Origin of the sequence: Sphingomonas faeni (genome assembly GCF_040407565.1) — a bacterium.
Taxonomy (GTDB): domain Bacteria; phylum Pseudomonadota; class Alphaproteobacteria; order Sphingomonadales; family Sphingomonadaceae; genus Sphingomonas; species Sphingomonas faeni_F.
Genome location: NZ_JAPZPR010000004.1, coordinates 1 through 54736, shown reverse-complemented (window position 1 = coordinate 54736; position 54736 = coordinate 1). Strand labels below are relative to the sequence as shown.

Below are 54736 nucleotides of genomic sequence, written 5' to 3'. Positions count from 1 at the left end.
CGCCCTATGCCGGCGACCTTGTCTTCACCGCGTTTTCGGGCTCGCACCAGGACGCGATCAAGAAGGGCTTCGCGGCGCAGGAGTCGAAGAACGACACGCTGTGGGAGGTGCCGTATCTCCCGATCGACCCCGCCGATCTTGGTCGCAGCTACGAGGCGGTGATCCGCGTCAACTCGCAGTCGGGCAAGGGCGGCGTTGCCTGGGTGATCGAGCAGGACAAGGGCCTGAAGCTGCCCAAGCGGTTGCAGGCGGACTTCAGCCGGCACGTGCAGGCCTATGCCGACGAGACCAGCCGCGAACTGAACGCGGCGGACATCTGGGGCCTGTTCGAACGGACCTACATGCCGCAGGCGGACGACCGGGTGGAGTTGCGCGATTACGAGGAGAGCGGTGCGTCGGGGCAGCGCGTCTTTATCGGTCGCGTGGCGATCGATGGCGAGGAGCGGTCGATCTCGGGGCGCGGCAACGGGCTGATCTCGGGTGTGATCGCGGCGATCGCGGAGTCGACCGGGCCGACTTTGGACGTCGTGGATTACAACGAGCACGCGATCGGCCACGGCGCGGATGCGCAGGCGGCGGCGTATGTCGAATGCCGGACTGCCGAGGGTCGGACCGTGTTCGGCGTCGGTATGGATACCGACATCGCAACGGCGTCGGTGCGTGCCGTTCTGAGCGCCGCCAACCGCGCCTGATTGTCGAAAGGACGGCCACCGGCTGAACCGGTGGCCGTTTCTCCTTACGCCAGCTTTGCGAGCAACGCCTGTGCCGCCTTTGCCGACGAGGCGGGGTTCTGGCCGGTGATCAGCAGGCCGTCCTCGACCACGTACACACCCCAGTCGGCGGTCTTCGAATAGGTGCCGCCCTTCTGTTGCAGCATGTCCTCGACCAGGAACGGCACGACATCGCTGAGCCCGACCGCGGCTTCTTCGCTGTTGGTGAAGCCGGTGACGGTCTTGCCCTTCACGAGCGGCGCGCCATCGGCGGCCTTCACGTCGCGCAGCACGCCGGGTGCGTGACAGACCAGAGCGACGGGCTTGCCTGCGCCGATCGCGGTCTCGATCAACGCGATCGATGCCGGATCGTTGGCGAGATCCCAGAGCGGCCCGTGCCCACCGGGATAGAACACCGCGTCATAGTCGGCGATCCGCATCTCGGCGAGCTTGCGCGTATCGGCGAGTGCTGCGGTCGCATCGGCATCCGCCTCGAAACGCCGCGTTGCGTCGGTCTGCGCGTCGGGCTTGGCGCTGCTCGGATCGAGTGGCGGCTGGCCACCCGCTGGCGACGCAAGCGTGATGTCCACGCCCGCGTCCTTGAACACGTAATAAGGCGCCGCGAGTTCCTCGAGCCAGAAGCCGGTCTTGCGGCCGGTATCGCCGAGATCGGCATGCGAGGTGAGGACGACGAGAATTTTCAAGATTGATCTCCGGATCGGGTTCGTGGGGAGAGAACGAACTGGCTCTAGGATCGGCGCCTTACGCATACGAAACGAATTGCGCCCGAACGTGGGACTATCGCCTTGGGCAGGGCCGATCGGCGACATACGACGCCATTCCCCTCCTTGTTCTCCCGCGACGGCGGGAGCCCAGTCTGGATCCCCGCCTTCGCGGGGAAACAAGTCTTCCCCAAACGCTGGATCGACCTCTCGCTAGATTTGGCGCTCCCGCACGATGCGGCAGCCGATGGCCGCGTCCGGGTAGACGTCGGTCTTCATCGTCTCGATCTCGACCCGACGCACCCGCTCGTCCGCCAGACACAGTACGGCGATCGCCTCGCAGAGCGTCTCCTGGAGCGCGAACGGTCGCTCCGCCACCATCGCCAGTATGCCTGCGCGGACGAAGTCGTAATCGAGCACTTCCTCGATCGCATCCTCGCCGAGCGGGCCTGGATACACGACCGTCATCTCGACCGAGACGACCACGCGTTGTGGCGCGACCTCGTGCGGGTGGATGCCGAGGCGCATCATTACCTCGAGCCCGTCGAGGATCGTCGTGAATTCAGCCATGTCGCCCCTCAAACATCACATCGCCGTCGCGCGTCAGAAACCGTTGTCCGCAGTCGACGAACACATTCTGCCCCGTCACGCCTTTTGCGATCAGCAGCCACGCAACGGCATCCGCCACCGCCTCGGCGCCGACCGGTCGCTTGAGCAAATTGTCGCTCGCCACCGCTTCGAACTCTTCTTCGCTCTGGTCTCCGCTCGGCAAGGTCAGCCCCGGCGATACCGCGTTGACCGAGATACGCGGGCCGAGCGCCTGTGCCAGCATCGTCGTCGCCCCCTCCAACGCGATCTTGCCGCAGCTGTACGAGAAGAAATCCGGGTTGAGGTTGGCCACCTTCTGGTCGAGCACATTGACCACCGCGCCGTCCGCGACGTCGTCCTGCGACGCTAGCGCGGACACGAGCAGCACCGGCGCCCCGCAATTGATCGCGCCAAGCTCGGCGAACAGCACCGGATCGACGGTCGGCGGTCGGTCAAACTCGAACTTCGACGCGCAGTTCACCAGTCCGTCGATCGGCCCGCCAATCGCCGAGCGTGCCGCCGCGAACAGGTCGCCGATCGTGCCCAGATCGCTCAGGTCCCCAGGCACCGCAGCAGCACGCCCTCCCCCGTTAACGATCTCCCCCACTAGCGCAGCCGCCTCACCAGGCGAGTGCCCCTGATGTACGACCACGGCATGCCCGTCCGCCGCCAGCCGCCGAACGATTGCCGCCCCCAGCCGCTTCGCCCCGCCCGTCACCAGCACGGTTCGCATCAAACGCCGCGCCCCATCAACGCCAGCACTTCCTTGCGGCTGCGCTCGTCGTCGCGGAACACGCCCATCATCCGGCTGGTAACCATCGTCACGCCGGGCGTGCGGACACCGCGCGCGGTCATGCAGGCATGGCTCGCCTCGATCACCACCGCGACGCCCTGCGGCTTGAGGTTGTCCCAGATGCAGTCGGCCACTTCCGCGGTCAGCCGCTCCTGCACCTGCAACCGCCGCGCGAAGCCGTGCAGCACGCGCGCGAGCTTCGAGATGCCGACGACATGGTCGCGCGGCAGGTACGCGATGTGCGCCTTGCCGATGATCGGCGCCATGTGATGCTCGCAATGCGACTGGAACGGGATGTCCTTCAGCAGGACGATCTCGTCATAGCCGCCGACTTCCTCGAACACGCGTTCGAGATGCTTGGCCGGATCGTCGCCATAGCCTGCGCAATATTCCTTCCACGCACGTGCAACACGACGCGGCGTATCCAGTAGCCCCTCGCGGGTCGGATCGTCGCCCGCCCAACGGATGAGCGTACGGATCGCCGACGCTACGTCATCGGGCACAATCACCTTGCCGTCGGGACCGACCCCGTCATCCGCACGCGACAGTCCATTGGGGCTGCCCAATTCATCCCGCATCGCAACACCCTTTGTCAGCATACCCAAACATCAGAACATGCGTCCTCTTTTGCAACTGTTTCATTTCGGCCACTTGGCATAAATCCCGGTTTTCCGGGCGCGAAAAAGCGTTGACGGTTGATTTAAATCGTCGTTACTTCGCCATACCTGAAAATCTAAATCGTGAACCGGCATAGACCAGCACGATCGGGGAGAGAACTGCCATGGCAAAGTTCGAACTGCTCGCGGCCACCGCGATGATACTCCTGCCCATTATGCCGGCAACGGCACAAACCGCCCCTACCACGACCGCGCAGAATACGGCACCGACGAATGGGCCGGGCCAGGAGGCGACGACCGGTCCTGCGAGTACCCCGAGCAGCGATTCCCAAGATATCGTGATCACCGCGCAACGCCAATCGCAACGTTTGCAGGACGTGCCGATCGCGGTCAGCGCCTTTACCGCGGAGAATCTGGAGAAGCAGCAGATCGTCAACCCGATCGCGCTTCAGCAGACCCTGCCGAACGTGACCTTCACCAAGACCAACTTCACGTCGTCGAGCTTCACGATCCGCGGCATCGGCGATCTGTGCGTCGGCGCGAGCTGCGACAGTGCGACCGCGATCCATGTCAACGACATGCCGCTGGTGTCGACGCGACTGTTCGAGTCCGAATTCTACGATCTCGAGCGCGTCGAAGTGCTGCGTGGCCCACAGGGCACGCTGTTCGGCCGCAACGCTACCGCCGGCGTCGTCAACTTCATCACCGCCAAGCCCGATCTTTCGGGCATCCACGCGGCGGGCGAGTTCGAATACGGGAATTACGACTCCAAGCGCGTGAAGGGCATGTTCAACCTGCCGCTGACCGACACGATCGGCATCCGCGTCGCGGGCCAGTATCTAAAGCGCGACGGCTACACAAAGAACCTGTTCGACGGCGGCCGGATCGACGATCGCGATCTCTATTCCGTCCGTGGTACGCTGTCCTGGGAGCCCGACAGCGACACCCGCGTCGACCTGATCGGCTATTATTTCCACGAACGCGACAACCGCTCGCGCATCCAGAAACAGCTCTGTCACCGCGATCCCACCGGCGTGCTGGGCTGCCTTCCCGACAAGCTCGATTACGGAACGACGAACGGCAATTCCACACTCGCGGCGGTCTATTCGTCGAGCGAATTCTATCGGTTCGCGCTCGGCGCAGCGTTCACCCCCTATGCGCTGCAAAGCCTGTACGGTCGCGACACCTATACCGGAGTCGTCAACCCGACCGACGTCCGTACCGTCAACATCGATTACAAGCCGACCTATTTCAGCGACGAAGAGCAATATACCGCCAAGATCTTCCACGATTTCGGGCCGGTGTCGTTCAACTTCACCGGGGGCTATGCCCGCAACGCCGTGGATTCGACCAACGACTATAATCTGGCCGTGGAGAACCCGCTCGGTGCAAATGTCGGCGCGCTGACGCTGATCGGCGCATCCCGCGCGCCTGGTGCGGCGTTCCCGGGGGGCGTCAACCCGTTTACCAACGCGGTCGCCGCGCTGTTCCCGAACGGCAATACGAGCAGGATCTGCCAGTCCGCCCCCGGCCCCGATCTAGGCGTGTTCAGCGGCAGCAGCCTGTGCGGGCCGAGCAGCCAGGACGTCGATCGCTCCAACGCCCGGTCGCGGCAATTCTCGGCAGAGGCGCACATCGACAGCCGCTTCGACGGAATGTTCAATTTCCTGATCGGCGGCATCTATCTCGATCAGAAGATTCGCGACAACAGCTATTACGTCACCGCCTTCCCACTCGATTACGGTGCCGCGGTCATCGGTGCGGCAAACGTCCTCGGCGGGCGCGTGGCCGGCGCGGCGTTGCCGAATTCGTTCGGGTCGACGCCCTTCTACCGCAGTTTCACGGATTCAGTGCGGCTCAAGTCCTACGGGATCTTTGGTGAAACCTATTTCGACTTCACCGACAAGCTAAAGCTGACCCTCGGGCTTCGCTACAATCACGACGAGAAGGAGGTTCGTGCCCGCACCTCGTTCATCTTCGACAACAAGAGCCGGACGCTGGTCGGCGCGAACGGCCAGCCGGTCCGCGATGCCGAGGGCAATGCGATCGTGGTGTCCGCGGTTGCTACTGCGCTCAGCCCGTACGGCACCAACGCGCTTGAGAATGCGATCAATTACGCGTCGCTCGATTACGACCCCTTCACCGCCGGCAACCAGCCGTTCGGTGTCGCCAACGTCTCGTTCGGGCGCCTGACCGGTCGCGCGGTGCTGGAATACAAGATCAAGCCGGACAACCTGGTCTACGCGTCGTATTCGCGCGGTTACAAATCGGGCGGCATCAACCCGCCGCTGTCGCCGGTGTTCGCGGTCGACCAGGCGTTCAAGCCGGAATCGGTCGACTCGTTCGAGATCGGCTCGAAGAACAGTTTCCTGAACCGGACGCTGCAGCTCAACCTCACGGGCTTCTATTACAAGTACAAGCAGCTCCAGCTGAGCAGGATCGTCGCGCGTACCGCGGTGAACGACAACATCAACGCGGATATCTACGGCGTCGAAGCGGAGGCGATCATGCGGCCTTCGCCGAAGTTCACCGTCAACATGAACTTCAGCTATCTGAAGTCGAAGGTGACGGGCGACAAGTTCATCGGCAATCCTCAGGATCCGTCGGGCGGGCGCGCGGATGCGGTGATCATCAAGGACATCACCAACGCCTCGAACTGCGCGGTGCGGCCGACCACGCCGGGCAATGCGGCAGGCGTCAACGCGTTCGTGGGCGCGGTGAACTCGGCGCTCGGACTGCGCGCGCCGACCGCGCTGCTGACCAACGGCACCACCGGCGCGTATTCGGTATGCGACGCGCTAGCCGCCGCGACCGCGGGTGCCCTGGCGAACTACAACCCCGCGCTGGCGGCGTTGCAGGCGCCACTCAATGCCGGGTTCGGCACGAATGCGAACGGCGCGCTGCCGTTCGTGGTCGATCGCAGCGGCGTGCTGGTCAACATCCGCGGCAACGAACTGCCCCAGGCGCCTCGCTACAAATTCTCGGCGGGTGCGCAATATGTGGCGGAACTCGGCGACTTCACGCTCGTCCCGCGGGTCGACCTCGCCTACACCGGCGGCTTCTCGGCGAACATCTTCAACGAGAATATCAACCGCGTGCAGGGCTATGAAGTGATCAACGCCCAGATCCAGTTGAACGGCCCCGGCGAGCGTTTCTACGTGCGCGGCTTCGTCCAGAACCTGACCAAGAACGACGCGATCACCGGCCAGTACGTGACCGACCAGTCGTCGGGTCTGTTCACCAACATCTTCACGGTAGAGCCACGGCGGTACGGCGTCGCCGCCGGGTTCAAGTTCTGATCGGCTCCTCGGTTCTCCCCCGCCAGGGGGGGGCGCCGAAGGCGACGGAGGGGGAGGAGACGAAACAGGTGTTTCGCTTTCCTCCCCCTCCGTCTTGCAAGTGCCAGCCACCTCCCCCTGGCGGGGCAGGATCGTTCGCCCCCGTCATCCTGACGAAAGTCAGGACCCAGGGTTACGGGCGCTGCGTCTTTGGCTCTGGGTCCTGACGTTCGTCAGGATGACGGTAAGGCCAAGCGGCGCGCGAGTTCAAAGCCCTGCTTGAAGCTTCAGTCGCGTCGCATGCCATGCGACATGGTCGGGCAGGAACGTCGAGATGAAATTATAGCTGTGGTCGTAGCCCGGCTGCATCCTCAGCGTCAGGTCGATACCTGCCGTCTGGCACGCCTTGGCCAGTAACTCGGGCTTGAGCTGCTCCTCAAGGAAGCCATCCGCATCGCCCTGATCGACCAGTATCCCCTCTACGCGCGCGCCGTCCTCGATCAACGCGCACGCGTCGTATGCCCGCCACGCCATGCGGTCCTGCCCGAGATATCCGCCAAGCGCCTTCTCCCCCCAAGGGCACTGCAATGGCGACACGATCGGTGCCAAGGCCGACACGCTCCGGAACCGATCAGGGTTGCGCAACGCGATCGTCAGCGCACCGTGCCCGCCCATCGAATGCCCCGTGATCCCCTGCCGCGCCATATCCGCCATCGGAAATTCCGCGCCGATCAGCGCCGGCAGATCGTCCTCGAGATAGGACCGCATGCGAAAATTCTTCGCCCAAGGTTCCTCGGTCGCATCGACATAGAACCCCGCGCCCTTGCCGAAGTCGTACGCGTCGTCGTCGGGCACGTCGTCGCCGCGGGGCGAGGTATCGGGCGCGACCAGGATCACGCCCAGTTCGGCACACGCCTGCCGATACTCACCCTTGTCCATGACGTTGGCGTGCGTGCAGGTCAGCCCCGACAGGAACCACAGCACCGGCAACTGCGCTCCCTCGTCATGCGGCGGGACATACACCGCGAAGGTCATGTCGGTGCCGGTCGCTGTCGAGGCGTGGCGATAGACGCCCTGCGTGCCGCCATACGCCTTGCTGGTGGAGACGGTCTCCATCACGCGACCCGGTGCAATGCGCAGATCTTGTTGCCCGACGGATCGCGCAGATACGCGAGGTAGAGCTTCCGTCCCCCGGTTGCCTCCCGCACGCCCGGTGGATCCTCGCAGGCCGTCCCGCCGTTCGCCAGCCCCGCGGCGTGCCACGCATCCGCCGCGTCGGTCGAGACCGCAGCGAACCCCATCGTGCTGCCGTTGCCGTGGCTCGCCGGCTTACCGTCGATAGGCTTGGTCAGCAGGAAACGCCCTCCGTCATGCGCGTAGACCACCCGCCCCCAGTCATCGACGACGCCCTCGGGCACGCCGAGCGCACCCAATGCCGCGTCGTAGAACGCCTTCGACGCGGCGATGTCGTCGGCGCCGAGCATGATGTGACTGAACATGGCCCCGCCCCTCAGTAGATCACGACGGAGCGGATGCTCTCGCCGGCGTGCATCAGGTCGAAGCCCTTGTTGATCTCGTCGAGCGTCAGGCGGTGCGTGATCATCGGGTCGATCTCGATCATCCCATTCATGTACCAGTCGACGATCTTCGGCGTATCGGTCCGCCCGCGCGCGCCACCGAACGCGGTGCCGCGCCAGTTGCGCCCGGTGACGAGCTGGAACGGCCGCGTCGAAATCTCCTTCCCCGCCTCGGCCACGCCGATCACGATCGATGTGCCCCAGCCGCGATGGCATGCCTCCAGCGCCTGCCGCATGACGGTCGTGTTGCCGGTCGCGTCGAAGGTATAGTCCGCACCGCCATCGGTCAGCGCGACGATGTGCTGGACGATATCGCCCACATCCTTCGGGTTGGCGAAGTGCGTCATGCCGAAGCGACGCCCCCATTGCTCGCGATCCGGGTTGATGTCGACGCCGACGATCATCCCCGCGCCGGCAAGTCGCGCGCCCTGGATGACGTTCAGCCCGATCCCGCCGAGCCCGAACACGACGACGGTATCACCCGGCTGGACCTTCGCCGTGTGCACCACCGCGCCTACGCCCGTCGTCACGCCGCAGCCGACGTAGCACGATGTATCGAACGGCGCGTCCTCCCGGATCTTCGCTACCGCGATCTCCGGCAAAACCGTGAAATTCGAGAAGGTCGAGCAGCCCATGTAGTGGAAGATCGGCTGGCCCTTGTAGCTGAACCGCGTCGTGCCGTCGGGCATCAGCCCTTTCCCTTGCGTGGCGCGGATCGCGGTGCACAGGTTGGTCTTCTGGCTGAGGCACGACTTACACTGGCGGCATTCGGGGGTGTAGAGCGGGATGACGTGATCGCCGACTGCGACGCTGGTCACGCCCACTCCGACTTCGCGGACGATGCCGGCGCCTTCATGGCCCAGCACGCTCGGAAACAACCCTTCCGAATCAAGTCCGTCGAGCGTGTACGCGTCGGTATGACAGATGCCCGTCGCCAGAATTTCGACGAGGACTTCGCCGAATTTCGGCCCTTCGAGGTCGAGTTCGACGATCTCGAGCGGTTTTTTTGCCTCGAAGGCTACGGCGGCGCGGGTCTTCATGGGTGGGTCTCCTTGATTGCCGCCCTGATGCCCCCAGCGCCCCGCCTCCGCAACCCGCGGACGATGCAACCAATCCGCTCGTGCGGCGCTTGATCCTTTCAAATCAAGGAGATGGCGCGATGAAGGATCCGAAGAAGGGCGACGAGGTCACCTGGAAATCGCACGGCGGCGAAGCGCACGGCACGGTCGAGAAGAAGCAGACCACCGATACGAAGATTAAGGGCCACGCCGTCAAGGCGTCCAAGGAGGAGCCGCAGTTCATCGTAAGGAGTGACAAGGGCGGCAAGGCGGCGCACAAGGCGGACGCGCTCACCAAGGCGTGACCACGCGCGCAGTGCCCAACGCACGCGCGCAACAGGAAGGAATGCTTATGGCTACAGCTCCCAAGACCGGCGGCATCCACGCCCCCGTCCAGCCCTCTCCCGAGCTCGGCGAGATCGTCGGCAACGACAAGCTGCCGCGCAGCGAAGTGATCAGCAAGGTGTGGGTCTACATCAAGGCCCACAACCTCCAGAACCCCGAGAACAAGCGCGAGATTCTGGCTGACGAGAAGCTGAAGAAGGTCTTCGGGCGTGACAAGTGCACGATGTTCGAGATGAACAAGTACATCTCGCAGCACGTCAAGGCCTGACGGCCAGCACTGCACGGCAAGTGGCGACGGGGCATCGTGAGCGATACCCGTCGCCCCTTGATCGCGTCTACACAACGTCCACTACCCGAGCGCCGGGTCTGCTTGCCCTGCCTCGTGACGGTCATGCAATCAGCTTTGGCCGATCGCCAACCGGGCGCTTGATCGCCCCATCCGACCGTCGTACTGCGCACTCGGATGCCCCCGTAGCTCAGCCGGATAGAGCGACGGTTTCCTAAACCGTAGGCCGCGTGTTCAAATCTCGCCGGGGGCACCAGCTTTTTCGCTGTCGTCAAAGATGTTTATCCGGCCCGCGCATGCGTGCATGAGAGCGCCATGCTCGATGCCTCGTCCGTGACACCAGTCGATAGCCCCACCGATACCGCAGGCGCCCTGCCCCCCGACTTCGTCGTCATCGACGTGGAGACGGCATGCTCGCGGGTCAGCAGCATCTGCCAGATCGGCATCGTCGGGTTCCGCGACGGGCGCGAGATCTTCGACTACGAGACGCTGGTCGATCCGTGCGACGAGTTCCACCTGTTCAACACGCGGATCCACGGAATCGCCGAACATCACGTCGTCGGCCAGCCGACCTTCCCGGATATCCACCCCCTCGTACAGGGCCACCTGACGGGCCGGACGACGGTCGCGCATTCCTACTTCGACAAGGGCGCGCTGGCCGCCGCATGTCGTATCCATGATCGCCCGGCGATCGAAACGACGTGGCTCGACAGCGTCCGCGTCGCGCAGCGCGCCTGGCCGGAACTGGCGAGCCATCGGCTGGGGATGCTCGCACAGCATCTCGGCATCACGCACAAGCATCACGATGCGTTGAGCGACGCGCGCGCGGCGGGCTGGGTGATCGTCAAGGCGATCGACCATACCGGCATCGCGCTCGACGAATGGCTCGCCCCACCGCGCAAGCCGGGCCCGGCACCACGCCCCGCGCCCGACGGACCGCTGAGCGGCGAGCGGATCGCGATCCTCGGCCAACCGCGCGACGGTCCGCTGGCCTGCAGGATCGCGGCATTGGGTGGCCGGATCGTGTCGGCGGTCGGCAACACCACCACGCTGCTCGTCATCGCCGGACGCGCGCCCTTCGCCTATTCGGTCCGCAACAGCGGCGCATTCCGGCGGGCGGAACAATATCGGCGCCTCGGCGGCACGATCCGCACCGTCTCCGAACAGGAGCTTGGCCTCGCGGATATGGTTCCGGGACCAGCCGCCGCCTGAGAGATAACGCGCGGAAGGGTCAGCACTCAGGAGGCGGAGCTTGGCAAGCGCGCGCCAAGCTGCGACCGTCGCGCCAAACGATCGTGGAGAGTGATATGCGGGCGGCGATATTGGCGTTGGCGAGCGGATGGGTGCTGGCGGCGGGGGTAACGCTCGCGATGCCGGCCGCGGCGCAACGGGTGCGGGTGGCCGAGGGCGTGCTCGACGGCACGCATCTCACAACATCGGAAGCGCCCGTCGATGCGTTTCTAGGGATTGCCTACGCCGCGCCGCCGGTAGGCCCGCGGCGCTGGCAGCCGCCGCAGCCCGCTTTGGCATGGACCGACGCGCGCAAGGCCGACCGGTTCGGGATGCGCTGCATGCAACAGCCGCTGTTCGCCGACATGCGGTTTCGCTCGCCTAGCATCGGCGAGGATTGCCTGACGCTCAACGTGTGGACGCCAACCGGAACGAAGCCCGGCGCGCGTCTGCCCGTCCTGTTCTACATCCACGGCGGCGGCGCGATCGCGGGCGACGGGTCCGAGCTGCGGTATGATGGTGCAGCGATGGCGCGGCGCGGGATCGTGGTCGTAACGATCAATTACCGGCTCGGCGTGTTCGGTTTTCTTGCAACCGCCGGCATGGCCGCCGAGTCGCCGACGCATTCGGCGGGCAATTACGGGCTGCTCGACCAGGCCGCGGCGCTCGAATGGGTCCGCCGCAACGTCGCGGCCTTCGGTGGCGACCCTGCGCGGGTCACGATCGGCGGCGAGAGTGCCGGATCGATGTCGGTCAGCGTGCTGATGACGTCACCGCTGACCCGCACGCGGTTCGCCGGTGCGATCGGCGAAAGCGGGGGGGTGATGCCCCCCACGTTCCACCCGAAGTCGTTGGCGAAGGCCATCGCGGACGGCGACGCGTTCGCGCATGCAGCGGGTGCCGACTCCCTGGCTGCATTGCGCGCCATGCCGGCGGAAACGCTGCTCGAAGCGCAGGACCGGGAGCGATTCCGCGCGGACTTCATCGTCGATGGACGGTTCCTGACCGAACCGCCGATCGACACCTACGCGGCCGGGCGGGCAGCCCGCGTGCCCTTGCTGGTCGGCGCGAATTCTCAGGAGGGCAGCTGGACCGGTATCCTCGGCACCGCCGCGCCCACCGTCACCAATTACCGCGCTGCGGTGACCCGGCTCTACGGCCCCTCGGCAGACGCGTTGCTGGGCCTGTACCCCGCGACCACCGATGCCGAGGTGCCCCGCGCCGCCACTGCGCTCGCCAGCGACGGCTTCCTGGGCGCGTCGACCTGGCAATGGTTCGACCTGCACCGCCGGACCCGGCAGCCGACCTATTATTATCATTTCGCGCATCCCCGCCCGCCGGCGCTGCCGCCGCTGACCAATCCGGATGTCCCGCCGCTCGGCGCGGTGCACAGCGCCGAGATCGAATACGCGCTGGGCAATCTGGACACCAACCCGGCCTATGCCTGGACCGCGGACGACCGGCGTATCTCGACGGTCTTCCAGGGGTATTTCACGGCGTTCATCAAGACCGGCAATCCCAACGCGGCGGGGCTGCCGAAATGGTCGCCGGCGCCCTCCGCAGCGGGCACGATCCCACGGCAATGGGTGGACGTTCGGACGCGCTCCGAACCGTTCGTCGAGCAGGCGCGTTACGCCGCCGCGGTGCCGCTGCTCGAACGGCGCGTGCCGTGACCGGCTAGAGCGCGCCGAGAAAAACCGCGCCGGGCACGGCCAACGCCTGCCCGGTCGCGGTCAGTCGGCCATCGGGCTGGACCCGGAAGATCGCGAGCGTACCCGATCGCTCGTTGGCGACGACCATGCGCCGCTGCTGTTCGAGCAGCAGGAAGAACCGGGGCGAGTCGCCGCCGCTCCCGACATGCTGGAGCAAGGTCGGCGTACCTGCCGCATCGAGCGCGAACACCGCGATGCTGTCGTGCCCCCGGTTGGAGATGTAGAGCCGCCGCCCGGACTTATCGATCGCGATGTGCGCAGCCTGTGACGCGCCGACATGGCCGTCCGGCAGGGTCGAGATGCTGTGTCGGGTCGCGAAGCGGCCATCCGCCAGCGCATCGAGCGTGACGAGCGTGTTCGTCAGTTCGCAGACGACATAGGCGATTGGCCGGCGGGGGTGATGCGCCAGATGACGTGGCCCCGCCCCCGCCGGCGCGCGCCATGCGGCAACCGGGGTCGCCAACGATCGCCGCCGAGTGTCGAAACGATAGGCGAAGATCGTGTCCGCGCCGAGATCGACCGCGTGCAGCCAGCGCCGGTCAGGGCTGAAACCGACCCAGTGCGCGTGCGGCGCTTCCTGGCGGTCGTGGTTGGGACCGGTACCCTCATGCTTGAACAGGACGGGCTCGGCGGGGATGCCGGTCCGTGGATCGATCCGCAGGAACGCGACGCTGCCGCTCGAATAATTCGCGACCGCGAGGCAGCCGCTCGCCCGATCCAGCGCGACGTAGCACGGGTCGGCGCCGCCACTGGGGACCGTCGCCCGGCGCACCCAGCCGGGGGCGTAGGACGACACCTGCCCCGCCGCCTGTTCGCGCGCCATGTACCATGCGCCACCCGGTCCGCCGCCGACCCCGAAGGATGCGTCGTCGATCCCCGCCACGGGCGCGCCGACCTGCCACGCGTCACGCGCTGGATCATAGGCGATCGGATACAGCCCCTTGCCGCCCTCGCGCACATACGTGCCGGCGATCAGGGCGAGCCCCGGCGTTTTTGCCGCCGCCGGAAACGCCATGGTCGCAGTCATCGCCGCCAGCGCGGATCGTCGTGTGATCGTCCAGTCCGTCATGCCCACTCCTCGCGCCGCCTGCCGCGCTCCCTTTGCGTCCTGCGGCACCGCATGTCTCGCGAAAACCCGATCGCACCGCGTGCAGATAATTGTCGCGCCGGGCTGTAGCGATCGCGACCAAGGTCGTAATAGGCACGCCGTCGCCATCGCTCGATACATGACAACGAGCCGTTCGCGCTCAACCCGTGGAGAACCCGTGCAGTCCGCCGACCAAACCGCCCCCGTGACTCGCGACGACGCCCGCACCGGCAACGCCGCAGTGATTGCGCCCTATGCCGTCATCGTCATGGGCGTCAGCGGTACCGGCAAGTCTACGCTGGGTGCCGCACTCGCGGGACGGCTGGGATGCGATTTCCTCGAAGGGGACGCATTCCATACGCCGCACAGCGTCGAGAAGATGCGCGCCGGCCACCCGCTCGACGACAACGATCGCTGGCCATGGCTCGACCGCATCGCCGAGGAACTGCAGAAGAGCGCAGAGACCAAGGGCGCCGCGGTCGCGGCCTGTTCCGCGCTCAAGCGGGCGTATCGCGAGCGACTGTCGCGCGCATCCGGTATGCCGCTGCTGTTCGTGTTCCTGGCTACCGGTGACCGTACCGAACTGGCGCGTCGGCTTGGCGGGCGGTCCGGTCATTACATGCCAACCAGTCTGCTCGCGAGCCAGCTCGACACGCTCGAGCCGCCTGCAGCGGATGAATGTGCATTGACGCTCGATGCCGAACTGCCTTCGGGGCAGCAATGCGCCGTCGCACTCGACTGGCTCCGTCGGCAAACCGGCTAGCGCGGCAAGCCCGACAAAGGTCGTAATGGCCTCACAGGGTCGCAGCCTGATACGCGGAGGCCTTGATAACGGGCACTGGCACTGCGCGCGGGGATCAGCCACGATGGCGCGCGTTTACCCGAAAGGATCGGTGATGGAACTCGGCAGACGTGATCTCCTGATGGCCGCCGCCACGCTGGCTGCCACCTCCAGCAGCGGCGCCTGCGCTGCGCCTGCACGGAAGCTCGGCTACGCGATCGTCGGGCTCGGCTATTACGGGCTCCAGACGATCCTGCCGCAGTTCGTCAATTGCGCGCATTCCCGCGTGACCGCGCTGGTCAGCGGCGACCGTCCCAAGGCGCTCGCCGCCGCGGCCAAATACGACGTGCCCGAACGGTCGATCTATACCTATGCCGATTTCGACCGGATCCGCGACAATCCGGACATCGACATCGTGTATGTCTGCCTGCCCAATGCGATGCACGCCGAATACACCATCCGCGCGGCGAAGGCGGGCAAGCACGTGATGTGCGAGAAGCCGATGGCGGTGTCGGTCGCGGAATGCGAGGCGATGATCCGCGCCTGCAAGACTACGGGCAAAAAGCTGATGATCGGTTATCGCTGCCACTTCGAGCCCTCCAACCGCGAGGCGATGCGGCTGGCGCGCAGCGGCGCGGCAGGCAAGATTCGCTACGTCCGATCCGAACACGGCTTCGTCCAGGGCGACCCGACCAAGTGGCGGTTGAAGCGTGCGCTGTCGGGCGGCGGTTCGCTGATGGACATGGGCATCTACAGCCTGCAGGCAGCGCGCTACATGACCGGCGAGGAGCCGATCGCGGTCACCGCGCGCGAATCGACCGATCGTCGCGATCCCCGTTTTCGCGAGGTGGAGGACATGATCGAGTGGACGCTCGAATTCCCCTCCGGTGCGATCGCGGGCTGCCAGTCGATGTACAGCGCCAACCAGAACCATATCCTGCTGATGGGCGACCAGGGCCGCATCGAGCTGGAACCCGCGACGCGCTATGAGGGGAACCGGATGTGGACCGGTGGCGATGGCCGCGAGCGCGAGATCACGGCCCCGCCCGGCCCGGGGAAAACGCAGTTCGCGGGCCAGCTCGATCACCTGGCGGAGTGCATCCTCGACGGCCGCGAACCGATCGTCTCCGGCGAGGAGGGCTTGCGCGACATGCGGATCGTCGAGGCGATCTATCGCTCGGCGCGCGAAGGCCGGACGGTGACGCTGTGATGCGGGGCCTGTTCGCGCTGATGGTCGCATTGGCGGCTACGAGTGCGCTACCCGCGCAGACGCCCGATCCGACCGGCTTCGCGTCCTCCGTCGAGGTTCGCGCGCGCGCCGCGGCGTTGGAAAGTGCGATGAAGCCCGGCCAGGGGTTCGCCTATGCACCTTTGGTGCAGGCGGACGGTTCGGTTGCGGCGCTCGAGGTGTGGAAGACGCCTGGCCGCCCCGCCGTACACCCGACCGACGCCGAATATGCGACCGTGATCGCCGGTGCGGGGACTCTGGTGTCGGGGGGGAGGCTGATCGCGCCGCGAACCCGCTCGCCCGGGCTCGTCGACGGTGATCGCATCGAGGGTGGCACGACCCGCGCGCTTGCCCCGGGCGACGTGTTCCTGATCCCTGCCGGAACACCGCATGTGTTCGGCGTCGACGGCCGACTGGTGCTGCTCGGGATCAAGGTCGCGAGGCCGGCGCGCTAGATCGCCTCAGGCCCGCGTCATCGCGACTGTTTTGCCAAATCGCCAGCGAACGAGGCCCGGGCCTTCGCGACGATCCTTGGCAGCAGCGTCGGATCGACGAATGCGGCCGGGTCTCGACGCTCCCCACGCGCGATGACGTCCGCGAGTTCGGGATGCGACGGCAGGACGATGTCGGCGTGCAGCGTGCCGAGCATGGCGATGCTGCGGCGGTAATCGGCGACGATACCGGGATAGGCGCGGTTGCCGATCAGGCGGTTGCCCGCGACGCTGACACTGCACGGGAAGACGACGTCGAGGGGGCGCGGCTTGGCGGGGATGTGCATCGTCCAGGTCGTGCAGCCGGGCGTGTGCCCCGGCGTGGCGCGTGCGGTCAGCGTGACATTGCCGAGCGTGACCTTGTCGCCGTCGCGGACGCCACGATCGACGTGGACCGGCGGGAAGCGGATGACTCCGTAGCTGGTCTCGCCAGGCGGCGTGCCGGTTTCGAGCGCGGAGACGTCGCGGGCGCCAGCTACCACGCGAGCGCCGGTTGCGCGTTTAAGTGCGGCGACACCCACGGCGTGATCGAAGTGCGCGTGCGTGACGAGGATGAGCTTTACGTCGCGCGGGCGTACTCCAGCGGCGGCGATGTTGCGTTCGATCATGCCCGCATTTTCGGCGAGCGTCCCGTCGATCAGGATCGCGCCGGCGCTGGTCTTGATGAGGTAGGCCGCGATACCTTCGCTGCCGACATAGGTGATCGGGCCGGCGATCGGGAACGGGGCTTGCGGCCGGGTCCAGGCGGGCGGATCCGCCGCACCCAGTAGCAGTGGCGTGGTAGCGGCGATCGCAAGCGCGCTAATCAACGACCTAGCGCGACGACCTAACGATCCTCCCCCGCCAGGGGGAGGTGGCAGGCGTAGCCTGACGGAGGGGGCGGTATGCGATGCCATCTGTTTCGTGTCCTCCCCCTCCATCTGGCAAGAGCCAGCCACCTCCCCCTGGCGGGGGAGGATCGCGTAGTGCGTGGCTAGCTTATTCCCACTCGATCGTGCCGGGGGGCTTCGAGGTGTAGTCGTAGGTCACGCGGTTGATGCCCTTGACCTCGTTGATGATCCGGGTCGCGACGCGGGGCAGGAAGTCGCCGGAGAACTGGAACGCCTGTGCGGTCATGCCGTCGGTCGAGGTTACCGCGCGCAACGCCAGCACGTTGTCGTAGGTGCGGCCGTCGCCCATCACGCCGACGCTGCGGACCGGGAGCAGCACCGCGAACGCCTGCCAGATCGTGTCGTAGAGGCCCGCCGCGCGGATCTCCTCGAGATAGATCGCGTCGGCCTTGCGCAGGATGTCGCAGCGTTCCTTGGTCACTTCGCCGGGGATGCGGATCGCGAGGCCGGGTCCGGGGAACGGGTGACGGCCGACGAAGATCTCGGGCAGCCCGAGTTCGCGCCCCAACACGCGGACCTCGTCCTTGAACAGCTCGCGCAACGGCTCGACGAGCTTCATGTTCATGCGCTCGGGCAGGCCGCCGACATTGTGGTGGCTCTTGATCGTCACCGACGGACCGCCGGTGAAGCTGACGCTCTCGATCACGTCCGGGTACAGCGTACCCTGTGCGAGGAACTCTGCCCCACCGAGCTTCTTCGCCTCGGTATCGAACACGTCGATGAACGTCTTGCCGATGAACTTGCGCTTCAGCTCGGGGTCGGTGATCCCGGCGAGGCCGCTCAGGAACAGCTCCTCGACGTTCACGTGGATCAGCGGGATGTTGTAGGCGCCGCGGAACAGGCTGACGACCTGCTCGCTCTCGCCCGCGCGCATCAGGCCGTGGTCGACGTACACGCAAGTGAGCTGTTCGCCGATCGCCTCGTGGATCAACACCGCGGCGACCGCGGAGTCGACGCCGCCCGACAGGCCGCAGATGACGCGGCCCTTGCCGACCTGCGCGCGGATCTCGGCGATCTTGGTCTCGCGGAACTCGGCCATCGTCCAGTCGCCGCTCAGCCCGCAGACGTGGCGCGCGAAGTTGGCGATCAGCTTGCCGCCATCGGGGGTGTGGACGACCTCGGGGTGGAACTGCACGCCGTAGAAGCGCCGCGCCTCGTCGGCGACGATCGCATAGGGCGCCCCGGTCGAGGTGGCGACGGGGGTGAAGCCGGGCGGGATCGCGTCGACCTTGTCGCCGTGGCTCATCCAGACCTGATGACGCTCGCCTTCCGCCCAGAGGCCGTCGAACAGCGCGCAGTTGGACTTGACCTCGATGAAGGCGCTGCCGAACTCGCCGCCATCGCCCGAGACGATCACGTTGCCGCCGAGCTGCGCCGACATGACCTGCTGGCCGTAGCAGATGCCGAGGATCGGGATGCCCGCCTCGAAAAAGCGCTGCGGCACGCGTGGGGAATTCTCGGTGGTGACCGAGGCGGGGCCGCCGGAGAGAATGATGCCCTTGGGCTGCATCCGGTCGAACGCGGCCTCGGCGGACTGGAAGGGGGCGATCTCGCTATAGACGCCGGCCTCGCGCACGCGGCGGGCGATCAGCTGGGTTACCTGGCTGCCGAAATCGACGATGAGAATGCTGTCTGGGTGCTCCATGTCGGGCGCATAGCCGGATGGAGGCCTTAACGAAAGAGGCCGCGCCTCCCGGATGGGACACGCGGCCTCTTTAGTGTCATCCGTTTTCCTGCGAACGCAGGAACCCAGGGTGACGGACGATAGCGCTTTTGATCCTGGGCTCCTGCGTTCGCAGGAGAACAGTCTTACGCTGCGTCGTCGTACTCGGCGTCCGACATCACAGGACCCGAATCCTGGCCCTTCGCCGAGACGTCGCGGTCGACGAACTCGATGACGGCCATCGGCGAGGCGTCCGACATGCGGATGCCGGCCTTGATGACGCGAGTGTAGCCGCCGTTGCGATCCGCGTAACGGGTCGCGAGCGTGTCGAACAGCTTGATCAGCTGCGCGTCGTCGAGCAGCTTGCCGTGCGCGAGACGACGGTTGGACAGGCCACCCTTCTTCGCGAGCGTGATCAGCTTCTCGACGTAAGGACGCAGTTCCTTCGCCTTGGCGACGGTGGTGGTGATCTGCTCGTGCTTTATGAGCGCGGCGCTCATGTTGCGGAACAGAGCAAGACGGTGGGCCGAGGTCCGCTGAAGCTTACGGCCGCCTACGCGATGGCGCATGTTTAATACCTTTTCGTTCGTTCAGGGGCCGTGTGAGGTACCCGGGAGCTGGTGGGGACGATGAGCCCACCCAAATTACCGTCATCCCAGCGAACGCTGAGATCTCCATGAGGAGCGGACCGGACCCGAACCGCGATACCCCAGCTTCCGCTAGGGTGACGGCATGGGGTCCGGAAGCGCTTACCCCATTATCTCCTGCTCGAGCTTCTTGGCCATCTCTTCGATGTTCTCAGGTGGCCAGCCGGGGATTTCCATGCCCAGGCGAAGACCCATCGACGACAGCACTTCCTTGATCTCGTTCAAGGACTTGCGGCCGAAGTTAGGCGTACGCAGCATCTCGGCTTCGGTCTTGCCGACCAGATCGCCGATGTAGATGATGTTGTCGTTCTTGAGGCAGTTCGCCGAACGCACCGACAGCTCCAACTCGTCGACCTTCTTGAGAAGGTAACGGTTGATCTGCTGCGTGTCGCCTGCCGGCTCCGCACCACCGGCAGCGGGTGCTGCCTGGCCGATCGGGGCCGACGAACGCGTCACCGACGAATCGTCGAAGTGGACGAACAGCGCGAGCTGGTCCTGGAGGATGCGACCGGCATAGCCGACTGCGTCTTCCGGAGTGATCGTGCCGTCGGTTTCGATCGTCAGCGTCAGCTTGTCGTAATCCAGGTCCTGACCGACGCGGGTCGGGTCGACCTTGTACGACACCTGACGTACCGGCGAGTACAGCGCATCGACCGGGATCAGACCGATCGGCGCATCGGCCGGGCGGTTTGCGGTCGCGGGCACGTAACCCTTACCGATGTCGGCGGTCAGCTCCATGTTGAGCGTCGCACCCTCATCGAGGTGGCAGATCACGAGATCCTTGTTCATGATCTCGATGTCGCCCGAGACGGCGATGTCGCCGGCCTTGACTTCACCCGGACCCGTTGCCGAGAGCTGGAGGCGCTTGGGCCCCTCGCCCTGCATGCGGATCGCGATCTGCTTCACGTTGAGGACGATGTCGGTCACGTCCTCGCGGACGCCGGCCAGAGACGAGAACTCATGCAGCACGTTCTCGATCTTGATCGAGGTGACGGCCGCGCCCTGCAGCGACGAAAGCAACACGCGACGCAGCGCGTTGCCGAGCGTCAGGCCGAAGCCACGCTCGAGCGGCTCGGCGATGAAGGTCGCCTTGCGCTTGGTGTCGCCACCGGCCTTTTTCTCCAGGCCGCTGGGCTTCTTGAGTTCCTGCCAGTTCTTTGCGTTGACAGACACATGCTTCCCCTAATTTGGGGGCCGGCGAAAAGGACTTCCGCCGACCGTTAAAATGCACCCGTGCCGCGCGATCAACCGCGCACGGGCAACGTCGGAGAAATCAGACGCGACGACGCTTCGAAGGGCGAACGCCGTTGTGCGGGATCGAGGTCACGTCACGGATCGACGTGATCTGGAAACCGACTGCCTGAAGTGCGCGCAGTGCCGATTCGCGACCCGAGCCGGGGCCCTTGACCTCGACTTCGATCGTCCGGACGCCGTGCTCGGCGGCCTTCTTGCCGGCGTCTTCCGCTGCGACCTGGGCCGCGTACGGAGTCGACTTGCGCGAGCCCTTGAAGCCCATTGCGCCGGCCGACGACCACGAGATCGCGTTGCCCTGGGCATCGGTGATCGTGATCATGGTGTTGTTGAAGCTGGCATTAACGTGAGCGACGCCAGAGGTGATGTTCTTGCGCTCGCGCCGCTTAATGCGCTGAGGTTCGCGTGCCATGGTGTATTTCCTGACCTGTATCTGCGTGACGCCGGGCGGCCCGTTGGGACCAGCGCCGGCGGAGTAATCCATTGAAAAAGTGGATTACTTCTTCTTGCCGGCGATCGGCTTGGCCTTGCCCTTGCGGGTGCGCGCATTGGTATGCGTGCGCTGGCCGCGGACCGGGAGGCCCTTGCGATGACGCAGGCCGCGATAGCAGGCGAGATCCATCAGGCGCTTGATGTTCATCGAGGTCTGGCGGCGCAGATCGCCCTCGACGGTGTGATCGGCGTCGATCGTCTCGCGGATATGCAGGACTTCCTGGTCGGTCAGGTCCTGGACGCGGGCGGTGTCGGCGATGCCGAGCTTCGCGACGATTTCCTTGGCCTTGGTCGAACCGATGCCGTGAATATAGGTCAGCGCGATCACCACGCGCTTGTTGGTCGGGATATTAACACCCGCGATACGTGCCATGAACTTGGTTCTCCTGCTCCACGAGGTCCGGCATGGCTGCACAGACCCCATCTCTTAGCGATGAACCGAAACGCACGATAGCGACGAACGCAAACAAGCGCCGCCGGAACCGTCGTGTCGGGGAGAGTTCGAATAAGCGCGTGCTAACGCAGTGTCAAGCGAGCGGTTCCACGGCAGACGGTGCAGCCTGTCGCAGCTTGAGCCAGCGACGGAACGAGACGACCGTCCAGATCAGCTCGACCACCCCGAACGGCCACGCACCCTGGAGGAAACCGTAGATCGAACCGAGCACGCACCCGAACGCGAAGCCGAGCGTCCACCAATGCGAGCCGGCCTCCTTGGCGTAGCATAGCAGGGTGAAGGAGACTGCGGCTAGGCCGAATAGGGATAATGCGTCCATGCTCGACGAGTTAATTGGCGTCATGGCAAACGGCAAACGGCAAAAGACGACCGAACTACCCGAGCCGGAATGCTGCAACGACAGAGTGATGCCGTAGCGTTCGAGAGGATGCAGGAAACACCGGCGGCAATCAGCTAGAGCAAGGCTCGAAAACATCAGTGCCACACAGCGATTTTAAGATTGCGATGTACCACAGAACAGGCAATATTTCTTGGAAACGAGAGAGGTGATTGATGATCACGATTTCTGCTAGCGTCGGGCGGCTTGGCGTCAATCGTCCAGACGATGTCAGCAAAGTTCAAGATTTGCTTCATCGTGCAGGCATGAACCCGGGTCCTGTCGATCACATCGCAGGACCGAGAACGATAGCGGCGATCAACGGTTATCAGCAGCACATACTTCGGGCCCCTGACGGCAGGGTCGACGCGAATGGCCTGACCCTACACCGCCTGAATGCCGCAATCACGCGGGCCGCCCCGCCACGCAGCCCATCTCGGATTCAACCATCTCAAGTCCAACAGGCGCCAGCCCCCTCCCGCGTGGCAGCGTTGGCACCCTCGTCAAAAGCAATGCGGACGGACTGGACAGGAGACAGCGAAGCCTGGCCGCAAGACAAGAAACTGGCGAGCCTTGATCCGGTTTTTCGGCGCCAGATCGAACCCATCCTAAGCCAGTTGCGTACGGAGGGATTCAAGCCAAAAATCATATTCGCCTGGCGATCGGTTGCCAAGCAGCTCGTGCTCCACCGCCAGGGCCGCACCAAGGTCCTGTTCAGTTTTCATAATGCACAGACACCGCAGGGCATTCCCAATGCTCTGGCCGTAGACGTGGTGGACGAACGCTGGGGCTGGAACGAGCCGAACTGCCATGTTTTCTTCAAGGCACTGGGCAGGATCGGCAAGATGCATGGCTTGGTATGGGGCGGCGACTGGACCAGTTTTCGAGATTGGGCTCATCTGCAAGGCCGGCAGAATTCGGCGTTGCGGCAAGTAAAGCGGGAGAGCGGCTTGTGAACGTGTTCAGGACCGACCGTTCCGTCGCAGCACAGCTCGTGCTGACTTGCTGCATGCTGAATGTCGTCCAGCCCTCGCAGGCTCAGGCGCCGGCCCACGCGCGGGCTATGTCAGCCACGAAGACGTTTCTCGTCCTGCAAAGCGCAACCGATCCGCTGGCGCTGGTCGGAGCGGACGTCGCGCGCCGATCGCCCGGAGCCTGGGTGATGGCAAGCAGCGATTGCCCGGAGATGCGGCCGGGCCTTTATGTGCTTGTGCGGACGATCGCTGCCGATCCGTCGCCTGTCCGATCCGGCGGCGCCTATACGAAGCGCTGCACCCCCAGAGCAGACAGCCTGACCGCACGGAACCTGCCGGCTGTCGACGGAAGCTTCGCCGCGATGCGCGCCGCGCCAATCAACTATAGCGGCATCGACATTGTCAGCAGCGTCAAGTCCGGGCTGCTGATAAGGCCGTGGTACGTTGCGTCGCGCGATGACCCGCGCGAAGGGCTCCGCGTCGCGGTCGACGACGTGATGGGTCCGCGGCGGCCCATCGAGCGAGATTGCACGGCACCCGAAGTCGCGCGCACCCGGACGAACATCGCGATCGCGTGCGCGATCGAGCAGGTCCGCGAACAATATGTCTATCGCACGACCGTCTATCGAATCTCGGATCTTGCTCCAATAAGGACGATCCCACGCTGCCGCCAACCTCGGCTGGCGCCAAACATGGTGCGCTGTGCCAGCCAATCGGTAAGTGCGAATGGCGAGGTGAATTTGGCTGGCGATCGGAGCATAACGCTTCGATGATGGCAGACCGGGGAAACGCTTAAACGCGATATTGCCGTTCGACGCCAGCAACCGTTCCCTTCATTTCCGCCCGAACAGCTTCTCGATGTCGCCGTGCGCGAGTTTTACCCAGGTGGGGCGGCCGTGGTTGCATTGGCCGGAATGCGGGGTGACTTCCATTTCTCGGAGGAGTGCGTTCATTTCGGCGACCGACAAGATGCGGCCGGCGCGGACGGAGCCGTGGCAGGCCATCGTGCCGGCTACTGCGTCTAGGCGCTCCTTTAGGGAGAGGGCTTCGTCGAAGGCGGCTAGTTCGTCGGCTAGGTCGGTGACGAGGCCTTTGGGGTCGCTTTGGCCGAGGAGCGCGGGGGTAGCTCGGACTAGCATGGCGTGGGGGCCGAAGCGTTCGAGGTCGAGGCCGAATTCGGCGAGTTCTTCGGCGCGGGATTCGAGGCGGTCGCAGGCGGATTCGTCGAGTTCTACGACTTCGGGGATCAGGAGGGCCTGGCTTGCGATAGTGCCACCGATCAACGCGGCGCGCATGCGTTCGAGGACGAGGCGTTCGTGGGCGGCGTGCTGGTCGACGAGGACTAGGCCGTCTTCGGCTTCGGCTACTATGTAGGTTTTTGCGACTTGGCCGCGCGCTACGCCCATCGGGAAGGCGGCGGTTTGGGGCGGGGGCGCCCACGCGGGTTCTGCGCGCGCCTGCGGGGGTGACGCGAAGAAGGTTGGGCGGGAATCGTTGACCGCTCCGTAGCTGCGACTTTCCAATGGGAGTCTTTGGAGCGTGCCCTCACCTTCCCATCCGCTTTGCGGACGGGCCCCTTCCTCTCCCCGTTCGGGAGAGGAGATGGATTCGGGTTGCCACATGGCTACAGCGAATTCGGAGGCGCGTTGGCTGCGGTGGCCGGCCGCGTCGAGCGCTCGGCGGAGGCCGGAGACGATCAGGCCTCTTACCATCGCGGGGTCGCGGAAGCGGACTTCGGTCTTGGCGGGATGGACGTTGACGTCGACCTGGTCGGTGGGAACGTCGAGGAACAGCGCCACCACGGCATGGCGGTCGCGCGGGAGCATCTCGGCATAGGCGCCGCGGATCGCGCCCATCAGCAGGCGGTCCTTTACCGGGCGGCCGTTGACGAAAAGATACTGGTGGTCGGCGATGCCGCGATTGTAGGTCGGCAAGCTGGCGACGCCGCCGAGCACGAGGCCTTCCCGCTCTAGGTCGATCGCGACCGAATTGTCGGCGAGTGCGCGATCGGTGAGCGTCGCCACCCTGCCCGGCCGGTCCTCGACCTGCATCGCCGACAGCGCGCGGCGACCGTCATGCTCCAGCGTGAAACCGATGTCGGGCCGTGCCATCGCGAGCCGGCGGACGACGTCCAGGCAGGCGGCGTATTCGGCGCGGGGGGAGCGCAGGAACTTGCGGCGGGCGGGGACGCGGGCGAACAGGTCCTCGACCACGACGCGCGTGCCGGGCGGGAGCGCGGCGGGGCCTTCGCGCTCGACTTTCCCATTGTCGACGGTGCGCGCCCAGCCTTCGGCGCCGCGGATCCGGCTTTCGATCGTCAGCCGCGCGACGCTCGCGATCGATGGCAACGCCTCGCCGCGAAAGCCGAGCGTCACGACCGATTCGATAAACTCGTCGGGCAGCTTGGAGGTGGCGTGGCGTTCGAGCGCCAAGGCCATGTCGGCGGGGGTCATCCCGCAGCCGTCGTCGGCGACTTCGATCCGCGAAGTGCCTCCTTCTGCAAGGAGAATCGCAATGCGCCCCGCGCCTGCATCGATCGCGTTTTCGACTAACTCCTTCAACGCGCTGGCGGGTCTTTCCACCACTTCACCGGCGGCGATGCGATTGACCAGATGCTCGGGGAGACGCCGTATTGACATGGGTTTGCGTCTAGACCAAGCGACGGCATCCCGCGACCCGCAAACGCCATTTAAACAGGCACCCGGTGCTCGACATCACCGGCGGGTCACGCGAGATGATGTGTGCGATGTGCCGCCCGTCCGGCGGCCAGGATTACGGGACCCTGATTGAATGGCCTTCTACTCGCGTTTCTTCAAGTTCATGTCGCACGACATGGCGATCGACCTCGGCACCGCGAACACCGTCGTCTACGTCCGTGGCCGCGGCATCGTCCTGAACGAGCCGTCGGTGGTCGCGGTCGAGACGATCAACGGCATCAAGCGCGTCAAGGCGGTCGGCGACGACGCCAAGATGATGATGGGCAAGACGCCGGGCAACATCGAGGCGATCCGCCCCTTACGCGACGGCGTGATCGCGGACATCGACGTCGCCGAGCAGATGATCAAGTATTTCATCCAGAAGGTCCACGGCCCGCGCAAGTTCGCGCGCTGGCCCGAGATCGTGATCTGCGTACCGTCGGGTTCGACCAAGGTCGAGCGCCGCGCGATCCGCGATGCCGCGTCGAACGCGGGCGCATCGCAGGTCTGGCTGATCGAAGAGCCAATGGCGGCGGCGATCGGCGCGGACATGCCGGTGACCGAGCCGATCGGTTCGATGGTCGTCGACATCGGCGGCGGCACGACCGAAGTCGCGGTGCTGTCGCTGCGTGGTCTCGCCTACACGACCTCGGTGCGCGTCGGCGGCGACAAGATGGACGAGGCGATCGTCAGCTACGTCCGCCGCAACCATAACCTGCTGATCGGCGAAGCGACCGCGGAGCGGATCAAGAAGGAGGTCGGCATCGCCAAGCCGCCGGTCGACGGCATCGGCATGATCATCCAGATCAAGGGCCGCGATCTCGTCAACGGCGTGCCCAAGGAGATCCAGATCAACCAAGGCCAGATCGCCGAAGCGCTCAGCGAACCAGTCGCGACGATCGTCGAGGGCGTCCGCGTCGCGCTCGAGAACACTGCGCCGGAACTGGCCGCGGACATCGTCGACCAGGGCATCGTGCTCACCGGCGGCGGCGCATTGCTCCAGGGTCTGGACGAAGTGCTGCGCGACGAGACCGGGCTGCCGGTGACGGTCGCCGAGGACCCGCTGACCTGCGTCGCGCTCGGCACCGGTCGTGCGCTCGAAGATCCGTTGTTCCGCGGCGTGCTGATGAGCGGCTAAGCGGTTGGTTTTGCTTTAAGACACGCGGACACGAAATCGCGTCGTCCGAGTCGCGGGGGATCTGGCCCTCGCGGTTCGCCGGCGCCCGAGACAGGGGGACAGGCGCATGGCGCCAGCCCGCGACCGGCGCACGGGGTTTTCCCGGCGTCGGCAATATGGTGTGTTCATGGGCTATGTGCTCGCCGTCGCCGGTGCGGTGGTGGGCTTGGTGCTGCTCGTCGCGTCGATGTTCAATCCGCCCGCGTTTTCCGCGCTGCGGATGGGCGTCGCGGGCGTGACGACGCCGGTGTCGACCGGGCTCGCGACGGTCGGGTCTTCGATTTCGGGCATCCCCGATGCGATCGGCAACTACTTCTTCGTGAAGCAGGAGAACGTCGCGCTGCGCGCCGATCGCGAGCGGACGCGCGCGCTGCTGATGCGCGCGCGGACGATCGCCTATGACAATCGCCGGTTGCGATCGTTGCTGGCAATCCGCGATCGCTCGCCCGATCCCGTCGTCACCGCACGGCTGGTGAGTTCGAGCGCGTCGAGCGGGCGGCGCTTTGCCCTGCTCAACGCCGGCCGCTGGAACGGCGTCTTGCCCGGTATGCCGGTCCGCGGTCCCGACGGGCTGATCGGCCGCGTCGTCGAGACCGGGCCGAACGCGGCGCGCGTGCTGTTGCTCAGCGACGGCGACAGCATCGTCCCCGTCCGCCGCACGCGCGACGGCATGCCCGCGATCGCGGCGGGGCGCGGCGACGGGATGATCGACATCCGCTCGGTCAACGCCACCAACGTCCGCTTCAACGCGGGCGACCTGTTCGTGACGACCGGCACCGGTGGCATCTACGCGCCCGGCGTGCCCGTCGCGCGCGTGATGAAGGCGGGGTCGGATTCGGTGATGGCGCGGACGTTCGCCGATCCGGATACGCTGGACTTCGCGCTGGTCGAGCGGATGTTCATGCCCGTGCCCCCGCCTCGCCCGGTGACGCAGCAATGATGCCGCCCCGCCTAGTGGACAGCGTCGACTATAAGCCGTTCGAGACCAAGATCCCCGCCGGCCGGTCACGCGCGATCCCTTGGCTGACGGTGATGGCCGGATCGCTGATCACGATCATCCCGGTTGTCGCGACGATCCCGCTGCTGCCGCCGTTCGGGTTCGTCATGCTGCTCGCGTGGCGGCTGCTCGCGCGGTTCGCGTTCAAACCCTGGGCCGCCGCCCCGCTCGGCTTCTTCGACGACCTCGTCAGCGGCCAGCCGCTCGGCAGCGCGGTGCTGATGTGGTCGCTCGCGTTCGTCGCGATCGACATGATCGAACAGCGGCTCGCCTTCCGCGACTATTGGCAGGACTGGCTGATCGCCGGCGGGCTGATCGCGGCGTGCATCCTGGTCGGACGCTTCATCGCGGTACCGGTCGGCGCGCATGTCGACACGATCCTGATCGCGCAGATCGCGGTCACGATCCTCATGTTCCCGCTGGCCGCCCGCATCGTCGCGGCGATCCAGAACAAGCGCGGTGCCGAGTGAGGAATACCCCGCGGATCGTCACCGAGATGTCGCAGGCGTACAGCTTCTCGCGGCGTGCGTGGATGCTGGGCGCGGCGCAAGGCGGCGTCGGGCTGCTGCTCGCCGGCCGCATGGCGTGGCTGTCGATCGCGCAGAACGAACGCTACACGCAAATGTCGGAGAGCAACCGCGTCAACATGACGCTGTTGCCGCCGCGCCGCGGCTGGATCGTCGACCGCCACGGCGTGCCGATCGCCAACAACCGCACCGATTTCCGCGTCGACATCATCCCCGACCGCCTGCGTGACAAGGAGCGCGTGCTGCCATTGCTCGGCCGCATCCTCCAATTGCCGCCCGAGGAAGTCGAGCGGATCGCGATCGACCTGGAACACGCCGCCGGATTCCAGCCGGTCCAGGTCGCGGAGAATCTCGATTGGGAGCGGTTCGCCGCGGTCAGCGTGCGGCTGCCCGAACTGCCCGGCGTCGCGCCCACGCGTGGGTTCGCGCGCAGCTATCCGGCCGGGGCCGCGGTCGCGCACCTGACCGGCTATGTCGGCGTGCCCAACGCCGAGCAATACAAGAAGACGCACGACCCGCTGCTCGTCACCCCTGGCTTCAAGCTTGGCAAGGACGGGCTCGAGAAGATGCTCGAGGCCGAGCTCCGCGGCGTCGCTGGCGCCAAGCGCGTCGAGGTCACCGCGCGCGGCAAGCTGGTCGCCGAACTCGCGACCAAGCCCGACGTCCCCGGCAAGACTGCGCGGCTGACGATCGATGTCGGGCTTCAGGAATATGCCGCAAGGCGGCTCGGCACCAACTCCGGGTCGGTCGTCGTGCTCGACACCCGCACCGGCGAGATGCTCGCGATGGTGTCGATGCCGGCATACGATCCGAACAGTTTCTCGGACGGGATCAGCCATCTCGAATGGCAGATGCTGAGCGACGACGATCACGTGCCGCTGATGAACAAGGTCACGCAGGGGCTGTATCCGCCGGGTTCGACCGTAAAGCCGATGAACGGCCTTGCGCTGATGAACGCCGGCGTCGATCCATCGACGCGCGTGAATTGCTCGGGCGCGATGCGGCTCGGGACCAGCGTGTTCCATTGCCACAAGAAGAGCGGCCACGGTCCGCTCGATCTCAAGAACGCGATCATGCAGAGCTGCGACATCTATTTCTACGAGATGGCGCGGCGGGTCGGCTACAACGCGATCGCGCCGATCGCGCGGACGCTCGGCATGGGGCAGAAGTTCGACCTGCCCTTCTCGACGCAGCGCTACGGCACGGTGCCCGATCCGGCATGGAAGCTGAAGAAGTACAAGCACGACTGGACCGTTGCGGATTCGCTGAATGCGTCGATCGGCCAGGGCTATGTACTCGCCAATCCCCTGCAACTCGCGGTGATGGCGGCGCGGCTCGCGTCGGGGCGTGCGTTGCAGCCGAGTATCCTCGCCAGCCACGTTCACCGCGACTCCCCTGCCCTCGCGATCGATTCCGAGCATCTCGCGCGCGTGCGCGACGCGATGTTCGGCGTGATCAACCAGGGCGGCACCGGCGGCGCGGCGAAACTGCTGATCCCCGGCGTCGCGATCGCGGGCAAGACCGGCACCGCGCAGGTCCGCCGCATCACGATGGCGGAACGGCGCTCGGGCGTGCTCAAGAACGGCCAGCTGCCGTTCAAGATGCGCGACCACGCGCTCTTCATCGGTTTCGCGCCCGCCGATAATCCTCGTTACGCGCTCGCGGTGGTGCTCGAGCATAACGGCCACACGGTGCGCAATCTCGACACGCCGATGATCGGCCGCGACATCATGACCTACATGCTCGACCGCGAGCGTGCGCTGAAGTCGCTGGCCGAAGTCGAACCGACCTGGGGCGGCGACATCCGCACGCGCATGGCGGCGACCGCGGAGACCTACCGCAAGGCGCAATCCGCGCCCCCGGCTGCGATCGCGACCAAGACCGACGCGATCATCCCCAGCGACGCCCCCGCGGTCGAGAACGCCACCGACATGGCCAACGCGACGCAGGAGGCGCTGACGGCGCCGGGCGCGACCGTGGCAGAGGACGATTCGCGGGACCGCCAGCAATGATCACATCCACGCCATGCCCATGAACCGTATCGTCCCCGAGCCGCTCGCCAAGCTGCCGTGGCGCGTCCTGCTGCTGGTGGTCGCGATCGGCTGTTTCGGCCAGGTCGTGCTGTATTCCGCGGCCGGCGGCTCGCTCACGCCATGCCGATGAACCGTATCGTCCCCGAGCCGCTCGCCAAGCTGCCGTGGCGCGTCCTGCTGTTGGTGGTCGCGATCGGCTGTTTCGGCCAGGTCGTGCTGTATTCCGCGGCCGGCGGCTCGCTCAAGCCCTGGGCGCTGTCGCAGGGCATCCGCTTCTTCGTCCTGCTCGCCGGTGCAATTGCCTTGTCCTACGTCCCCGAGCGGACGTGGAAGGCGGGCTCGTTGCCGGCCTATGCGCTGATCGTCGTGTCGCTGGTCGCGGTCGAGATCCTCGGCAAGGTCTCCGGCGGGTCGCAGCGCTGGCTCGACCTCGGCTTCATCCGCCTGCAACCGTCCGAGTTCATGAAGCCGGCGATCGTACTCGCCTGCGCCAAATTCTACGACATGCTGCCGCCTGGCGAGACGCGACGGTTCAGCGCGGTATGGCCTGCGGCGCTACTGATCGGCGTCCCCGCGGCGATCGTCATGAAGCAGCCCGATCTCGGCACCGCGCTGATGATCTGCGCGGGTGGCGCGACGGTGATGTTCCTCGCCGGCATCCCGCTGCGGCTGTTCGCGGGCGGTGCGATCACCGCCGCGGTCGCGATCCCGCTGGCGATCAACTTCGCGCTGCACGATTACCAGCGCAACCGCATCCTGATCTTCCTTGACCCCGAGAGCGATCCGCTCGGCACCGGCTATCACATCAGCCAGTCGAAGATCGCGATCGGTTCGGGCGGGATCTGGGGCAAGGGCTTCCTGCAGGGCACGCAGAGCCATCTCGACTATCTCCCCGAGGGGCACACCGACTTCGTCTTCGCGACGATGGCGGAGGAATGGGGCCTGGTCGGCGGCTGCCTGCTGATCCTTGCCTTCCTGCTGGTGATCCGCTGGGGGATCGAGGTCGGCCAGCGCGCGCAGACCCGCTTCGGCCGGCTGACCGCCGCCGGGCTGTCGACGACGATCTTCTTCTACGTCGCGATCAACCTGATGATGGTGATGGGCCTTGCCCCCGTCGTCGGCATCCCGTTGCCGCTGGTGAGCTTTGGCAGCTCGGCGCAGATGACCGTGCTGCTGTGCCTCGGCATCCTGATGTCGATCGACCGCCAGAACCGCAAGACGGTCGGCTGGTGAGCCGAAACCCGGTTTAATTCGCGAAAAAGCGGCCTGATCGAGCAAAACGGCCTCGGATCGACGAAAAGGGGGTTGCGGCCCCCGCCGAGTCTGCTAACAGCGCGCCTCCAGCAGCGGGGTGCCACACCAGGGCGCCACTCAAAACCGCCCCGGAATGGACGCATAGCTCAGTTGGTAGAGCAGCTGACTCTTAATCAGCGGGTCCTTGGTTCGAGCCCAAGTGCGTCCACCATCCTTCACCTTGAAAACAAACGATTTTCTCGGTGGCGGAGCTGTGTTCTCCCGACATGTTCCGACACGGTCTTCCGACAATTGGAGCTATCTCCGCTCGACTCTTATGGGTTGTCGTGCCCTTCTGCTGTGCAGATCGGGAGGGCGCGTGGCGAAGAAATTCACAATCCAATATCGGCAATTGAAAACCCAAGGGCTTAACGACGGAGTGGACCTTCAAGCGGTCTTAATCGACGTGCTTAGGCGGCGGCACTGGGACGACAACGCAAAGCTCCGAATCATCGATATTGACCAAGATCAAAGCTTCGTCATTCTCAACAAGATATCCGATCCAGCCACCTGGGATGGACCTGTATTTGCTGGGCAACTCATCCATCTGCAGGAAGGGTCTGATGTTCAGGCGGTTATGCAATCCCTCGAAGAGGATACGGCAGAGTTCGTCCTTCAGAACTTGAACGTCGGCGATGCAGCCCGGGTACTCAAGGGTACCCTCTATTTTGCCATTGCCGGAAACCATGTCGGTCTGATCGAGGGTCAGCAAGTCCGCGGTCGGACTTTAGAACGCTATCTTACCGCGCTTCTGCAGCGGGCCGAAGAGTTCGAGCCTGGCCAAGCTGTCATTCTCAACGGAAAGTTTACGGCCGGGGATGGCAAGGAACTCAGTGAGTCCTCTGAAATCACGGTTTCCGCGGTACCGAATGCCGGATCGGAGGGAATCCGCCCCGGGGCCGCGCAACGGGCAACAGATATTGTTGAGAACGAAGTAGCCCGAGCCCGAGAGGAAGGCGCGACGGTCTTCGATGTTCTCGCCACCTTGGGTTGGGATGCTGCGGCGATTGAAAGCCTACGTGCTGAGGTTCCTGACGATGGCTGGATCGAAGGCTTCTTCCGCGTCCTGATCAAACAGCGCAGTCGTAAAAAGCCGATCTCACGAGCCACGATCAATGAGGCTCTTCGAAACATCGACCCCGCCGACCTTGGTCTCCGCGGTGACGGCAGCGAGAAAGGCGGTGTGGTGAAGCTTTCCACCCAGCGGAGCATTAATACGCACGGCTCGCTTCTCGATCCTGCAGATGCTATGGAACAGATTGTGAACGCGCTTCGTGAATGGGCGGCAGCCGGGAAGATCGATTGCAACTTCGACCGATAGATCGTTTGGCCCTTTCGGCGGCGGCCGTGGCTGGAGCTTTGCTTACCCCAGGCACCGTGTCTGGGGACAGCGGTCGAATGCTCGTGACGTTCCTAGGCTTGGTTTCGGCTAGTATTTTGCCGACCATCTCTCTTCTCGTGAACAGTATGACGGCAAGCGGGCGATCGGTTAAAGCGATCGACGAACTCGAGTCCGAGTTGCAGGCTTCTATGGACGCGCTTTTCCTGCTGTTTGGTTGCGTGGGGACTGTGGTAATCGGCCTTGTTGCCCTCGCAACGCAGCCGCCGGCCATCTTCACGAAGGTCCCCTACCTTACCTCTGAGATGTTGCCCCGTTTTGGTCAGGTCGTTGTCGTAGCTGCGTCGACGTTTACCGTTCTACGAATTGGCATGATCCCAGGTATTCTCCGGCGGTCGCTCACCGTTCGTCATCGCATCGCGGTTGAAGAGGCAAGGCGTAAAACTTTGGAAAAAGCACCGGACGCGCCGACGACCAGAGCCTTCTTTCCAACCCATCCCGAATTCGGCAAACCTGTAAAGCTAGAAGACGTTTCTCCCGGCACTCACTGAGCCGAACCGCCCAGTGTGTTAATGTGCTCACGCCTTACAGAGGCGATCCGACGCGCCTTTTCCGCGCTAGCTTTGTTATAAATCTGCGTGACCGCCAGCGTCTTATGGCCGGACACCGCGCGCACATCGTCCTCGCCAGCATCGCCGATCTCGGTGATACCGCCATGCCGGAAGCCGGTGAACGTCATATTCGTGGGTAGCTTGGCTTCGTCGCAAATCTTACGGTTGATCGTCGACATGCGGCGCTCGGTGTATTTCTTACCGGTGCGCTCTTCGAGGACAATCACGGTCGCGTCGGCGGCAACCACCGCGCGCGACCGGGCTAGCTCTTCTTCGAGCTCCGGGTACAGCGAGACCAGCTCACCCGGCTCGTCTCCAATCCCGGCGACGGCAATCGACAGCGGCAATACTACGGGATTGCCGGTCTTCGACTGCACCAGCGAGATTGCGACGCCCGGCCTATAGCCAGCCCACTCGATCCCGCGCCGCTCGACACCGTCCGGATCCTCGAAGCCGAACGCATCCCACACGCGCTGGCAGCACTCGAAGCACAGCGCGGCGGCGGTCGCCATCGACTGGAAGCCCAGCTTACGGGCTGTCTCGCGGTAGAGGTTGTATTCTGCCCGGCTCGTCTCACGATTGCCCTTGGTAGCGGTACTGGATAGCCCCATGCCCTTGAACGGGTTCTCCTTCACGCCAGTCACCCGGTGGTGACGTGCTGCCCAAGTCCAAACGAGCCGGCAGACCTGCATGGCATAAGACGCCTGCCGATCGCCCTTCTCCTTGAGCTTCTGGTACAGCTTGTCAGCTACGGTCGCGTCGACCTTGGACGCCATGCGCTTGCCGAGCGGCGGCTGACCGGCCTTCGGCTCGAACGCGACCAGCATGTCCATGAGCGCCTTGTAGTCCTTGCGCGTCTTCGCTTTGTTCTTGGTAAAGCGCTCCTGCTCGCGGTACCACTGGAACAGCCAGGCGACACTGCCCTCGGCGATACGCCCCTGCCCCATCTCGCCGGTCCGCCACTCGCGCAGCGCCTCGTTCAACGCGGCGCCCTTCGCATGAACTTGCGCTAGGTCGGTACCGAGCGCTGTCGAGATCACCGGGCACGCTTGGCCATGGCGCATGGCGGCTGTCAGCTTGCCAGTCTTTGGATCCTTCGTGGGTCGCGCCCAAGCCGGCAGCTCGAAATAGTAGCCGGTTTTGTCACCGGCGAGCTTCATCGGCCGGACGTAGGCGGGCAGTCGTGCGATCGCCATCAGTCGAACTCGATCACGCCATCGTCGGCGGCCGCGGCGAACAGGCTCTGGACTGCGGCGTCGAGCGACGAGCGGGCGGCGATCGCCGCGCCCCGAGGTCCACGCATGCAGAAGCGGACAGTGCCGCGTCGTTCCCACTCGCGCAGTTGCGCGTCCGCAACGCCGGTATAGGCGAGCGCCATCTCCCGGGTCATCGCGACAGGCCAGTCCGGCAGCCGCTCGAGTGCGAGGCCCATCAGTGGATACTCCCGAGGGTTGACTTGGGATAGTACGATGCGCCGGAGCCCGGCCACGGTCGTCGCGCGTTCGAACTGTTCCACGAGAGGAGCAGATAATGACCGACGGCAATCAAACTGACCCGAGCGCAGCTGACTTCAAGGACACCGCCGAAAAGAGCGCAGAGGCCGGGATCGCAGACGAAAGCGCGGCGTACGAGCAGGCGATCGAAGGCGACGACGATAAGGTCGCCGAGGGGGAGTGGAAGTCGACCAACGACGGCAGTGGCACGAGCGAGACCGACTGACCCATGGCCCGATGTCGCGGCGTTCGGAACACAACCGGCGCCGCGACAATCGAACACCGCAACGTCTTTCAAGAACGCTCCGTCCAGATCGAGCTGACCTTGCCTTATATTAACTTTGTCAATCGCGATGGGTGGTACCGTCTCAGTGTTGAGGGGAACGAGACCGATGGACTTGCCGTGGAAAGAACAGGCGACGTTGGTTCGCTTGCCGACTGCCGAGCAGGCTGACGACCAGTCTTCTACAATCCTGTTCGAGGGCTCGCTTTTAGCGTTGGCCGTCCGAGTGCGAAATATGAAGCCCGTCGAACGACGAGGCCTGCGGTTATCTCTTCCCGATCGCCACGTCCGCCCGCACAGCTTCCAGGGCGAGACATTGGCCGATCTAATCGATCGTATCCCAAAGGCGGCATAGCCGAAGCGGCGACCGGTTGCATTTAGCACAACTGCGCTGCGGGAGAGCGCATTTGCGGGACTGCCAGTCCACGGCCACATGTCAGTTTGATGCTGCATAGCAGCAACGACGTCTATGAGGTTCGCATGTTTTCCCTGATCGCACTCTACTTCCAATATCGCCAAACTCAGGCGGCCACCGTTCAGGCAGAAGCTGCAGCGATCCGTCAGGTCCGCGCTGCCAATGATGCGGGCGCAAATCCGGCGGTTGCTACGGCAGCCTGACGGGTCAAGCGGGGGGCCCCCTCCCCTAGCGGTGTTCCGAAGCGTCACGCGGCAATCTTGCGGAACGGCGTGACGTTAGCGGCAGTTAGCTCCCGCTCGCCGCCGCCCGGCCCGCCTCCTGCGCCAGTGCGCTCGACCCACTCGCCACAACCACGGCTCTCATGGGTAACCGGGAACATCGAGACCGGGAACGGGGAATTGCCCTGGACCACGCTCGGCGCCCGGCGCTGGCAAGTACCCTCGTCCGCTGCGCACGAAGGGTCGCGCTGGGCATTCGCCAGCTTCGGCCCCGTACGGTGCCAGTGGCGGCACGACGCGCACGAGTTGGCCGATCGGTTCATCAGCATGTCGGAACCCTCCCGTCCCACTGGCCGCACTCGGTCTCCTGGTGCGTCACCGGGAAAGCGCTGGCGACGTAGATGTCCCGCTCGATGTCGTCGTACTCCGGCAGCGGCACGCTGAGACCGGGGAGCATCCGCGCGAGCAGCGTCTCGCTGATCCGCGGCGGGTTGTAGCGGCAGTCGCCGAACTTCTTCGAAATGTCGCTCTCGGCGTAGCGATCCCAGAACCGGCAGGATGCGCAGGTCATAGTACGTGCCCCGAATGCTCGCCGCAGTCGTGCGCACGATGGACGTTCGGAAAGAGCGATGTAACATGGCCAGAGTTCGACCGGGTCATCCGCGGTGGCCAACGGCGACAGATGCCCACGGCGCTCAACGGATCCTTCACCGGCTCGACCGTCGCGTCGGACGCGGCCTTCGCATTAAAGTGGCTGCAGGTAGCGCAGGTCATGCGCCCTGCTCCGCCAAGCTGACACCTGCGATGCGGGCAAGGTCCTCGATCGCGCCCCAGGCCATGCGCTCATACATGCCAGACATACGCAGGCCCTCGATGAACTTTGGATCCGCCGTGTTCGAGATCGCGAGGTCCGACCAGTCGCTGCCGTCTTGGTTCATAAACGCAACGCGGAGCTTAGCGATGGCGCCCTCGAGCGTCGTAGCGCGGGTATCCAGCAAGACCGTCTCGGCGGCATCGACACGCGAGAAGTACGCGTCCTCCTGCTCCGCCGTCCACGGCCCTTTATCGGCGGCCTCGAACTCGTGACGCCGAGTCGTGAAAGCAGCAAGCAGCGCCTGATCCGTTTGCAGGTGTGCGCCGTGCCGACCGAAGCGACGGGCGTCGAACATCATCTGCTCGATTACCTCCCTGCTGCGAGTTAGGTCGCTGTCACGGTTCTCGGAGAACAGCTTGAGCTTGATCGCAAGCTCCGCCGCGCTTGGAGCCGGTATCAGATAGAGCCGGACCTTCGCGTCATGCAGCTGATCCCAGAGACCATCGCAATGCCCCTCGATGTCGGTGTAGTCGACCTCGTTGCATTCCGCCTGCGCTGCCGCATCATTTGTGAAGTCGTAGCTTGATGGCCACTTGTCCCGGACTGCCCTAAACCGCGCGTCGGCTGGCAGCACGACATCCTTGTAGTATCCTTCGGCTTGCGCCTTGATCTCCCGGTAGCTGTCGTATGCACGACGCCACTGGATCAGCGGCCCGCGCATGAAGCGATCGTAGCCATCCATCACAAGTTCCGAAGGGCCCGCGTCGTCTTCCCCCCGCGCGAAGCTGAAGGCGCTTGTGATTGCGTGACCGATCTCAATCGACAGGGCGAGCCGGGACTTGGACACGTCCCAGGCTCGCGCGCTGAGCTCGTTCACCATGTCGGGGATTGGTGAGAAGTTGCGTAGATCCCTGCTTAGTCCGGCGAGTAGATCCCCACCGTTAACGTCGAACTCGCCGTATTTGCGATCGAAAGGGCCGAAGGAGGGCGCGTCGATTGTCTCGATACATGCCAGCAGCATCGTGAACAGCAGGTCGTGCACGTTCTCGGCATCGACATCGCTAACGAGGGACAGTGCCTCCGCCGTCGCCGCGCAGCGTTCCTCTCCGTCATCATCACTCGTATAGAACGCGCAGGCGTGTGACGCCGTCTCGCCCCAACGCAGGAACGCCGTATACATTGCTGGCGACAGCAGATTGCGCGCCGTGTCGATCAGTGAGCAGGCGATGCTCTGGATCAGCTCGACGTCGGAAGACGCTGCGACTCCCTGGTCCCAAACCAGATCCTCCAGTGTGCTGTCGCGGGTGTCCGCCGGCAGCTTCGCCATCGCGTTGTGGACCGCGGTGGTTGCCTCGCCTGCGATGAAGGCGACCCGGATGTTCGGGCGTGGAGCCGGTGCCGGAGTGTATGCGAAACCGGTGTGTTTGAACTGCGTTGCCATGTGCGTTCTCCTGCGAGGACGCAGGAGTGCGGCAGAGGCTTCCTATTGGAGCGTGCGGTACGGGCCTGCGATCACCGTCTGACGACCGCAAGGGTGCTCAGGTGATGAGGCTATTTACGCATAATGCGTTACGCAGTCAATTGGCCATTGCGTACTCACCGAGGATATCCGCCGTCGTAACGACAGGGTGCATCATTTGAACGTGAGCCTTATCGATTACGCTTCGCTTTTCAGGACTCAACGTCAACAGTTCGACGTGAGACGCTGTTTGCATTGTTAGGCGCCCAAGAGCGTAAACGGCGTCTCGATCCTCTACCTGAAGACACACTATCACGTCAGATCCGATTGCAGGAGGTCGGTCGGTTTCGTAGAATAAAATCTCGCCTGGCTGAAAGCGGGGCATCATGGACGATGTACTGCAATAGGTGGCATGAATGTGCCGATAAGCGTAGCCCACCGGTTTATTAAACCGTCTAACCTCCTCCTCTTCGCTAATTGCCATTAGCTCAATCTCTATCTCTTCATACGCATCTTCGCCAAGAGCATAACTTGGATGGCACGATATGTATGATAACTCTACGCGCCTAATAGATACATGCGGTCGAGGTTGGCGCTTAAGGTAAAAACCGGTCTCGGTTAGTTCTTCAATGTCGAAACGGGTTATCGGCGGTTCACCGAATCCTACCAGCGCCTCATACAGTCGATCGGCGAGCGACTTCGGAAGATGAGGTGGATCGTAATCGGCGCTGAAATAACGCTGCAATGACGATGCTGAGCTATATCCCCCCGCGCGAGCAATATTATTTAGCGTCAAACCACTCCGGTCCTTCAAACGGAGTAGCTTCGACCCCATCGTTTCGTTCGACATAAAAACCTCACGTTGCGCGTACGTCATAGCTTGACCCTCGTACGCTAGATACGTATTTGAATGCGTATGACGCAAAAGGTGATATCGGCACTCGGTGGGATCACGCAGGTGTCGCGGCTACTTGGTCACCGGCATCCTTCGACGGTCCAAGGCTGGTGGGAGCGCAATGTGATACCCGCACGGCAGCAACGAGCTGTTCTCGATCTTGCGAGACAGCGTGGCATGGTAATCGAACCGATTGATCTAATCGTATGACTCGGCTTCTGCCTTCGGAGGGCAGCGCTCTGTCGCGAACTACCGCTCATGAGCCAGTGGGTGGTGTCCGCCAGGTCGCGCAAATAGATTATTTGCTTAAGGGACTTACGCGCGACCCGCAGGTAGCTTCTCGGCAAGCTCGTCGATGAGGTCCTCAAAATATCCTGCATTTGCGACGGCGGCGATCTCTGCCGCATCGGCACGCATGTGTGGGTCTTCATCCTCTGACCAGCGCTCAGCGTTCGAGAGCACCTCCGCCTGTACTTCCAGGACAAACCCAAGTCCCAAGCGCCTGCCGAGTACCTGCAAGATGGCGCGGGATATCTGGAACCCGTCATCGGCATGCGGCTCGTACGCCGCTTCCGCATCCCGCCGCCCCCTCTCTTCAATCTCGGCGATGAGCCGAGCCACCTCATCCTTATCCATGACGTCGCCGCCTCTCGCTGCTCTTCAGACCGAGACGATACGCAGAAGGTGCCGAAGCACAAGTCCGGTCGCGGAAGGGCGGCGTCGATGAACCATTCAATCATTGACTGGCACTGTCCCGCGAACGACCTCAATGATGTCGTTCAGCACCCGCTGCGGCGTGCCGTGGATCGTCATCCAGTTCAGATGATCCAGCTCGTCGAGGAACCCGTGCACGACGTCGTTGCCGAGGTCGGCGTTGCGCATGGCGTCCGTCAGCGCCGCGATCAGATTGGCAATCGCGATGACCGTGAGGTCGATCCGTTGCCGCGCTTTTCTGTCTTTCACCATGCAGAGGCATTTGCCGCATGAACGCACCGTACATCCACGGACGCCGTCGTACGTTCTCCGCGTCTGCCGCGGTCGATACACAGAACGCCGTCATCACGTCGATCAAGACCGACGACGGCGCAACGTGGAGCGACATGGGCCGCGTGCTGGGCAAGTCGGAGGACCGGGCGGCGGCGTACGCCAACACCGCCTCTCCGATCGACCTACCGACGTTCCTCGCCGGTTGCCACGAATGGGGCGGCCGGTTCGCGGATCCGCTGCTGGCGCTGGTCGGCGGCCGCTGGGCCGATGCGGGCGCAATCTGCACCGGTGACGAGGCGGCGGCGCTGACGATCGCCAACCTGCTGCCAGCGATCATCGCGATCGAGGCGGACAACCTGACCGAGCCGCATGAGCTGCTGCCGCATGAGGTGCTGATACGCCGGGTTCATGCGCTGACGGCGATCTGGCTCGAGATGATTGCAACCGAGAAAGGGCGCGCACGATGAGCCGTTCAACCGGTCGCGCCGGGCGTGACGCCGCTTTCCGCCAGGCGGTTGATGGGGCCAAGCAGCGGTACAACATCAGCGACGTCGTCGCCCGCACCCGCAAGGTCGTCCGCGCCGGCAAGAACGAGAAGCGCGCCCTGTGTGCCTTCCACGACGAACGCACGCCCTCGATGCAGCTGAACGATGCCAAGGGCACGTATCACTGCTTCGGCTGCAACGCGTCCGGCGACATCGTCAAATACGTGATGACGACCGAGAACATCGGCTTCCTCGACGCGATGAAGTGGCTCGGTGCCGCGAGCTTGCCGGGCGTGGATCCTGCGCAGCGCGCGAAGGCGGCGGCGGAGGACGAGGGTGATCGGCAACGCGCCATCGATCGCGCGCAGTCGGTTTGGGATAAGGCGGTCCCTGCCCCCAGGACGCCCGCCGAAGTCTACCTGCGCGGTCGCGGCATTATCATGCCGATCCCGCACACGATCCGGTTCGCAAGGACGCCGGCTTGGTACGACGACGACAGCGGCCAGTGCGGTCCCGACCTGCCAGCGCTAGTCGGTGCGGTGGTCGACGGCGATGATCGGCTGATCGGCCTGCAGCGGATCTTCCTCGCCGACGGTGGGAAGCAGAAGGCGCGCATGGAGAAGCCCAAGCGCAGCCTGGGTCGGATCAAGGGTGGCGCGCTGCGGATCAACTCGGACGCCGACAGCGTGGGCGACGAGCTAATCGTGACAGAGGGCCCAGAGGATGGGCTTTCGCTTGCGCAGGAGCTTGGCGCTGAGGTCTGGGTCACGCTCGGCACCGCGATGATGCCATACATCGAATACCCTCGTCGTATCGTCTCGATCGTGATCGCAGGCCAGAACGATGCCGCCGGTCGCGCCGCGGTCGAGAAGGTCGAGGAAGAACTGATCGAGCAGGGCTACTCGACCCGGATCATGTGGCCGGCGGACGGCTTCAAGGACTGGAACGACCAGCTGCGGGGCATCCGGGCATGAGCGGCGCGTTCGAAGAGCAGTTCGCGACGGCCGAGACCGCCAGCCCGCTGCACAACGTCGAAGCGGAGATCGGATTTCTCGGTGACCTGCTGGCGAACAACCGGCTGATCGACGAGGTGGCCGATCGCTGCCGGCCCGCCGACTTCTCGGTTCCCCTGTACGGTCGGATCTACGGCAAGATGATCGAGCAATCGACGTCGGGCACGGTCGACGTGGTGACGCTGGCGCCGCACTTCGCCGAGGACGGGGATTGGCCGCGCGCCTACTCGGTGCTGGCCGCTGCCAACCTCAACGCCGGTCCCAAGGCGCGGACCAAAGCGTACTTCGACCAGATCACGATGTTGTCGAGCCGGCGGCGAATGGTCGCAGGTTTGAAGGACGTCGTGGCATCGGCACGCAACCTGTCGGTGACGCGCGAGGAGCTAGTGGCCGACGCCGACGAGGCAGTCGCGGAACTGGCGGAACAAGTCGTCACCGCTCAGGCTTCCGTCGGCGAGTATGCGCAGGCCGTCATCGACAGCTTCGGCAAGCCGATCATCGGCGTCCGGTGCGGGACAATCAACTCGCTAGACGGTGCGATCGGCGTGCTACGCCCGTCCAACCTAGTCGTCGTTGGTGGTCGCCCTGGCATGGGCAAGACATCGCTGGTGACGTCGTACTCGATCGGCGCGGCCGGCATGGGTCACGGCGTCCTGATCTTTTCGCTCGAGATGAGCGCCGACGAACTTACCCGGCGCATGCTCGCCGACATGACCTTCTCGCCCCGCGGCGGCGTACCGTACGAGCATGTCCGCGACGGTACCGTGCGACCGCATGAGATGGGCGCAATGATGGCCGCCAAGGCGCGGTTCGACGAGCTGCCGATCGAGATCAACGAGACGTCCGGCCTGACGCTGGCCAAGCTGATCCGCCAGGCGCGCAGCCACAAGCGCCGCCTCGCCGCGAAGGGCGAGAAGCTCGAACTGGTCGTCGTCGATTACCTCCAGCTGATGGCGCACAGCCGCAAGGGCATGTCGCCCTATGAGCACGCGAGCGAGGTCAGCGTCGGGCTCAAGCAATTCGCCAAGTCCGAGGGCCTCGTGGTGATGGCGGTGGCGCAGCTCAGCCGCGACGTCGAGAAGCGTCCGGACAAGCGGCCGATGCCATCCGACCTCCGCGACAGCGGCCAGATCGAGCAGGACGCCGACGTGATCCTCTTCGTCTACCGCGAGGAAGAATACCTGAAGAAGCAGGAACCGGAGGATCAGTTCGGCGCCAAGTACGAGGCGTGGCGAACCGACATGGAAGCCGTGCGCAACAAGGTCGAGTTCCTCGTTCCCAAGCGCCGCAGCGGCCCCTCGGGCAAGGCCCTGGGCTGGTTCTTCGGCGCAAACTCAGCCGTCCGCGGCAGCGATTTCTACAGTTCCAGGGAAGGTGCATAGCGATGCCGAACGTTGATCTGCCTGCACCCCTCACACCCATTGATTGTGATCTGAGGGACTTCGCTTTCATGCCGCTCGACACCGTGCGCCTGCTCGATAGCGACATGTTCGCGTTGTCGACCGGCGACGAGTTCAAGGCAGCGATGACGCTTTGGTGCAAGGCGTGGCAACAAGTCCCGGCGGGCAGTCTCCCAGCCGACGACCGGGTGCTTGCCCACCTTTCGGGAGCGGGCGCCAAATGGGCAAAGTTGAAGACGATCGCGTTGCGAGGCTTCATCGAGTGCAGCGACGGTCGTTTGTATCATCCGATCGTTTGCGAGAAAGCGACCGAGGCCTGGGCCAAGAAATTGTCGTACCGGGCACGCTCCAAGAAGGGGAACAGCAAGCGTTGGGGATCCCAAAAGGATGAGCAAGAGCAATCCCAAAGCGATCCTTCAGGGACAACTCTAGGAGTCCTTGAGCCTCCCAAGGGACAGGGAGAGGGACAGAAGAAAGATTCCGTTACTATCGTAACGGGCGCCGTGCCGTCACCGATCGATCCGAAAAAGGCTCTGTTCGACGCTGGTGTTGCGCTGCTGGGAGAGGCTGGCCTGTCGGCGAAGTCCGCCCGGGCCCTGATCGCGAAGTGGTTCAACGCTCACGGCGAGGAGGCGACGAACGCGGCATTGCTCAGCGCGGCCGGCCGAGCCGAACCCGTGTCGTGGATCGAAGCGCGGTTGCGGACGAAGGTCGCGGCGCAAGACGAAGCCCGGGAGGCCAGTCGGTCAACCGCCGAACGTTACCGGCGGATGGCCATACCCGGTCCGCCGGCCGAACAGCGGAAGCTGGAGGAGCACGCGTGATTGCCGCATGCCCCCTGCCCGGGTCATTCCTCGGGGCCGCTCCGCGACGTGTCGAGGTCAATGTCCTCGCCGGCATTGCCACCGCCAGCGCCCGATCCGCTCCCGTGGACCTCACCGGTTTTGTTGTCGATGTAGGCACGCTTGCCGGCTTCCGGCGGGATGTCGCGACCGTCGGCAGGTTCGTCGGCGCCGGCGTCGTGCGCACCGTCACGATTCTGCAGGTGGCGTTCGGCCGCGTGGTTTGCGCTGTCGTACTCGTCGCCGGAGTAGCCTTCGCCCTTGCCGAAGCCGTCCGCGGTTCGATCGGCGTCGCCGGATTTAAGGCTTACGTTGTCGACGGGCTCGGGTGTGCTGCGGTCGGTCATTGCGATCTCCTCTGGTCCGGCACGTCCAACGCGCAACAAGCCCGACTGGGCACCAGTATGTCCGCTAATCGGCAAGCAGCGGACGCTGACGCTCGCGACGAAGCGGCGAGTCCCCCTGTCGGGTCATTTCTCAGAACAGCGGTCCGGCCCGTCGTCGCCGCCAAGTGTGCCGAAATCTGCGATCACGATATCACCTCGCGCCCATTGCCCGAGCATGGTGAGGTAACGAGCACGTTCCGCGAGGGAACCGTTGATTGGATGATCACTCGCTGGCTCAGAGCGGCGGTCACTCGGCATTCGGCGCTCCTCCTGAAAGAAATGAACAATCAGTCAAAGAACCTAATCTCGATCTATTTATATCGTCTTTACAAAGGTTTGGTTTCGGTCGGGCACCTGTCGCCATTGGGCCCGTCAAGAAGCCGAACAAAATCATTGGCATTCACAACTCGGCACGGGGGCTGAACGATGGCACGGGGACCAAAAGCCAGCACGAAAATCAAGCGAGTTCAGAAGTCACCGGCGGAGCGCCTGGCCGACGCAGTGACAGCGAAGGGCGAAGCGATCGGCGTGCCTGCGATTCAGATTGCGCGAGGCCTGCACGCCGTCGTCAACGTGCCCTTGCGCGACGCCGATCGGGTCGTGACCGAGCACACGCTGATCAACCGGGGCGGTACGCCTGTCGCGCGCTGGAAGGCCGCTAAGTTGCTGTCCGATAGCCAGGCCGCGGCGATCGATCACTGCGAGGCGCTTTGGGCGAGGCTCGGTGGCAAAGGGCTGGTCATGGATCTGTCGCGCATCCCCGGCGCAGGGCAGGGCAACGGGTGGTCAGAGCAGGAAGCTCTCGACGATCTGAAGCGGATAAAGGGCTATTTTCCAAACAAATACTGGGCAGTTTACGAGAACGTTTGCCGTTTCGACGAGCCGGCTGGATTTGCGGGTTCGGCCCTTACCGAATGTCGGAATGATCAAGTGGCCGCAGCACGAACGACAGTTCAATTTGTCGCTGACGTCATCGCGATGAAAGAGCGGCTATTCTAATTCGAGAAGCCCCCGGCATGGCAGCGCCGGGGGCTCCGCGCTCACTTCTTGACTGGGATTCCCGTCACAACGCTGGGCGACGCGGCAGGCGCGACGATCATGGGCGCAGATGCCGGCACGACAGCTACCGAAACGTCCTCGTCGATGAACGCATTGACCGGCGCACCAAGCGGGATGTCAGCGCTTGTACCGGTCATGAAGAACCCGGCGATCGGCAGCAGGGCCACGGCGCCAACGACACCGGCGGTCCCCGTCGTCCCCTTGTCATCGAGCGATCCGGTCAGCCGGATCTGGCGGCCGTTCGCGCGAACGTACAGCACGCGGGCGTTGATGCGGCCCGACTTGCCCCACATGCCCTTATTGCGGACCTCAGTGATCTCGCCGACAGCCGGACTGCCAGCCGGAATCACGACGTTGCCATCAACCATGATGGGTTCGGCGGTCTCGAGCTGAAACCGCTGGCCGACCTTCAGCTTCTTGCCTTTGGTCGTCAGTCCTTCGGACATCTTCAGCGGGACGGAACTGCCGGCCCGTAACGTTCCAGTCGTTGTCGCGGCGACGGCGGCCGGTGCGGTCTGCGCATGAACGACAGGCGTAGCAATAGTGAGCGCGCAAACGAACGCGCCGATGGCGATTTTCATTGGTATCCCCCTCTGAGTCGGCCTCCCCAGGCCGAATGCGAAAATCCTGAGGAGAAAGTAGAGCGCGGTCAACCACATAGAACATCCATAATGGATGCTTGTAAGCTGTTGACGGCGTCCCCCCCGCAACGTAGATAGATGACCAGTTGTTAGAGCCGCGCCTGCGAGGGTTGCGGCTCTTGTCGTATGTGCCACTGGAGGGCGTCATGTGACGACACGGTATCAGCCAACCACCGCCGATCATGTCGAGGCCATCGGCATGCGCGTGCTGCGTATCGCCGAGGACATGGCCTCAGGGTAACGTCACCAGGGCCGCAGCGAGCGCCTGATCGAGGAGGCTGAGCAGGCAGCGATCGACCTACGGGCTGCCGTGCGCGGGCGCTGACTGTCCGCCGAGTATTCAAACCAGCGGGGCTAACCCTCTAACCTGAGGCGATTTTCGAGGCGCATCGACCGGCCTCGACCCGGTCATCCCACATCGTGGGACGGCCCCCTTGGGTCCTTCCGGGCCTCCTGGATTATACGGGGGGCAAAGGCGCGGAAAGTTTCTAGGCGCAAGATCGGCCTAAGTGCCGCCGCCTAAGTATAGTTTTTGGCAGTTTTCCGCCGTTCGCAAATAACGGGAGGCGGCAATTTCAAGTCTAGACACTGTCACCTTGACGCGCGCTGACGTCGCATGGCTCGTCGGCATGTCCGACAGCTGGGTTCGCGATCGTATGCAGGCAGGGGATTTTCCCCGTCCCGGCGAAACCGCCGAGCAGTACGTCGAGGCCTTCGTCAACTTCCGCCTCGGCAAGGCAGGCGACAATGCGGATGGCCTGAACCTCGAGGATGAGCGCGCGCGCCTGGCGAAAGAGCAGGCCGACGCGAAGGCAATGGATAACGCGGAGCGCAGGCGCGAGCTTGCTTCTCTGCCAGACATGGTCGCCGCAGGTGCCGGCGTGATCGTGATGATCGTCGCCCAGCTTCAGCAGGTCGGTTCCCGCGTCAGCAAAGGCGACGTCAAACTCCGCGCTCGGATCGATACCGAGATCAACAACGTCCTCACCGACTTGAGCATGGCCCGGATCGAAGAGGCGCGCGGCGGGGGCTTTGATGACGACGAGCCCGACGACGACGGAGGTAACTGAACCGTACAGCGCCCCCGGCGCTCACGGTGTAGCGCTCGCGCAGGGTTGGTTGGCGGCATGCAAGCCGCGCGATCGGCCCCCGCTTTCCAAGTTCATGACCGAGCACGCCCGTTCCGATGACGGGGCGAGGATCCGGCCATTCCCGTTTCAGGCGGATATCGCCGATGCGTTCACCGACCCAGAGACGTCGCAGCTATCGGTCAGAAAGAGCAGCCGCATTGGTTACTCGACGATCCTGCAGTGCTTCGTCGCGTGGCGCATCGCTCACGATCCCGCGCGGACGCTGATCTATCAGCCCACGATCGATGACGCAGAGAAGTTCAGCCGGGATGATCTTGATCCGGTCCTGCAATGGGCCGTCGTGCGTAAGGTCGCGACGTTTAAGCCGCGGCATGCCGACAACCAGATCAGGGCCAAGCGGTACAAAGGCGGCTGGATACAGATCAAGGGCGCTAACAGCCCGAAAGAGTTTCGCCGCGTCACCGCGGACGACGTGTTTCTTGAAGAGTGCGACGGATACCCCTGGGCAACCAAGGAAGAGGGCGACCCCGCCCGCCTCGCCTTCAAGCGCAACCTGACATCGCCGCGGCGCTTCAGCGCTGCCGGTTCGACGCCGAAGGTGAAAGGCTTCAGTCGGATCGACGCCTTGTTCGAACAGGGCAGCCAGGAATTCCGATACGTCCCCTGCCCGCATTGCGGACACGTTCAAACGCTGGTGTTCGGCGACGGCACTGGCGCAGGAATCAGATGGGAGCCGAAGGAACATCCGACCCGCGCCTGGTATCAGTGCGAGCAGGGCTGTGAGATCGACGAAGCCGAGAAGCCTTGGATGGACGAGAACGGCGAGTGGCGCGCCCACAACCCGATCGCGTTTCCCCGGCACCGCTCGTTCCATATCTGGGCGGCGTACAGTCAGCACCCAGGCGCCGCGTGGCTGGAGATCGCGCGCGAGTTCATGGAGGTCCGCAAGGACCCGAACCTCCTGCGGACGTGGGTTAACCAGGTCCTCGGCGAGGCATGGGCGGAGCGCGGCGAGGCGCCGGAATGGCAGCGCCTCTATGATCGCCGGGAGAAGTCCATGCGGCTCGGCACCCCATCGGCGAAAGCCGGCCTGCTGATTGGCGCGGCGGACGTTCAGCGTGGCGGCGGGGGGCGTATCGATCTTGACGTGTGGGCGTTCGGTCCGGCCGGGCGTCGCGAGTTCGTAGAGCGCATCGAGGTTTTTGGGTCGATATCCGACAAGGCAACGTGGAAGAAGCTCGACGAGCAGATCTCGCGGACATGGTCGACGGAAGACGGTCGGTCGCTTCGCCTCGCCCGCGTCGCGATCGATTCCGGCGACGGCGAGAACACCATGGAGGTTTACAGCTGGGCTCGCCGCCATCCGGGCTTCGCCATGGCCGTCAAGGGGCGGCACGCGATCGCTGCCAACCAGCCTATCGGCGCGCCGAGTTGGCAGGATGTCACGGTCAATGGGCGAAAGCTGAAGAAGGGCGTCCGGCTCTGGAACATCGGCACATCGATGTTGAAGCTCGAGCTATTCGGCGACCTCGAAAAGGATAAGCCGGTCGACGGCGAGGCTTACCTCGATGGCTACGTCTACCTGCCGGACGGCACGACCGACGAATGGATCAAGCAGTTGGTTGCCGAAGAGCTTCGGATGATCCGGCTACGCAGCGGCGGGTTCCGGCGCGAATGGCACAAGGTTCGGGATCGCAATGAGGCTCTTGATAACGCGGTATACGCCCGCGCGGTCGCCTTCTCGTTAGGTGTGGATCGCTGGCGGGACCTGGACTGGCAGAAGGCCCGCGGCGACTTCACAAAACCTAACGCAGTAGCTGAGCGGCAAGTCGCGGCTGCCGAGAAGAAGGCGGACGCTCTTCGCGCTGACATCCAAAGCCAGCGCATGTCGGACTCTCGCACGGTGTCGTCGCCGCGGGCGAAGAAACAGAACCCGTTCACCAGCAACCGAAGGAGGTAGGCATGGCATACCAGCAGACCGATCTCGACAAGCTCCACTCGACCCTCGTCGCCGTAGCGACCGGTGCTCAGAAGGTGCGGTTCGCAGATGGTCGCGAGACCACCTTCCAGACGGTCGAAGCCGTGTCCGCGGCAATCGCCGTCGTCGACGCGCAGCTGAAGATGCAGGCGCGGGCACTGAGCGGCACTAACCGCTTCCGCGTGCCGTATTACCGCAGCGGCCTATAAGAATGGCTGAGCGCACCCTTATCGATCGGTTGTTCCGGCGTCCGGCTGCGGCACCGGCCCCAGTCCAGCCCCCGCGGCAACGCATCGCGCGTGGCGGCCCGCGTGCGGAATATGACGGCGCCACGTTCGGACGCCGCGCGGCGGGCTGGCGGCGGACGCAACGCGACGCGAACGGCGAGCTGTCGCCGGCGGTCGCCGCGGCGCTGCGCGGCATTGCTCGCGACCTAGTGCGTAACAATCCCTTCGCCGCGCGCGGCGTGTCCACGATCGCCAACAACCTCGTCGGCACCGGCATCACGTTCCAGGTCTACCGCGACGGCAAGATCGACAACCTGTTGAACGCGAAGGCGCGCGCACACTTCGATACCAGCGCGTGCGACAGCGGCGGCCGGCATGATCTCTACGGCCTTCAGCTGCAGGCCGCGCGGACGATCGTCGAAAGCGGCGCCGTGGTGGTGCGGCGCCGTTGGCGCCGGGCATCGGACGGCTTGCCGCTCCCGGTACAGCTTCAGGTTCTCGAGCCGGACTATATCGACCCGTCAAAGCATGGCCCGCTAGAAACCGCGCCCGGGGTGAACGGCGGCTTCCTCGTCAACGGCGTCCAGTTCAACCCGATCGGCGCGCGGGAGGGCTACTGGCTGTATAACGGCCACCCCGGCAGCGCGCGGCCTTCCTCGCTCGGTTCGACATTCATCAAGGCGGTGGACGTCGCCCATGTATTCCGCGCCGATCGCCCTGAGATGGAGCACGGGGCGACTTGGCTGGCTCCGATCGTTCTGCGGATGAAAGACTTCGCGGACTTCGAAGACGCGCAACTCACTCGCCAGAAACTGGCGTCAGCTTTCGTCGGCTTCGTCACTGGTGAGGACGACGGCGGTGTCATTCCAGGCATCCAAACCGAGGACGGCGTCAGCCCCGACGACCGCGAGCCCCTCGATTATATCGAGCCTGGAACGTTCCAGTACGGCCGACCCGGGGAAGAGGTGACGTTCTCGTCGCCCCCAGGGGTCGACGGGTATGCCGACTATACCAAGGTCTCGCTGCGCGCGATCGCGGCCGGCCTGGGTGTTCCATACGAGGCGCTGACCGGCGACCTGTCGAACGTCAATTTCTCGTCGGGCCGAATGGGCTGGCTGGAATATCAGCGCTCGCTGGCTGCCTGGCAGTGGACCATGTTCATCCCGCAATTCTGCGGCGCGGTCAGCGCGTGGATGATCGAGGCGCTTGAGTTCGTGGGCGAAAACGTCTCCGGAGTTACCGTCCGCTGGACACCCCCCGGCCGGGAAATGATCAATCCGTCGGACGAGGTGAAGGCATCGCGAGACGCGATCCGCGCTGGTGGCAAGACGATCTCGCAGTGGGCGCGCGAGCGCGGCGAGGATCCCGACACGTTCCTCGCCGAGGCGATTGCCGACTTCAAGAAGCTCGATGAGCTCGGGCTAGTCTTCGACTGCGATCCGCGTCGCGTGACCGCAGTCGGCAACCCTGCAGAAGCAGCGCCATCCGCGCCCAAGGAGTCCTGATATGACCGACATCCTGATTTACGGGATCGTGGGCGACGAGTGGGACGGCCTCGACGCCAAGACCCTCTTCGGCCTGATCGCGAGCAGCGACGACGACCTCGTCGTTCGCATCAACTCCCCCGGCGGCTACGTCATGGAGGGGCTGGCGATCTACAACGCGCTCGCCAGCGCCAAAGGCGCGGGCCGCAAAGTCACGATTCATATCGACGGCCTCGCCGCTTCGATGGCGTCCGTAATCGCCATGATCGGCGACGAGATCATCATGGCCGATAATTCTTTGCTGATGATCCACAATCCCTGGGATGTGGCCATCGGCGATGCGCGCGAGCTCCGCGCCGCTGCCGACAAGCTCGACGTCATCCGCGATCAGCTGGTCCGCATTTATTCCGGTCAGACCGGGCTTACGGCCGACGAGATCGTCCCGATGCTCGATGCCGAGACGTGGCTCACCTCCGAGCAGGCGCTCGAGCAGAAATTCATCACGTCCGTAACCGAGGCGTCCAGCGCCGCGGCCTGCGACGTCACTGCATTCGGGTTCCGCAAGGCCCCGGAAACCCCGCGCATCTCCGCAATGGCGATGATCGGCAAGCCAAAAGCGGCCGCGTCCGCTCCTCAACGTCCACAGGAGACAACCATGGACCTCTATAAGACCCGCGCGGCGCTGGTTGCCGCGATCGACAAGTACCAAAAGGAGGGCGGCACGCAGAATGAGATCGATAAGATCGTCAATTCCGCGGCCGCGCTCGATGCCAAGGACGCCCTGCCCTCGACCGGCGCGCTTGCCCTGGCTGCCGCGGCAACTGCCAGCACCGCAAATGCGGCTCAGTCGAGCGACGTGCAGGCTGCGATCGCAACCGAGCGCACGCGCATCGGCGGCATCCGCTCGCTGGGCACGAAGCACGGCATGACCGCGGCATTCATCGACGACCTCGTCAACGGTGATACCACGCTTGCCGCGGCGCGCGAGAAGATCCTCGACAAGCTCGCCGAGGGCGGTGACGCTGCCAACGTCGGCCACAACAGCCCGGCCCGCGTCACGGTCGATCAGCGCGACAAGTTTCGGGAAGGCGCGACCAACTGGCTGCTCGTCAAGGCGGGCGTCGCCCATCTTGTCGAGAAGGCGCACGCTCTCGCTCATCCCGGCGAAAAGGCGCTGAAGATCGATCCGGGTGAGTTCCGCGGCATGCGCAACGTCGACCTGGCGCGGGAATCACTGGAGAACGCCGGCACCAACACCCGCTCGATGCGCGACCCCGACATGATCGTCCGCCACGCGATGACCTCGCAGGCAGCCGTCATCACGCAGACGACCAGCGACTTCCCCGTCCTGTTCGAGAACGCGATCCACCGCATCCTGCAGGCGGCCTATGCCACCACGCCGGACACCTGGACCCGCTTCTGCGGCATCGGCACCGTGACGGACTTCCGTCCGCACACGCGGTACCTGCGCGGCAGCTTCGGTGCGCTCGATCAGGTGAACGAGGCTGGCGAATTCAAGAACAAGCCGATCCCAGACCTCGCCCGCGAGATGATCGTTGCCAAGACGGTCGGCAACATGATCAACCTGAGCCGCCAGGCGATCGTGAACGACGACATGGACGTGTTCTCCGGCCTCGCCGTGGATCTCGGCCGCGCCGCCAAGCTGACGATCGAGGTCGACGTCTACGCGCTGCTGAACAGCAACCCCGTAATGAACGACGGACTCCCGCTGTTCGACGCCGCGCACGGCAACCTCGCGGCGACCGGCGCAGCGCCTTCGGTCGCGGCATTCGATGCCATGGACGCTGCCATGGGCGCCCAGAAGGACATCAGCGGCAACGAGTATCTGGAGATCGGCCTTGATCGCCTGCTCGTGCCGCGCAGCCTGCGCGGTGCTGCAATCACCATCAACGGGAGCGAGTACGACCCCGATGCGGTGAACAAGCTGCAGAAGCCGAACATCGTGAAGGGCCTGCTCAGCGATGTCATCGCCACGCAGCGCCTGACCGGCCCAGCCTATTACGGCTTCGCCGATCCGAGCACCGCGCCGGCACTCGAGGTGGTCTTCCTCAACGGGGTGACCGAGCCGTTCACCGACAGCCAGGACGGCTGGCGCGTCGACGGTGTCGAGTGGAAGGTCCGCCACGACTACGGCACCGGCGCGGTCAACTACCGCTCGGCGTACAAGCAGCCGGGCGCCTGATCGGCCCCGTCTGAGAAATAGGAGGGCAGCTGCGCGCTGCTCTCCTGCATCTGGAGATATCCCATGAAGTTCATCACGCTCTTGAGCGCCGCCTATGTCGGCGGCGTTCTCCGGCATCCCCATGAGGGTTCGATCCCCGTGTCGGACGCCGATGCCAAACGCCTCGTCGACGACGAGAAGCTCGCCGAAGACGTCACCGAAGGCTTCTCGGACGAGCAGGTCGCGGAGGTACCCGAGGAAGCGATCACGATAGCGAGCGGCCAAGTCCCCGCGGCCGAGCTCAGCAACCCTCACCTCTCGCAGGTCGCCCCGGCGGCCACCCCCGAAGCAAAGCCCGCCCGCAAGGGCGCGGCCTCGAAGGAGTAAGCCAGCATGGCACGTAATTTCGTCCAGCCGGGTGACACGCTCACCCTCACCGCGCCGCGCGCCCTCGCGAGCGGCGACGGTTTCATGGTCGGCGGCATCTTCGCCGTTGCTCTTGCAGCGGCTGCGATTGGTAAGCCGGTCGAGGCGCGGCGCGTCGGAGTCTGGGACCTGACCAAGGCGGCCGGCGCGGCGTGGACCGCAGGGCAGAAGCTCTACTGGGACAACACCGCGTTCAACGTCACCACGACCGCGAACGCCAACCTGATCGGTGCCGCCACACAGGCAGCCGCGTCAGCGGCCGTCACCGGTCGCGTGCTGCTCACCGGCCAGATCGCCGCCTAACCCACCGGGGTTCCCTCCCCTTGACCCGGTGGAAACTGACGGGCGGCGTGGGCGACACGTCGCCCGTCCATTGTATGGAGCGATCCCCCATGAAGAAGATCACCATCTTCGGCCCGACGATCGTGGCTGGAGAAATCCGCCATCCCCACGAAGGCGCGATCACCGTGTCGAATAAGGAGGCCAGCCGCCTCGCGCTTGCGGGTGTGCTCGCTGGCGATGCCGAGGACGCTGAGGGCGACCATCATGACGACGCGGAGCCGGTCGGCGATGGCCTGGATGCGATGCTCGTCGACGACCTCAAGGCGCTTGCCGCGCTCGAAACTGTCGACCTGACCGGCGCCAACCGCAAGGACGACATCATCGCCGCGATCCGCGCGCATCGTGCGGCGAAGACCGACTGATATGGACCCGTTCGCCCTCGCTCTCGACGCCCTGTTTATGGCGCCAGGATCGGCGGCGGCCGTGTTCCAGCCGGCGGACGGTGTGCCGGTCAATGTCCGTGTGATCCGCAGCGCGCCAGATCGCGATACCGGGTTCGGGCAAGGCCGCGTGATCGACAACGCCGGCACCATTTTGGAACTGCGGAGGTCCGACGTTGAGACTCCGCAGCCCGGCGATTTCGTCGTGATCGGCGGCGAGATAGTCGACGGCCAGGTCACCGGCGGCGACGTCTTCACGCTGTTCGGAGACCCGGTGCTCGACCTCGAGCGGATCGGCTGGACCTGCGGC

61 protein-coding genes and 2 tRNA genes (1 of these 63 cut by a window edge) are annotated in these 54736 nt (G+C 64.6%); 38 read left to right on the top strand and 25 right to left on the bottom strand.

The window, feature by feature from the left end:
* Nucleotides 1–692, top strand: the 3' portion of a protein-coding gene (gene leuA / locus O6Y00_RS09330) for a 2-isopropylmalate synthase (protein ID WP_353442316.1). The gene continues 967 nt to the left of window position 1, outside the view; the window shows 692 of its 1659 coding nt (coding positions 968–1659); its start codon lies beyond the left edge, outside the window; the stop codon is at nt 690–692.
* 44 nt (nt 693–736) lie between these two features.
* On the opposite strand, the gene O6Y00_RS09325 is transcribed toward leuA, so the two are convergent.
* The 4 genes from O6Y00_RS09325 to folE form a co-directional block, all read right to left on the bottom strand.
* Nucleotides 737–1414: a type 1 glutamine amidotransferase domain-containing protein gene (locus tag O6Y00_RS09325; protein ID WP_353442315.1), complete on the bottom strand. Its 678-nt coding sequence runs from the start codon at nt 1412–1414 to the stop codon at nt 737–739.
* 231 nt (nt 1415–1645) lie between these two features.
* On the bottom strand, nt 1646–2002 hold the full coding sequence (locus tag O6Y00_RS09320; protein WP_353442314.1) for a dihydroneopterin aldolase: 357 nt from the start codon (nt 2000–2002) through the stop codon (nt 1646–1648).
* Nucleotides 1995–2753 carry an SDR family NAD(P)-dependent oxidoreductase gene (locus O6Y00_RS09315; protein WP_353442313.1) on the bottom strand — a complete coding sequence of 253 codons (759 nt, stop codon included), beginning with the start codon at nt 2751–2753 and terminating at the stop codon, nt 1995–1997. The genes O6Y00_RS09320 and O6Y00_RS09315 overlap by 8 nt, the downstream gene beginning before the upstream one ends.
* Nucleotides 2753–3391: a GTP cyclohydrolase I FolE gene (gene folE / locus O6Y00_RS09310; RefSeq protein WP_353442312.1), complete on the bottom strand. Its 639-nt coding sequence runs from the start codon at nt 3389–3391 to the stop codon at nt 2753–2755. The genes O6Y00_RS09315 and folE overlap by 1 nt, the downstream gene beginning before the upstream one ends.
* 203 nt (nt 3392–3594) lie before the next feature.
* Here folE and O6Y00_RS09305 point away from each other — a divergent pair, with 203 nt between their 5' ends.
* Nucleotides 3595–6729, top strand: coding sequence for a TonB-dependent receptor (locus O6Y00_RS09305; protein ID WP_353442311.1), 3135 nt, complete (start codon nt 3595–3597; stop codon nt 6727–6729).
* A gap of 246 nt (nt 6730–6975) precedes the next feature.
* On the opposite strand, the gene fghA is transcribed toward O6Y00_RS09305, so the two are convergent.
* From fghA to O6Y00_RS09290, 3 genes are read right to left on the bottom strand one after another with little or no spacing between them, the layout of a single operon-like run.
* Nucleotides 6976–7824 (bottom strand): S-formylglutathione hydrolase, encoded by an 849-nt coding sequence (gene fghA, locus O6Y00_RS09300; protein WP_353442310.1) that lies wholly within the window; start codon nt 7822–7824, stop codon nt 6976–6978.
* A complete protein-coding gene (locus O6Y00_RS09295) occupies nt 7824–8207 on the bottom strand; it encodes a VOC family protein (protein WP_353442309.1) in 384 nt (127 codons plus the stop codon). The genes fghA and O6Y00_RS09295 overlap by 1 nt, the downstream gene beginning before the upstream one ends.
* 11 nt (nt 8208–8218) lie before the next feature.
* Complete coding sequence (locus tag O6Y00_RS09290) at nt 8219–9325, bottom strand: S-(hydroxymethyl)glutathione dehydrogenase/class III alcohol dehydrogenase (RefSeq protein ID WP_353442308.1); 1107 nt, start codon at nt 9323–9325, stop codon at nt 8219–8221.
* A gap of 119 nt (nt 9326–9444) precedes the next feature.
* Here O6Y00_RS09290 and O6Y00_RS09285 point away from each other — a divergent pair, with 119 nt between their 5' ends.
* The 5 genes from O6Y00_RS09285 to O6Y00_RS09265 all read left to right on the top strand — a co-directional run bounded on the left by O6Y00_RS09285 (nt 9445) and on the right by O6Y00_RS09265 (nt 12877).
* A complete protein-coding gene (locus O6Y00_RS09285) occupies nt 9445–9648 on the top strand; it encodes a DUF2945 domain-containing protein (RefSeq protein WP_248522066.1) in 204 nt (67 codons plus the stop codon).
* Between the two features lie 47 nt (nt 9649–9695).
* A complete protein-coding gene (locus O6Y00_RS09280) occupies nt 9696–9956 on the top strand; it encodes an SWIB/MDM2 domain-containing protein (RefSeq protein WP_031394799.1) in 261 nt (86 codons plus the stop codon).
* A 197-nt stretch (nt 9957–10153) separates the two neighbouring features.
* Nucleotides 10154–10230 (top strand) — tRNA-Arg (locus O6Y00_RS09275).
* A 77-nt stretch (nt 10231–10307) separates the two neighbouring features.
* Nucleotides 10308–11186, top strand: coding sequence for a 3'-5' exonuclease (locus tag O6Y00_RS09270; protein WP_353442307.1), 879 nt, complete (start codon nt 10308–10310; stop codon nt 11184–11186).
* A 95-nt stretch (nt 11187–11281) separates the two neighbouring features.
* On the top strand, nt 11282–12877 hold the full coding sequence (locus O6Y00_RS09265; RefSeq protein ID WP_353442306.1) for a carboxylesterase/lipase family protein: 1596 nt from the start codon (nt 11282–11284) through the stop codon (nt 12875–12877).
* Nucleotides 12878–12881: 4 nt separating this feature from the next.
* Here the strand turns inward: O6Y00_RS09265 and O6Y00_RS09260 are convergent, their stop codons facing one another.
* Entirely contained in the window at nt 12882–13985 is a 1104-nt protein-coding gene (locus tag O6Y00_RS09260; protein WP_353442305.1) for a lactonase family protein, read from the bottom strand.
* A gap of 196 nt (nt 13986–14181) precedes the next feature.
* Here O6Y00_RS09260 and O6Y00_RS09255 point away from each other — a divergent pair, with 196 nt between their 5' ends.
* The 3 genes from O6Y00_RS09255 to O6Y00_RS09245 all read left to right on the top strand — a co-directional run bounded on the left by O6Y00_RS09255 (nt 14182) and on the right by O6Y00_RS09245 (nt 16467).
* Nucleotides 14182–14766: a gluconokinase gene (locus tag O6Y00_RS09255; RefSeq protein ID WP_353442304.1), complete on the top strand. Its 585-nt coding sequence runs from the start codon at nt 14182–14184 to the stop codon at nt 14764–14766.
* A gap of 133 nt (nt 14767–14899) precedes the next feature.
* A complete protein-coding gene (locus O6Y00_RS09250) occupies nt 14900–15994 on the top strand; it encodes a Gfo/Idh/MocA family protein (RefSeq protein ID WP_353442303.1) in 1095 nt (364 codons plus the stop codon).
* On the top strand, nt 15994–16467 hold the full coding sequence (locus tag O6Y00_RS09245) for a cupin domain-containing protein (protein ID WP_353442302.1): 474 nt from the start codon (nt 15994–15996) through the stop codon (nt 16465–16467). The genes O6Y00_RS09250 and O6Y00_RS09245 overlap by 1 nt, the downstream gene beginning before the upstream one ends.
* 17 nt (nt 16468–16484) lie before the next feature.
* Here the strand turns inward: O6Y00_RS09245 and bla are convergent, their stop codons facing one another.
* The 7 genes from bla to O6Y00_RS09210 form a co-directional block, all read right to left on the bottom strand.
* Complete coding sequence (bla, locus tag O6Y00_RS09240) at nt 16485–17312, bottom strand: subclass B3 metallo-beta-lactamase (protein ID WP_353442301.1); 828 nt, start codon at nt 17310–17312, stop codon at nt 16485–16487.
* A gap of 169 nt (nt 17313–17481) precedes the next feature.
* Nucleotides 17482–19038, bottom strand: a complete 1557-nt coding sequence (gene guaA, locus O6Y00_RS09235) for a glutamine-hydrolyzing GMP synthase (protein ID WP_353442300.1) — start codon at nt 19036–19038, stop codon at nt 17482–17484.
* A 164-nt stretch (nt 19039–19202) separates the two neighbouring features.
* Nucleotides 19203–19625, bottom strand: a complete 423-nt coding sequence (gene rplQ / locus O6Y00_RS09230; RefSeq protein ID WP_056482675.1) for a 50S ribosomal protein L17 — start codon at nt 19623–19625, stop codon at nt 19203–19205.
* Nucleotides 19626–19805: 180 nt separating this feature from the next.
* Entirely contained in the window at nt 19806–20876 is a 1071-nt protein-coding gene (locus tag O6Y00_RS09225) for a DNA-directed RNA polymerase subunit alpha (RefSeq protein WP_031395236.1), read from the bottom strand.
* A 100-nt stretch (nt 20877–20976) separates the two neighbouring features.
* Nucleotides 20977–21366, bottom strand: a complete 390-nt coding sequence (rpsK, locus tag O6Y00_RS09220) for a 30S ribosomal protein S11 (RefSeq protein WP_031395237.1) — start codon at nt 21364–21366, stop codon at nt 20977–20979.
* 84 nt (nt 21367–21450) lie between these two features.
* The gene (rpsM, locus tag O6Y00_RS09215; protein ID WP_056015521.1) at nt 21451–21819 is read right to left on the bottom strand and encodes a 30S ribosomal protein S13; all 369 of its coding nucleotides are present in this window, start codon (nt 21817–21819) and stop codon (nt 21451–21453) included.
* A gap of 154 nt (nt 21820–21973) precedes the next feature.
* On the bottom strand, nt 21974–22219 hold the full coding sequence (locus O6Y00_RS09210) for a hypothetical protein (protein ID WP_353442299.1): 246 nt from the start codon (nt 22217–22219) through the stop codon (nt 21974–21976).
* A gap of 233 nt (nt 22220–22452) precedes the next feature.
* Between O6Y00_RS09210 and O6Y00_RS09205 the strand changes: the two genes are divergently transcribed.
* Entirely contained in the window at nt 22453–23232 is a 780-nt protein-coding gene (locus tag O6Y00_RS09205; protein ID WP_353442297.1) for a peptidoglycan-binding protein, read from the top strand.
* Nucleotides 23229–24023 (top strand): hypothetical protein, encoded by a 795-nt coding sequence (locus O6Y00_RS09200; protein ID WP_353442296.1) that lies wholly within the window; start codon nt 23229–23231, stop codon nt 24021–24023. Before O6Y00_RS09205 ends, O6Y00_RS09200 begins: the two co-directional genes overlap by 4 nt.
* A 60-nt stretch (nt 24024–24083) precedes the next feature.
* On the opposite strand, the gene mutL is transcribed toward O6Y00_RS09200, so the two are convergent.
* On the bottom strand, nt 24084–25889 hold the full coding sequence (gene mutL / locus O6Y00_RS09195; RefSeq protein WP_353442295.1) for a DNA mismatch repair endonuclease MutL: 1806 nt from the start codon (nt 25887–25889) through the stop codon (nt 24084–24086).
* A gap of 151 nt (nt 25890–26040) precedes the next feature.
* Here mutL and O6Y00_RS09190 point away from each other — a divergent pair, with 151 nt between their 5' ends.
* The 9 genes from O6Y00_RS09190 (at nt 26041) to O6Y00_RS09150 (ending at nt 33863) form a co-directional block, all read left to right on the top strand.
* Nucleotides 26041–27084, top strand: coding sequence for a rod shape-determining protein (locus O6Y00_RS09190; protein WP_055878614.1), 1044 nt, complete (start codon nt 26041–26043; stop codon nt 27082–27084).
* A 106-nt stretch (nt 27085–27190) separates the two neighbouring features.
* Nucleotides 27191–28063: a rod shape-determining protein MreC gene (mreC, locus tag O6Y00_RS09185; RefSeq protein ID WP_353442294.1), complete on the top strand. Its 873-nt coding sequence runs from the start codon at nt 27191–27193 to the stop codon at nt 28061–28063.
* Entirely contained in the window at nt 28060–28590 is a 531-nt protein-coding gene (mreD, locus tag O6Y00_RS09180; RefSeq protein WP_353442293.1) for a rod shape-determining protein MreD, read from the top strand. The genes mreC and mreD overlap by 4 nt, the downstream gene beginning before the upstream one ends.
* A 26-nt stretch (nt 28591–28616) precedes the next feature.
* Nucleotides 28617–30659, top strand: coding sequence for a penicillin-binding protein 2 (mrdA, locus tag O6Y00_RS09175; protein WP_353442675.1), 2043 nt, complete (start codon nt 28617–28619; stop codon nt 30657–30659).
* A gap of 19 nt (nt 30660–30678) precedes the next feature.
* A complete protein-coding gene (locus O6Y00_RS09170; protein ID WP_353442292.1) occupies nt 30679–30810 on the top strand; it encodes a hypothetical protein in 132 nt (43 codons plus the stop codon).
* Complete coding sequence (gene rodA, locus O6Y00_RS09165; protein WP_353442291.1) at nt 30807–31913, top strand: rod shape-determining protein RodA; 1107 nt, start codon at nt 30807–30809, stop codon at nt 31911–31913. Before O6Y00_RS09170 ends, rodA begins: the two co-directional genes overlap by 4 nt.
* 156 nt (nt 31914–32069) lie before the next feature.
* A tRNA-Lys gene (locus O6Y00_RS09160) sits at nt 32070–32145 on the top strand.
* Between the two features lie 147 nt (nt 32146–32292).
* Nucleotides 32293–33294 (top strand): hypothetical protein, encoded by a 1002-nt coding sequence (locus tag O6Y00_RS09155; RefSeq protein ID WP_353442289.1) that lies wholly within the window; start codon nt 32293–32295, stop codon nt 33292–33294.
* A gap of 77 nt (nt 33295–33371) precedes the next feature.
* A complete protein-coding gene (locus O6Y00_RS09150) occupies nt 33372–33863 on the top strand; it encodes a hypothetical protein (RefSeq protein WP_353442288.1) in 492 nt (163 codons plus the stop codon).
* Here O6Y00_RS09150 and O6Y00_RS09145 read toward each other — a convergent pair.
* A complete protein-coding gene (locus O6Y00_RS09145; protein WP_353442287.1) occupies nt 33857–35119 on the bottom strand; it encodes a hypothetical protein in 1263 nt (420 codons plus the stop codon). The genes O6Y00_RS09150 and O6Y00_RS09145 overlap by 7 nt on opposite strands.
* Nucleotides 35119–35355 carry a hypothetical protein gene (locus tag O6Y00_RS09140; protein ID WP_353442286.1) on the bottom strand — a complete coding sequence of 79 codons (237 nt, stop codon included), beginning with the start codon at nt 35353–35355 and terminating at the stop codon, nt 35119–35121. Before O6Y00_RS09140 ends, O6Y00_RS09145 begins: the two co-directional genes overlap by 1 nt.
* Nucleotides 35356–35453: 98 nt before the next feature.
* Between O6Y00_RS09140 and O6Y00_RS09135 the strand changes: the two genes are divergently transcribed.
* Both O6Y00_RS09135 and O6Y00_RS09130 read left to right on the top strand, forming a co-directional pair.
* Nucleotides 35454–35642: a hypothetical protein gene (locus O6Y00_RS09135; RefSeq protein WP_353442285.1), complete on the top strand. Its 189-nt coding sequence runs from the start codon at nt 35454–35456 to the stop codon at nt 35640–35642.
* 501 nt (nt 35643–36143) lie between these two features.
* Complete coding sequence (locus tag O6Y00_RS09130) at nt 36144–36317, top strand: hypothetical protein (protein ID WP_353442284.1); 174 nt, start codon at nt 36144–36146, stop codon at nt 36315–36317.
* Between the two features lie 340 nt (nt 36318–36657).
* On the opposite strand, the gene O6Y00_RS09125 is transcribed toward O6Y00_RS09130, so the two are convergent.
* From O6Y00_RS09125 to O6Y00_RS09115, 3 genes are all read right to left on the bottom strand, one after another.
* Nucleotides 36658–36906, bottom strand: coding sequence for a hypothetical protein (locus tag O6Y00_RS09125; RefSeq protein ID WP_353442283.1), 249 nt, complete (start codon nt 36904–36906; stop codon nt 36658–36660).
* Between the two features lie 199 nt (nt 36907–37105).
* A complete protein-coding gene (locus O6Y00_RS09120) occupies nt 37106–38590 on the bottom strand; it encodes a hypothetical protein (protein WP_353442282.1) in 1485 nt (494 codons plus the stop codon).
* 136 nt (nt 38591–38726) lie between these two features.
* Nucleotides 38727–39353 (bottom strand): hypothetical protein, encoded by a 627-nt coding sequence (locus tag O6Y00_RS09115; RefSeq protein WP_353442281.1) that lies wholly within the window; start codon nt 39351–39353, stop codon nt 38727–38729.
* 165 nt (nt 39354–39518) lie between these two features.
* On the opposite strand from O6Y00_RS09115, the gene O6Y00_RS09110 reads away from it, so the two are divergent.
* The gene (locus O6Y00_RS09110; protein ID WP_353442279.1) at nt 39519–39713 is read left to right on the top strand and encodes a carph-isopro domain-containing protein; all 195 of its coding nucleotides are present in this window, start codon (nt 39519–39521) and stop codon (nt 39711–39713) included.
* A 105-nt stretch (nt 39714–39818) separates the two neighbouring features.
* Here the strand turns inward: O6Y00_RS09110 and O6Y00_RS09105 are convergent, their stop codons facing one another.
* Nucleotides 39819–40139, bottom strand: coding sequence for a hypothetical protein (locus O6Y00_RS09105; RefSeq protein WP_353442278.1), 321 nt, complete (start codon nt 40137–40139; stop codon nt 39819–39821).
* Between the two features lie 96 nt (nt 40140–40235).
* Nucleotides 40236–40496, bottom strand: coding sequence for a hypothetical protein (locus O6Y00_RS09100; RefSeq protein ID WP_353442277.1), 261 nt, complete (start codon nt 40494–40496; stop codon nt 40236–40238).
* Between O6Y00_RS09100 and O6Y00_RS09095 the strand changes: the two genes are divergently transcribed.
* From O6Y00_RS09095 to O6Y00_RS09080, 4 genes are all read left to right on the top strand, one after another.
* Nucleotides 40487–40957: a hypothetical protein gene (locus tag O6Y00_RS09095; RefSeq protein WP_353442276.1), complete on the top strand. Its 471-nt coding sequence runs from the start codon at nt 40487–40489 to the stop codon at nt 40955–40957. The two genes, O6Y00_RS09100 and O6Y00_RS09095, sit on opposite strands and share 10 nt — an antisense overlap.
* A complete protein-coding gene (locus tag O6Y00_RS09090) occupies nt 40954–41949 on the top strand; it encodes a DUF7146 domain-containing protein (protein ID WP_353442275.1) in 996 nt (331 codons plus the stop codon). The genes O6Y00_RS09095 and O6Y00_RS09090 overlap by 4 nt, the downstream gene beginning before the upstream one ends.
* The gene (locus tag O6Y00_RS09085; RefSeq protein WP_353442274.1) at nt 41946–43370 is read left to right on the top strand and encodes a replicative DNA helicase; all 1425 of its coding nucleotides are present in this window, start codon (nt 41946–41948) and stop codon (nt 43368–43370) included. The genes O6Y00_RS09090 and O6Y00_RS09085 overlap by 4 nt, the downstream gene beginning before the upstream one ends.
* 68 nt (nt 43371–43438) lie before the next feature.
* Entirely contained in the window at nt 43439–44212 is a 774-nt protein-coding gene (locus O6Y00_RS09080; protein ID WP_353442273.1) for a DUF1376 domain-containing protein, read from the top strand.
* A 23-nt stretch (nt 44213–44235) separates the two neighbouring features.
* Here the strand turns inward: O6Y00_RS09080 and O6Y00_RS09075 are convergent, their stop codons facing one another.
* Nucleotides 44236–44577: a hypothetical protein gene (locus tag O6Y00_RS09075; protein ID WP_353442272.1), complete on the bottom strand. Its 342-nt coding sequence runs from the start codon at nt 44575–44577 to the stop codon at nt 44236–44238.
* Between the two features lie 465 nt (nt 44578–45042).
* On the opposite strand from O6Y00_RS09075, the gene O6Y00_RS09070 reads away from it, so the two are divergent.
* Nucleotides 45043–45615: a hypothetical protein gene (locus O6Y00_RS09070; protein WP_353442271.1), complete on the top strand. Its 573-nt coding sequence runs from the start codon at nt 45043–45045 to the stop codon at nt 45613–45615.
* 41 nt (nt 45616–45656) lie between these two features.
* On the opposite strand, the gene O6Y00_RS09065 is transcribed toward O6Y00_RS09070, so the two are convergent.
* Nucleotides 45657–46256 (bottom strand): hypothetical protein, encoded by a 600-nt coding sequence (locus O6Y00_RS09065; protein ID WP_353442270.1) that lies wholly within the window; start codon nt 46254–46256, stop codon nt 45657–45659.
* Nucleotides 46257–46945: 689 nt separating this feature from the next.
* On the opposite strand from O6Y00_RS09065, the gene O6Y00_RS09060 reads away from it, so the two are divergent.
* The 9 genes from O6Y00_RS09060 to O6Y00_RS09020 all read left to right on the top strand — a co-directional run.
* Complete coding sequence (locus O6Y00_RS09060; protein ID WP_353442269.1) at nt 46946–47386, top strand: terminase; 441 nt, start codon at nt 46946–46948, stop codon at nt 47384–47386.
* Between the two features lie 94 nt (nt 47387–47480).
* Nucleotides 47481–49367: a phage terminase large subunit family protein gene (locus O6Y00_RS09055; RefSeq protein WP_353442268.1), complete on the top strand. Its 1887-nt coding sequence runs from the start codon at nt 47481–47483 to the stop codon at nt 49365–49367.
* A gap of 2 nt (nt 49368–49369) precedes the next feature.
* The gene (locus O6Y00_RS09050; RefSeq protein WP_353442267.1) at nt 49370–49594 is read left to right on the top strand and encodes a hypothetical protein; all 225 of its coding nucleotides are present in this window, start codon (nt 49370–49372) and stop codon (nt 49592–49594) included.
* 2 nt (nt 49595–49596) lie between these two features.
* Nucleotides 49597–51117: a phage portal protein gene (locus O6Y00_RS09045; RefSeq protein ID WP_353442266.1), complete on the top strand. Its 1521-nt coding sequence runs from the start codon at nt 49597–49599 to the stop codon at nt 51115–51117.
* Nucleotide 51118: 1 nt separating this feature from the next.
* The gene (locus O6Y00_RS09040; RefSeq protein ID WP_353442265.1) at nt 51119–53299 is read left to right on the top strand and encodes a ClpP-like prohead protease/major capsid protein fusion protein; all 2181 of its coding nucleotides are present in this window, start codon (nt 51119–51121) and stop codon (nt 53297–53299) included.
* A 63-nt stretch (nt 53300–53362) separates the two neighbouring features.
* Complete coding sequence (locus tag O6Y00_RS09035; RefSeq protein WP_353442264.1) at nt 53363–53665, top strand: hypothetical protein; 303 nt, start codon at nt 53363–53365, stop codon at nt 53663–53665.
* Nucleotides 53666–53671: 6 nt separating this feature from the next.
* Entirely contained in the window at nt 53672–54007 is a 336-nt protein-coding gene (locus O6Y00_RS09030) for a DUF2190 family protein (protein WP_353442263.1), read from the top strand.
* 89 nt (nt 54008–54096) lie between these two features.
* On the top strand, nt 54097–54408 hold the full coding sequence (locus O6Y00_RS09025) for a hypothetical protein (protein WP_353442262.1): 312 nt from the start codon (nt 54097–54099) through the stop codon (nt 54406–54408).
* A 1-nt stretch (nt 54409) separates the two neighbouring features.
* The coding region (locus tag O6Y00_RS09020) for a head-tail joining protein (protein WP_353442261.1) at nt 54410–54736 on the top strand (327 nt) is incomplete at its 3' end.

Excerpts from the sequence above, each read along its gene's own strand:
- O6Y00_RS09320 (WP_353442314.1), bottom strand. The coding sequence starts at position 2,002 with ATGGCTGAATTCACGACGATCCTCGACGGGCTCGAGGTAATGATGCGC.
- O6Y00_RS09315 (WP_353442313.1), bottom strand. The coding sequence starts at position 2,753 with ATGCGAACCGTGCTGGTGACGGGCGGGGCGAAGCGGCTGGGGGCGGCA.
- folE (WP_353442312.1), bottom strand. The coding sequence starts at position 3,391 with ATGCGGGATGAATTGGGCAGCCCCAATGGACTGTCGCGTGCGGATGAC.
- O6Y00_RS09305 (WP_353442311.1), top strand. The coding sequence starts at position 3,595 with ATGGCAAAGTTCGAACTGCTCGCGGCCACCGCGATGATACTCCTGCCC.
- fghA (WP_353442310.1), bottom strand. The coding sequence starts at position 7,824 with ATGGAGACCGTCTCCACCAGCAAGGCGTATGGCGGCACGCAGGGCGTC.
- O6Y00_RS09295 (WP_353442309.1), bottom strand. The coding sequence starts at position 8,207 with ATGTTCAGTCACATCATGCTCGGCGCCGACGACATCGCCGCGTCGAAG.
- O6Y00_RS09290 (WP_353442308.1), bottom strand. The coding sequence starts at position 9,325 with ATGAAGACCCGCGCCGCCGTAGCCTTCGAGGCAAAAAAACCGCTCGAG.
- O6Y00_RS09285 (WP_248522066.1), top strand. The coding sequence starts at position 9,445 with ATGAAGGATCCGAAGAAGGGCGACGAGGTCACCTGGAAATCGCACGGC.
- O6Y00_RS09280 (WP_031394799.1), top strand. The coding sequence starts at position 9,696 with ATGGCTACAGCTCCCAAGACCGGCGGCATCCACGCCCCCGTCCAGCCC.
- O6Y00_RS09265 (WP_353442306.1), top strand. The coding sequence starts at position 11,282 with ATGCGGGCGGCGATATTGGCGTTGGCGAGCGGATGGGTGCTGGCGGCG.
- O6Y00_RS09260 (WP_353442305.1), bottom strand. The coding sequence starts at position 13,985 with ATGACGGACTGGACGATCACACGACGATCCGCGCTGGCGGCGATGACT.
- O6Y00_RS09250 (WP_353442303.1), top strand. The coding sequence starts at position 14,900 with ATGGAACTCGGCAGACGTGATCTCCTGATGGCCGCCGCCACGCTGGCT.
- O6Y00_RS09245 (WP_353442302.1), top strand. The coding sequence starts at position 15,994 with ATGCGGGGCCTGTTCGCGCTGATGGTCGCATTGGCGGCTACGAGTGCG.
- guaA (WP_353442300.1), bottom strand. The coding sequence starts at position 19,038 with ATGGAGCACCCAGACAGCATTCTCATCGTCGATTTCGGCAGCCAGGTA.
- rplQ (WP_056482675.1), bottom strand. The coding sequence starts at position 19,625 with ATGCGCCATCGCGTAGGCGGCCGTAAGCTTCAGCGGACCTCGGCCCAC.
- rpsK (WP_031395237.1), bottom strand. The coding sequence starts at position 21,366 with ATGGCACGCGAACCTCAGCGCATTAAGCGGCGCGAGCGCAAGAACATC.
- rpsM (WP_056015521.1), bottom strand. The coding sequence starts at position 21,819 with ATGGCACGTATCGCGGGTGTTAATATCCCGACCAACAAGCGCGTGGTG.
- O6Y00_RS09210 (WP_353442299.1), bottom strand. The coding sequence starts at position 22,219 with ATGGACGCATTATCCCTATTCGGCCTAGCCGCAGTCTCCTTCACCCTG.
- O6Y00_RS09205 (WP_353442297.1), top strand. The coding sequence starts at position 22,453 with ATGATCACGATTTCTGCTAGCGTCGGGCGGCTTGGCGTCAATCGTCCA.
- mutL (WP_353442295.1), bottom strand. The coding sequence starts at position 25,889 with ATGTCAATACGGCGTCTCCCCGAGCATCTGGTCAATCGCATCGCCGCC.
- O6Y00_RS09190 (WP_055878614.1), top strand. The coding sequence starts at position 26,041 with ATGGCCTTCTACTCGCGTTTCTTCAAGTTCATGTCGCACGACATGGCG.
- mreC (WP_353442294.1), top strand. The coding sequence starts at position 27,191 with ATGGCGCCAGCCCGCGACCGGCGCACGGGGTTTTCCCGGCGTCGGCAA.
- mreD (WP_353442293.1), top strand. The coding sequence starts at position 28,060 with ATGATGCCGCCCCGCCTAGTGGACAGCGTCGACTATAAGCCGTTCGAG.
- mrdA (WP_353442675.1), top strand. The coding sequence starts at position 28,617 with ATGTCGCAGGCGTACAGCTTCTCGCGGCGTGCGTGGATGCTGGGCGCG.
- O6Y00_RS09170 (WP_353442292.1), top strand. The coding sequence starts at position 30,679 with ATGAACCGTATCGTCCCCGAGCCGCTCGCCAAGCTGCCGTGGCGCGTC.
- rodA (WP_353442291.1), top strand. The coding sequence starts at position 30,807 with ATGAACCGTATCGTCCCCGAGCCGCTCGCCAAGCTGCCGTGGCGCGTC.
- O6Y00_RS09150 (WP_353442288.1), top strand. The coding sequence starts at position 33,372 with ATGCTCGTGACGTTCCTAGGCTTGGTTTCGGCTAGTATTTTGCCGACC.
- O6Y00_RS09145 (WP_353442287.1), bottom strand. The coding sequence starts at position 35,119 with ATGGCGATCGCACGACTGCCCGCCTACGTCCGGCCGATGAAGCTCGCC.
- O6Y00_RS09140 (WP_353442286.1), bottom strand. The coding sequence starts at position 35,355 with ATGGGCCTCGCACTCGAGCGGCTGCCGGACTGGCCTGTCGCGATGACC.
- O6Y00_RS09135 (WP_353442285.1), top strand. The coding sequence starts at position 35,454 with ATGACCGACGGCAATCAAACTGACCCGAGCGCAGCTGACTTCAAGGAC.
- O6Y00_RS09130 (WP_353442284.1), top strand. The coding sequence starts at position 36,144 with ATGCTGCATAGCAGCAACGACGTCTATGAGGTTCGCATGTTTTCCCTG.
- O6Y00_RS09125 (WP_353442283.1), bottom strand. The coding sequence starts at position 36,906 with ATGACCTGCGCATCCTGCCGGTTCTGGGATCGCTACGCCGAGAGCGAC.
- O6Y00_RS09120 (WP_353442282.1), bottom strand. The coding sequence starts at position 38,590 with ATGGCAACGCAGTTCAAACACACCGGTTTCGCATACACTCCGGCACCG.
- O6Y00_RS09110 (WP_353442279.1), top strand. The coding sequence starts at position 39,519 with ATGCGTATGACGCAAAAGGTGATATCGGCACTCGGTGGGATCACGCAG.
- O6Y00_RS09105 (WP_353442278.1), bottom strand. The coding sequence starts at position 40,139 with ATGGATAAGGATGAGGTGGCTCGGCTCATCGCCGAGATTGAAGAGAGG.
- O6Y00_RS09095 (WP_353442276.1), top strand. The coding sequence starts at position 40,487 with ATGAACGCACCGTACATCCACGGACGCCGTCGTACGTTCTCCGCGTCT.
- O6Y00_RS09090 (WP_353442275.1), top strand. The coding sequence starts at position 40,954 with ATGAGCCGTTCAACCGGTCGCGCCGGGCGTGACGCCGCTTTCCGCCAG.
- O6Y00_RS09085 (WP_353442274.1), top strand. The coding sequence starts at position 41,946 with ATGAGCGGCGCGTTCGAAGAGCAGTTCGCGACGGCCGAGACCGCCAGC.
- O6Y00_RS09080 (WP_353442273.1), top strand. The coding sequence starts at position 43,439 with ATGCCGCTCGACACCGTGCGCCTGCTCGATAGCGACATGTTCGCGTTG.
- O6Y00_RS09075 (WP_353442272.1), bottom strand. The coding sequence starts at position 44,577 with ATGACCGACCGCAGCACACCCGAGCCCGTCGACAACGTAAGCCTTAAA.
- O6Y00_RS09070 (WP_353442271.1), top strand. The coding sequence starts at position 45,043 with ATGGCACGGGGACCAAAAGCCAGCACGAAAATCAAGCGAGTTCAGAAG.
- O6Y00_RS09065 (WP_353442270.1), bottom strand. The coding sequence starts at position 46,256 with ATGAAAATCGCCATCGGCGCGTTCGTTTGCGCGCTCACTATTGCTACG.
- O6Y00_RS09060 (WP_353442269.1), top strand. The coding sequence starts at position 46,946 with ATGTCCGACAGCTGGGTTCGCGATCGTATGCAGGCAGGGGATTTTCCC.
- O6Y00_RS09055 (WP_353442268.1), top strand. The coding sequence starts at position 47,481 with ATGACCGAGCACGCCCGTTCCGATGACGGGGCGAGGATCCGGCCATTC.
- O6Y00_RS09050 (WP_353442267.1), top strand. The coding sequence starts at position 49,370 with ATGGCATACCAGCAGACCGATCTCGACAAGCTCCACTCGACCCTCGTC.
- O6Y00_RS09045 (WP_353442266.1), top strand. The coding sequence starts at position 49,597 with ATGGCTGAGCGCACCCTTATCGATCGGTTGTTCCGGCGTCCGGCTGCG.
- O6Y00_RS09040 (WP_353442265.1), top strand. The coding sequence starts at position 51,119 with ATGACCGACATCCTGATTTACGGGATCGTGGGCGACGAGTGGGACGGC.
- O6Y00_RS09035 (WP_353442264.1), top strand. The coding sequence starts at position 53,363 with ATGAAGTTCATCACGCTCTTGAGCGCCGCCTATGTCGGCGGCGTTCTC.
- O6Y00_RS09030 (WP_353442263.1), top strand. The coding sequence starts at position 53,672 with ATGGCACGTAATTTCGTCCAGCCGGGTGACACGCTCACCCTCACCGCG.
- O6Y00_RS09025 (WP_353442262.1), top strand. The coding sequence starts at position 54,097 with ATGAAGAAGATCACCATCTTCGGCCCGACGATCGTGGCTGGAGAAATC.